Source organism: Streptomyces sp. NPDC041122 (assembly GCF_055592445.1).
In genome coordinates this window covers 450986-506683 of the sequence record NZ_JBVIYQ010000005.1, presented here as the reverse complement: position 1 = coordinate 506683, position 55698 = coordinate 450986, and the positions used below count along the sequence as shown (strand labels likewise).

The window sequence follows — 55698 nt, the reverse complement described above, 5'->3', positions numbered from 1 at the left end:
CTGGCTCAAGCGCTGGGACGAGTTCGGGCGGGTCGAGCGCACCCTGACCACGCACGTGCCGTGCGCCGACTTCTTCGAGATCCGCGACAAGGCGCTGATCGCGCACGCCACGCAGATCGACCCCGACGGCGGCTGGTTCCGCGTCCCGATGGAGATCCAGAAGGAGGTCTGGCCCACGGAGGAGTACGAGCTCGCGAAGTCGCTCGTCGATACGTCCCTCCCCGAGGACGACCTCTTTGCGGGCATCCGCGACAATGCCTAGCGTGAACGCACATCTGGCAATGACGCATCTCGTCCCTCTCGCCAAAGAGGTCGACGACGACAAGGTGACTCCCGGCGTCCTGGGCTTCATCGTCTTCGCGGTGATGGCCCTGGCCGTCTGGGGCCTGATGAAGTCGATGAACAAGCACATGCGGAAGGTCGACTTCAAGGAGCCGGAGACCCCGGAGACGGAGTCCGTCTCCCAGGGGAAGTCCGTCTCCCAGGAGAAGTAGCCGCCGCCTCTGCGCAGCGGCGGCAGCCGCCTCCCCCCCCCTCGCTTCTGCCACTCCCTCCCTGCGGCCCCCGGTCGCTCCCGCCGCCCCGCGGGCGCACGATGGAGGGAGCGGAGCCGGTGCCGGCACGGGCCGGTGGTTCCGGGCCTCCGGAACGAGGCGATCGGAAGGGGGTGCGACGCCATGTCCCGGTACATGGACGTCCACCACGGGATGGCGGGGATCACCGCCGAGCAGCTGAAGCAGGCCCATCAGGCGGACCTCGCCATCGAGAAGGAAGAGGGCGTGCACTTCGAGCAGGCCTGGGCGGACCCGGAGTCGGGCACGGTCTACTGCCTCTCCGAGGCCCCTTCGGCCGACGCGGTCCAGCGCATCCACGAACGCGCCGGGCACCGCGCCGACGAGGTCCACGAGGTGCCGCTGAGCGTGTGAACGGCGGCCTGGCGGGTGCGCCCAGGTGCGCGTGGGTGTACCCCGGGCGCGCCGCTCGGGTCAGCTCGGCTGCGGCACGTCGACGCCCATCACCTCCCGCGCGTGCCGGCCCGGGACCATGCCGAGGCGCCAGGCCTGCCAGCCCGTCTCCAGCTCGGCACCGCGCTCCAGGAGCAGGCCGTACGCCTGGACGTAGTCGGTGAGCTTGCCGTCGCGCGTCGGATGGTCGGCGCGGGCCAGCTGGCTCAGCTCCTCCTGGGCGACCGCCGTGCCGATCTCCCAGCCGCCCGGCGCGCCGTACGGCAGCAGGGTGCAGCGCAGAAAGCGCGCCCAGTCGCCGCCGCGCCGGTCCCCGTAGGAGTCGAAGAGCCCGACGGCCTCGTCGCACAGGGACAGCGCCTGCTGGGCCCGGGCGTTGCCCGCGTCCACGACCGCGAGCTCCAGGCACGTCCAGGCCTCGCCGTGCGCGACGCCGATGCGCTGGAAGTCGGCGCGGGCGTCCACCAGGAGCTGGCGGGCGAAGCCGGAGTTGCGCAGCGAGCCGGTCCGGGCCGCGCGCTGGTCCCGGGTGACGCGCGCCGAGTGGTGCCGGGCGCACGCCAGGCCGTACACGTCCCGCATCCGGGAGAACATCGTGCGGGCCCGCTCCAGGTCGCGCACCGCCTCGTCGAGGTCGCCGGTCTCCTCCAGGGCCTGACCGAGGTAGTACAGGGACCAGGCCTCGCCGCGCGCGTCGTCGTTGTCGCGGTGCCGGGACACCGCCTGGCGCAGGCCGTCCACGGCGGGGGACGGGTCGCCGTCCACGAGCCGGGCCCGCGCCAGCTGGGTGAGGGCCCACGCCTCGCCGCGCGCGTCGTGGGTGCGGCCGTACAGCTCCAGGGCGTCCCGCAGCTCCTGCTCCGCGCGCGGTACGTCGCCCATCCGCAGGCAGAGCTGGCCGAGCTGGAAGTGCGTCCAGGCCTCGCCGTGCACCGACCCGCTCCCGCGGTGCAGCGCGAGCGCGGTCCCCAGCATGTCCTGGGCGTGCGCCAGGTGGGCGCGGTCCCGCTCGACCGCGGCGAGCGCGTGCAGCGTCCACGCGCGGTCGCCCGCCAGCTCCTCGGCGGTCTGCAGCTCCAGCGCCTCGGTGAGCCGGGCCGCGGCCTCCGTCAGGTTGCCCTGGTGGTGCAGGGTGATGCCGAGGGAGCCGAGCGCGCGGGCGGCGGCCGCGTCCTGGTGGGCCTCGAAGTACAGGTCGACGACGGAGTTCAGCGTCGTACGGGACTGGTCGAGCTCGCCGAGCTGGCGGGCCGCGATGCCGGTGCGCCACTGCACGCTGCGGCCGAGCAGCCCCTGGTCGATGGCCTGGGTGAGTTCGTTGATCTCACCGAGGCGGTAGAGGTCGCCGCGCAGCAGGCAGTAGTCGCACAGGGCGCCCAGGAGGTTGAGCACCGCCCGCTGGTCGACGCCCTCCGCGTGCCGCAGCGCCGCCGTGATGAACGTCGACTCGTCGTCCAGCCAGCGCAGCGCCGCGTCGAGGGAGGTGAAGCCGTGCTGCCCGAACTGGTCGGCGCGCGTGGACGTCTTGCCGTCGACCAGCCGGATCACCGTGTCGGCGAGCTCGCCGTAGCTGGCGATGAGGCGCTCCTGCGCGGCCGTCCGCTCGGCGGGCTCCTCCTCGTCGAGGAGCCGGGCGCGGGCGAAGGACCGCACGAGATCGTGCAGGCGGTAGCGGCTGGCCGCGGGCGACGCGCCGTCCGTCTGCCCCCGGGGCCGCGGCCGGTCGACCAGGCCCGCGCGGGACAGCGCGGTCAGCTGCCGGGCCGCCTCCTGCTCGTCCGTGCCGAGCAGCGCCGCGGCGGCGGACGTGCCGAGCGAGGCGCGCCCGGCGAGCGCGAGCCGGCGCAGCAGCCGCCTGGCCGGCTCCGACTGGTCGCTGTAGCGCAGCCACAGGACCCGCTCGACGGGGCCGACCTTGTCGGCGGGGCCGTAGGCCGCGAGGTCGGCGGCGAGAGAGCGTGGTGTGCGCGGCCCGAGCGAGGAGCCGGCGGCGCGCAGCGCCAGCGGCAGCCCGCCGCACAACTCCCGTACCGCGTCTCCGGATTCGGCGTCGTAGGGCCCGGAGAGGTCCTCCGCGGCCTCCCGGAGCAGCTGCTCCGTGGCCGCCTCGTCCAGTGCCTCGACCGGCAGCCGGTGCACCCAGGCGGGCAGGTCGGCGGGGAGCTCCAGGGGCTCGCGGGCGGTGACCAGGACGAGGCTGTCGGAGCGCTCCGGGATCAGCGTGCGGATCTGCTCGACGTCACCGGCGTCGTCCAGCACGATCGTGACCGGCAGGCCGGTCAGATACTGGTGGTAGAGCTCGCTGAGCCGCTTGACCTGCTGCTCGGGCGAGGAACGCTCCCGGAACAGCAGTTGCTCGCGCGGGGCGCCCAGTCGGTTCAGCAGATGCAGCAGGGCGTCCCGGGTGGACAACGGGGTGTCCTGCGGGGCGGCGCCGCGCAGGTCCACCACGCACGCGCCGCGGAACTGGTCCCGCAGATCGTGCGCGGCCCGCACCGCCAGCGAGGTGCGGCCCGAGCCCGGCACGCCGTGCAGCACGACGACGGTGGGCCGGGTGTCGGTGCTGGCGCGCGCCGCGTGCACCCACTGCGCGATCCGGCCGAGCTCCGCCCTGCGCCCCACGAACGAGCCGGTGGTCTCCGGGAGTTGGGTGAAGGACTGCTGCAGTACGTTGCGCCGGCGCGCCGCCGCGCTCTTGTCCGTGCCGCGCAGCTGGGGCGCCGACTTGTTCGCCTTCCGCGTGCCGGTGGAGGCGGCGAGGACCCGCTGCTGGTCGAGAAAGGGCCGGATGCCGCGCACCTCCAGCGCCGTCAGCCACTGCAGCCGCAGCTGCTCGGCGCCGCCCGGCCGGCTCAGCTCGCCCGCGCGCCGGCTGGCCGCCGGGACGTGCGAGGCGGTCACCTTCAGGACGGCCGCCGCCGCGCCCGCCACCGCGACGACCACACCGGTGCCGAGTGCGGTGCCCGCGCTCGTGCCGAACGACAGGTCGCTCACCCCGGCGGCGATGGCGGCAACGACCGCCACCAGTAAGGGAGTTCCCGCGCCCTCGCGGGCGAAGCGCTGCCCGAAGGTGAGCTGCCCCGTCTGCGCCGCGTCCAGCGCCCCCGTGTACGTCTCGTACTCCTCGGCCGCCGTCTGCGCCATGACGTCCAGCGCGCCGCGCGCCCGCGAGAGCAGGACGCCCCCGTCGACGCGCCCGCCCGAACGCCGCACCTCCTCCTCGACGGCCCGTACCAACAGCCGCTCGGCCTCGGCCCGATGGCTGTCCCGCATATGGGTTCCCCCTCCGAGATCAACGGTTGTCTGCGGTGACAAGTGTCCTGCGTACGGGTCGCGGACGCGAGGGCGTCCGTGGATCGGGGGGTCGGGTGCGCGAGGATGGGGGCATGCCGAACCGACTGGCCCATGAGACGTCCCCCTACCTCCTGCAGCACGCCGACAACCCCGTCGACTGGTGGCCGTGGTCGGCCGAGGCCTTCGACGCGGCGCGCGAGCGCGGTGTGCCGGTGCTGCTCAGCGTCGGATACAGCAGCTGCCACTGGTGCCATGTCATGGCCCACGAGTCCTTCGAGGACGCCGCGACGGCCGCGCTCATGAACGAGAAGTTCGTCAACATCAAGGTCGACCGGGAGGAGCGGCCCGACGTCGACGCCGTCTACATGGAGGCCGTGCAGGCCGCGACGGGGCAGGGCGGGTGGCCCATGACCGTCTTCCTCACCGCCGACGCCGAGCCGTTCTACTTCGGTACGTACTTCCCGCCGGAGCCCCGGCACGGCATGCCCTCCTTCGCGCAGGTCCTCGACGGCGTGCACCGGGCGTGGACGGACCGGCGCGGTGAGGTCGCCGAGGTCGCGGGCAAGATCGTGCGCGACCTCGGGGAGCGGCAGCTCACGCACGAGGGCGACGGGCGGCCCGGCGAGGACGAGCTGGCGCAGGCGCTGCTCGGGCTGACCCGCGACTACGACGCGGCGCACGGCGGCTTCGGCGGCGCGCCCAAGTTCCCGCCGTCCATGGCGGTCGAGTTCCTGCTGCGGCACTACGCCCGCACCGGCGCCGAGGGCGCGCTGCAGATGGCCGCCGACACCTGCGAGCGGATGGCCCGCGGCGGCATCTACGACCAGCTCGGCGGCGGTTTCGCGCGCTACTCCGTGGACCGCGAGTGGACCGTGCCGCACTTCGAGAAGATGCTCTACGACAACGCGCTGCTGTGCCGCGCCTACGCCCACCTGTGGCGGGCCACCGGCTCCGACCTGGCCCGCCGGGTCGCGCTGGAGACCGCGGACTTCATGGTCCGTGAACTGCGCACGAACGAGGGCGGGTTCGCCTCCGCGCTCGACGCGGACAGCGAGGACCCGGTGACGGGCGAGCACGTCGAGGGCGCGTACTACGTGTGGACGCCGGCGCAGCTGCGGGAGGTCCTCGGCGAGGACGACGCGGAGCTCGCGATGACCTGCTTCGGCGTGACCGAGGAGGGCACCTTCGAGAAGGGCGCCTCCGTGCTGCGGCTGCCGCGGGAGCAGGGGCCCACGGCGGACGCCGCGCGGCTCTCGGCGATCCGCGAGCGGCTCCTCGCGGCGCGCGCCGGGCGGCCCGCGCCGGGGCGGGACGACAAGGTGGTCGCCGCGTGGAACGGCCTCGCGGTCGCCGCGCTCGCCGAGGTCGGCGCGTACTTCGACCGGCCGGACCTGATCGCGGCCGCCGTCGGCGCGGGCGACCTCCTCGTCCGGCTGCACATGGACGAGCGCGCGCGGCTCGCCCGCACCTCCAAGGACGGCCGGGCCGGCGCCAACGCGGGCGTCCTGGAGGACTACGCCGATGTCGCCGAGGGCTTCCTCGCGCTGGCCTCGGTGACCGGCGAGGGCGTGTGGCTGGAGTTCGCCGGCTTCCTCCTCGACCACGTCCTCGCGCAGTTCGTGGACGCGGAGAGCGGCGCGCTGTACGACACGGCGAGCGACGCGGAGCGGCTCATCCGCCGCCCGCAGGACCCCACGGACAACGCGGCGCCCTCCGGCTGGACGGCGGCCGCGGGAGCGCTCCTGTCGTACGCCGCCCAGACGGGCGCCGCCCCGCACCGGACCGCGGCGGAGCGGGCGCTCGGCATCGTCAAGGCGCTCGGTCCGCGTGTGCCGCGCTTCATCGGCCACGGCCTCGCCGTCGCGGAGGCCGCGCTCGACGGCCCCCGCGAGGTCGCGGTGGTCGGCGAGGTCCTGGGCGACCTGCACCGCACGGCGCTGCTGGGCACGGCGCCGGGCGCGGTGGTCGCGGCGGGTCCGGCGGGCGGCGACGAACTCCCGCTGCTCGCCGGCCGCCCGCTGGTGGACGGAGCCCCGGCGGCGTACGTCTGCCGCGACTTCACCTGTGACGCCCCGACCACGGACCCGGCGGTCCTGGCGGAGCTGCTCTCCTGAGCCACGTGGTGCGTCGGATGAGCCACGTGGTGCGTCGGAAGGGAGAGGCATGCGGTTGAAGGTGGAGATCGCCGTCCCGGAGAGTCATGTGGAGCGGGTCATCGACGCGCTCCATGCGGCCGGTGCGGGGCGGGTCGGGACGTATGCGCGGTGTGCCAGCTGGTGGCCCGTCAACGGGACCTGGCTGCCGTTGCCCGGATCGGATCCTTACGACGGGGAGGTCGGCGTCGTGCAGCGCGGCGCGGAGTGCCGGGTGGAGTCCGTCTGTGCGCAGGAGCAGGCCCGCGCCGTCCTGGAGGCGGTGCGGGCAGCGCATCCGTACGAGGAGCCGGTCGTCAACTTCCTGCCGTTGTACGAGCCGTGAGCCCGGCCCCGGTGCCGCCGAACTCCGCGAGCGCCCGCTCCACGATCCCTTCGAGACGGTCGTGGTGGGCGCCGCGCCAGAAGACCCGGTCGCACCCCGCGCACTGCGCGAAGACGTCGTAGGTGCCTTTCGTGCCGCCCTCCAGGCGGTCGGCCACCTCGTCCTTCGTGGCCGGGCGCAGCGTGCCGTTGCAGGCGCTGCAGCGGGTCCAGGGGCGCAGTTCGGGGGCGAACCGGCCGAGGACGTCGCGGAGTTGGTCGTCGGGGCGGTCGCTGTAGACGTATCCGCCCGCCCACAGCTCGCGGCGGCGCAGCAGGCCCCGGTCGCGGCTGAGCAGGACGCGCCGTTCGGCCGCCGAGCGGGCGGCGAGGGCCGGGTCGCCGATGTCGGTGCTCTCGTACGCCGTGTCGACGCCGAGGAGCCGCAGCCGGCGGGCGAGCGTGCCGAGGTGGACGTCGAGGAGGAAGCGGAGCGGGGCGCCCGGCACCCGCTGGGGGCGCGGGACCGCGCGGACGCTGACGCGCTCGCCCGCCGCGGGGACGTGGGCGGCGGGGACCTCGCCGCCGTCCACCACCAGCGCGCCGACCTCCGTCAGCGGGACGCCGAGCGACTCGACGACGTGCCCGAGCGTGGACGCGCCGTCCGTCACCGCCGTGGTGGGGCCGCCCCTGCGCTCGTGCGGGACGAAAATCCCCAGTTCGGGGGCGAATTCGACGAGGATCTCCGGACCGTTCATGCCGTCAGGATGGCATGGCGGGGCCGCTCCCACCGGGGATTTTCGTGCCCGTGAAGCCGCCCGCCAGCATGTCGAGCGTGCGGTCCACGAGGGTGGGCAGGTCGTCCCGGTGGTCGTGCTCCGCCCAGTACGCGGCGGTCTCGGTGAGCGCGCCGATCAGTGCCATGGAGAAGGCCCGCACCTCCAGGCCGTCGGGGTCGCGGCCGGTGCGCTCGGCGATGACGCGGCACACGATGCGGCCGGTGACCGACATGCTCTCCAGCATCCGCGCCCGCACGGCGGGCACCTCGGTCATCAGCTTCGTCCGCAGCCGAGAGACCTCCGGCTCCTCGGCGAAGCCGAGGCCCACGGCCCGCCGCAGCACGTGCCGCAACGACTCCACGATCGGCTCGTCGGCGGGGCGCGCCCGCAACTCGCTCTCCATGAGCGGGTCGTACTCGTCGGTGAGGACGATGTCCTCCTTGGTCGGGAAGTAGCGGAAGACCGTGGAGGGGGAGACCTCCGCGGCCTCCGCGATCTGCTCGACGGTCGTCCCCTCGTACCCCTGCTGCCGGATCAGCCGGTACGTGGCGTCCCGGATGGCGAGGCGGGTCTTGAGCTTCTTCCGCTCACGCAGTCCCAGGGGAGGCGTGGCGGTGGGAGCGGGGGTACGGGCGGCCGTCATGCGGCTCATTGTCGGCCATCGGCGCGGGCCTTGCCCAGGTCAGGCGGGTCCGCCGGTGCGCCGGCGCCGCGGCCGGAGGCCTCGATCTCGCGGATCGCGGGTCTCGGATCGCGGGTCGCGGATCGCGGGTCTCGGGGAGAGCAGGAAGCGGCAGGCGATCAGGCCGATCGCGGCCATCGGGACGTCGACCAGGAAGATGTCGTCGACGAGGGCCGGCGAGCGACCCCGCGAGGAAGATCCTGAGCCCCGTCATCAGCATCCCGCGGCGGCCGGACCGGTCGCCGAGCAGCCCGGCCGGGAGCATCAGCGCGGCGAAGACGACGACGTGGGCGCCCGCCATCCACTGCTGCTTGCCGGTGTCCGCGTCCAGCTGCCCGGCCATCGTCGCCGGCCCGAGGCCCGAGGCCCGCGCACACGGAAGTGGCCGCGGCTGGAGAGCCGCGGCCACTGGAGAAAGGGGGAGGGAGGAGGGGGAGGTCGGGTCAGCCGTGCTGGTAGGCGACCAGGGAGATGCCCACGTAGTGGACGACGAACGCCGCGAGGGTCAGCGAGTGGAAGACCTCGTGGAAGCCGAAGAAGCGGGGGGAGGGGTTGGGGCGCTTGATGCCGTAGATCACGCCGCCCACGCTGTAGAGCACGCCGCCGACGACGACCAGGACGAGCACCGCGATGCCGCCCGTGCGCATGAAGTCCGGCAGGAAGAAGACCGCGGCCCAGCCCATCGCGATGTAGCACGGGGTGTAGAGCCAGCGGGGGGCGCCGACCCAGAAGACGCGGAAGGCGATGCCCGCGAGGGCCGCGCCCCAGATGCCCCAGAGCAGCCACTGCCCCTTCGACTCCGGGAGCAGCAGCATCGTCAGCGGTGTGTAGGTGCCCGCGATGATCAGGAAGATGTTTGAGTGGTCCAGGCGGCGCAGCACGCGGTCCGCTCTGGGGCCCCAGTCGCCCCGGTGGTACAGCGCGCTCACGCCGAACAGCAGACAGGCGGTCAGGGCGAAGATGCCGCAGGCGAGCCGGCCGCGCGGCGAGTCCGCGAGCGCGGTGAGCACGAGCCCCGCGATCACCACCGCGGGGAACATGCCGGCGTGCAGCCAGCCGCGCATCTTCGGTTTGACGGGGAGTGGCATCTCGTCCGGGGACGGGACGAGCGAGGGGTTGTCCGCGGGCTCCGAGCTCGCTGCGGGGACAGGGACGGTCATGCCCGGCATCGTACCTACGGGGCCGTAAGTCGCACATCAGGCAGGTGGGTGCGGGTGCCGGGGCCGGGGCGGTGGACCAAGCGGACGGATCCGGGCCGTCGTACCCGTACCCGTACAAGTGGCGATGCTCACGCCGCTCAGGTGTGAAGCCCTCTGGACAGATGGGCAAACGCGTCGGATGATCAAATGAGTGCGGTCGGCACCGGATGAGCGCCAAAGTTCGTACACGTGAAGCGTCCGGGTCGCAGCCCCCACGGGGCATACATTCCAAAAACCCCTCGATTAGGAGCAATCGTGGCGCGCGACATCGCGGCTCCCCTGTCCCTGGGCACTGCCCCGACCAACCACCGGGAGCTCGCCTCCTGGGTCAACGAGATCGCCGAACTGACGCAGCCGGACCGGGTGGTCTGGTGCGACGGATCCGAGGCCGAGTACGAGCGCCTGTGCGAGGAGCTCGTCGCCAAGGGGACGTTCAGGAAGCTCGACCCGACCCTGCGTCCGAACTCGTACTACGCGGCCTCCGACCCCACCGACGTCGCGCGCGTCGAGGACCGCACCTTCATCTGCTCCGAGAAGGAGGAGGACGCGGGCCCGACCAACCACTGGAAGGCCCCCGCCGAGATGCGGGAGATCTTCCAGGGCGAGCAGGGCGTCTTCCGCGGCTCCATGCGCGGCCGCACCATGTACGTCGTGCCCTTCTGCATGGGCCCGCTCGGCTCCCCGCTCTCCGCGATCGGCGTCGAGATCACCGACTCCGCGTACGTCGCCGTCTCCATGCGCACCATGACCCGCATGGGGCAGGCCGTCCTGGACGAGCTCGGCGAGGACGGCTTCTTCGTCAAGGCCGTCCACACGCTCGGCGCCCCGCTGGCCGAGGGCGAGGCCGACGTCCCGTGGCCCTGCAACTCCACCAAGTACATCTCGCACTTCCCCGAGGACCGCGAGATCTGGTCCTACGGCTCGGGCTACGGCGGCAACGCCCTGCTCGGCAAGAAGTGCTACGCCCTGCGCATCGCCTCCGTCATGGCCCGCGACGAGGGCTGGCTCGCCGAGCACATGCTGATCCTGAAGCTGACGCCCCCGAAGGGCGAGAGCAAGTACGTCGCCGCCGCCTTCCCGAGCGCCTGCGGCAAGACCAACCTCGCGATGCTGGAGCCGACGGTCCGCGGCTGGACCGTGGAGACCATCGGCGACGACATCGCCTGGATGCGCTTCGGCGAGGACGGCCGGCTCTACGCGATCAACCCCGAGGCCGGCTTCTTCGGCGTCGCGCCCGGCACCGGCGAGCACACCAACGCCAACGCCATGAAGACCCTGTGGGGCAACTCGGTCTTCACCAACGTCGCGCTCACCGACGACAACGACGTCTGGTGGGAGGGCATGACGGAGGAGACCCCCAAGCACCTCACGGACTGGAAGGGCAACGACTGGACCCCGGACTCGGGCGTCCCCGCCGCGCACCCGAACGCCCGCTTCACCACGCCCGCCTCGCAGTGCCCGATCATCGCGCCCGAGTGGGAGGACCCCAAGGGCGTGCCGATCTCGGCGATCCTCTTCGGCGGCCGGCGCGCCAGCGCGGTGCCGCTGGTGACCGAGTCCTTCGACTGGCAGCACGGCGTCTTCCTCGGCGCGAACGTGGCGAGCGAGAAGACCGCGGCGGCCGAGGGCAAGGTCGGCGAGCTGCGCCGCGACCCGTTCGCCATGCTGCCGTTCTGCGGCTACAACATGGGCGACTACATGGCCCACTGGGTCAAGGTCGGCGCGGACAAGCCCGACCAGTCGAAACTCCCGAAGATCTACTACGTGAACTGGTTCCGGAAGAACGCCGACGGCAAGTTCGTGTGGCCCGGATTCGGGGAGAACTCCCGCGTCCTGAAGTGGATCGTGGACCGCCTCGACGGCAAGGCCGACGGCGTCGAGACGCCCATCGGCATCCTGCCGACGAAGGAGTCCCTGGACACCGAGGGTCTCGAACTGGCCGACGAGGACCTGGAGTTCCTGCTCACGGTCGACAAGGAGGTCTGGCGCGAGGAGGCCTCCCTGATCCCCGAGCACCTCAACACCTTCGGCGACCACGCGCCCAAGGAGCTGTGGGACGAGTACCGCGCGCTGGTGCGGCGCCTGGGCTGACCCCAGCCGTTCCGCTTGTGGCCGGGCCCCCGCACGACGCCGTGCGGGGGCCCGGCCGCGTGACACGCTCGCATCCCGAACACCTTGCCTTCACACTCTTCTCACATGTTTCAATGATCCCGCACGGGGGCCGCTGATCGTCAGAGGCCGTCAAATGAGCCTGTGGGGGGCACAGTTGAGGAAGACCCAGCGGTTAAGGCGGATGACGGGCGCCGCGCTGGCGGTGGCCCTGGGATCGGCCGGGCTGGCCGCCGTCACCGCACCCGCCGCGTACGCCGCCACTCCCTCCGACGAGGTGGCGAAGCTGCCGATCCACTCGTTCGGGGCGATGGTGGTCGACGACGCGCACGAGCGGGTCTACGTCACCGACGGCGACAAGGGCGGCAGCGGGGCGAGCGCCGTGCTCGTCTACGACTTCCAGGGGCAGCGCGTCGGTTCGCTCGCCACCGACCAGCCGGCCTCCGGCATGGCGCTCAGCGCGGACGGCGCGACCCTGCACGTCTCGCAGTCCAACCGCATCCTGACGTTCGACACCGGGACGCAGGCCAGGACCGGCGCGGCGACGACGCCCTACGACGTCACCTGCGGCCGTGAGGTGGCCGTGGCGGGCGGCAGGACGTGGTTCACGGAGACCCCGTACACCGGCAGCTCCTACTGCGACAGGCCCGACAACAGCGCTCTGCTGTACGGGGTCAGCGGCACCTCCTCGGTCAGCACCGGCTGGAACAGCACGGGGCGGCTGAGGCTGGAGTCCGGCCCCGGGGCGCCGGACCGGCTCGTGATGGGGCAGGCGGGCACGAACCACGCGGCCAACGCCTTCCTCACCACGTTCGACGCGAGCGGCGCCACCCTGGTGCGGGGCCCCCAGCGGCGGTTCGCCGACGCCGAGGGCAAGGGCGCGCTCGACCTGAAGGACATCGCCCAGAGCGCCGACGGCAAGCGGATCGCGGTCGCCGACGCGGCCTACGGCACCCGGCTGCTCGACGCCTCCGACCTGGCGGACGCACCGGCCGGCTACCAGCCGCTGCCGGCCGGCGCGAAGGCTTCGGCGGTCGCGTTCAGCGGCGACGGCAGATACGTGGCGCGCGGTGCGGACGCCTCCGGCAGCGTGTCCGACCTGCTCATCCAGCCCGCCGACCCGGCGGACGGCACCACACCGCTGGAGTTCGCCTTCCAGAGCGAGCTCGACGGGGCGCGGGTCGTGCCGCAGGGCCTCGGCTGGGCCAAGGACGGCTCGCGGCTCTTCGCGGTGACCACGGACGGCTACGGCCACTGGCTGCACGTCATCAAGCCGCCGGCCGCCCAGTACGACTCCCGCTTCACCGGCACGCTCACCACCACGCCCGGCAAGCCCGTCGTCGGTGAACCCCTCGGGATCCGCGGCCGGCTGGAGCTGGACGGTCCCGCCCCGGCGGAGCCCGTGAAGGTCGCCGCGGTCCGCGAGGACGCCGACGGCACCGAGGAGGTGGCGGACGCCAAGGTCGCGGCCGACGGCACCTTCACCGTGCTCGACGTGCCGGACCGGCTGGGCGAGGCGACGTACACGCTGCGCTTCCTCGGCGACGTGACGCACCGGCCCGCCGACGACGTCAGGGTCACGGTCGACGTGGCCAAGGCCCCGACGGCGATCGAGCTGACCGCGCCCGCCGAGGCGACCCGCGCGGGTGGCGTCGAGATCACCGGGAAGCTCACGGGCCAGGGGCGCGCGCTGCCGTCCGGGATCGAGCTGAAGGTGACGCGCACCGACAAGCTCGGCACCACGGGTGAGCTGACGGCGGCGCGGGTCGCGGCCGACGGCACGTTCCGCGTCAAGGATCTGCCCGGCAGGAAGGGCAGGACGGTGTACGCGGTCGGTTACGAGGGCGACGCCCTGCACGAGGGCGCGTCCGCCCGGGCCACCGTGAAGATCACCGCCTAGGCGGCAGGCACCCCCAGTGCCGGCGCCCTTGGTGGGTGGCACCCGGTCCGCGGCCTCCCCGGCCGCGGACCGGGGCCGATCAGGGGGCGGCGACCAGGCGCGCGGCGTCCGCGTGGGCGTCCATGCGCTCGGCGGCCAGGATCGCCGCGGCGGTGTCGGCGCGGGAGGCCGCCACGACCAGGGCGCGGCCCGCGAGGGCGTGGGCGCGCTGGTGCAGGGCGGCGGAGTGCGGTTCGTGGATGGCCGAGGCGACGGCCGAGCGCACCGGAGGTACGCCGCCGCGCAGCCGCGCGACCTGGAGCGCGAGCCGCTCGGCCGCGGCGTCGAGCTCGGCGGAGGGGGCGAGCGCGCGCAGTTCGTCGGTGACGGCGAGGAGCGCGGCGAGGTGCCCGGCGAGCTGGATGTCCAGCTCCTCCTCGCGGGAGCGGTGCGGGAAGCCCGCGTCGTCGGCCACCGTGTGGACCGACTTGGTGCGGATCGACTCGTACATGGGATGGCCTCCAGACGGTTGCTTGACTGCCATCCTAGCTTAGATTCTGTCTAAAGTTGATGCGAGGCCAACCTGTGGCCCGCGGTGCGCCGACGGGCGCGTCACGGCTGGCTGTAGCCGTCCAGGAAGGTGCCGATCCGGGTGACCGCCTCCGCCAGGTCCGTCGCGGTCGGCAGCGTCACGACCCGGAAGTGGTCCGGCTCCGGCCAGTTGAACCCCGTGCCGTGCACCACCATGATCTTCTCGGCGCGCAGCAGGTCGAGGACCATCTGCCGGTCGTCCTTGATCTTGAAGACCTTCGGGTCGAGCCGCGGGAAGAGGTACAGCGACCCCTTCGGCTTCACACAGCTCACCCCGGGGATCTGGGTCAGCAGGTCGTACGCGGTGTCGCGCTGCTCCAGGAGCCGGCCGCCCGGCAGGACGAGGTCGTTGATCGTCTGCCGTCCGCTCAGCGCGGCGACCACCCCGTGCTGGCCCGGCATGTTCGCGCACAGGCGCATGTTGGCGAGGATCGTCAGGCCCTCGATGTACGAGGAGGCGTGCGCCTTCGGGCCCGAGATCGCCATCCAGCCGACCCGGTAGCCCGCCACCCGGTACGCCTTCGACATGCCGTTGAAGGTGAGGGTCAGCAGGTCGGGGGCGATGGCGGCGGTCGGCGTGTGCGTCGCGCCGTCATAGAGGATCTTGTCGTAGATCTCGTCCGAACAGACCAGCAGGTTGTGGCGGCGCGCGATGTCCGTGAGCCCGCGGAGCATGTCGTCGCTGTAGACGGCGCCGGTCGGGTTGTTCGGGTTGATGATCACGAGCGCCTTGGTGCGGTCGGTGACCTTGCGCTCGATGTCGGCGAGGTCCGGCATCCAGTCGGCCTGCTCGTCGCAGCGGTAGTGCACGGCGGTGCCGCCGGACAGCGAGACGGCCGCGGTCCACAGCGGGTAGTCCGGCGCCGGTACGAGGACCTCGTCGCCGTCGTCGAGCAGGCCCTGCATGGCCATCACGATGAGCTCGGAGACACCGTTGCCGATGAAGACGTGCTCGACATCGGTCTCGATGCCGAGGGTCTGGTTGTGCATGACGACCGCGCGGCGGGCGGCCAGGAGGCCCTTCGCGTCGCCGTAGCCGTGGGCGTCGCCGACGTTGCGGAGGATGTCCTCCAGGATCTCGGGCGGGCACTCGAAGCCGAAGGCGGCGGGGTTGCCGGTGTTGAGCTTGAGGATGCGGTGTCCGGCCGCCTCCAGTCGCATCGCCTCCTCGAGTACCGGGCCCCGGATCTCGTAACAGACGTTGGAGAGCTTCGTCGACTGGATGACCTGCATGTCCGCGAGCTTACGGCCGGGTCGTGCGGGCCGCTCCGTGTTTTCGGACACAAGGGGGACGGTGGCCCGGGGCGGGGGAGTGTTCTGTGAGCGGTCGTTTGTGTCCGTTTACGGTCTTGTCCTGGCGCTCAGGGACCCCAACAATGCGCATGACAAGTCTGAACTCACCTCCGTCACCGTGTCATCAAGAGGGGACCCCCACATGAACAAGCCTCTCGTCGGTGCGTGCTTCGCCGCTCTGCTCCTGGGAGCGACCGCCGCGCCTGCGACAGCCGTCAGCAACGAAAGTCCCGCGGGGCCGAAGGCCCGGGCGGTCAACTTCGCGGGAACCGTCGCGCTCAGCAACTGCTCCGGATCCGTGGTCCGCGTGCCCGACTCCAAGCCCGGCGACCCGGCGCTCGTCCTGTCCAACGGGCACTGCCTGGAGAGCGGCTTTCCCGCGCCCGGGCAGGTCATCGTCAACAAGGCGTCGACCCGGAGCTTCACGCTGCTCAACGCTTCCGGAGGCAACGCGGGAACCGTGCGGGCCAGCAAGATCGCGTACGGCACGATGACCGACACCGACATCTCGCTCTACCAACTCACCAGCACCTACAGCGACATCGAGAGCCGCTACGGCATCAAGGCGCTGGAGCTGAACAGTGCGCGGCCCCAGCAGGGCCGGGCGATCACCGTCGCCTCCGGGTACTGGAAGAAGCTGTACAAGTGCAACGTCGACGGCTTCGCCTACCGCCTGAAGGAGGGGAACTGGACCTGGAAGGACTCGGTCCGCTACACCCCCGCCTGCCAGACGATCGGCGGCACCTCCGGCTCGCCGGTGATCGACGACGAGACCGGCAAGGTCGTCGCCGTCAACAACACCGGCAACGAGGACGGCGCCCGGTGCACGGACAACAACCCGTGCGAGGTCGACGAGAACGGCAAGGTCACGGTCCGCAAGGGCATCAACTACGCCCAGCAGACCTACTGGATCGTGCCGTGCGTCGGCGCCGGCAACAAGATCGACCTGAGCCGCCCGGGCTGCCAGCTGCCCAAGCCGTCCGGGATCAAGTAGCACGGCCGGCGGGGGCCGGATGGGCCCCCGCACGGCTCGGGCCGGGAGCGGCGCCCGTCGGCGCCGGTCCCGGCCCGTCCTGCGCGGCGGCCCCGCGCGGGGCCGGTGCGCGGCGCCGTGTCAGCCGCTGATCTGGCGCGGCCCGGTGTCGCCGCCGCTGATCCGGATCTTGCGCGGCTTGGCCTGCTCGGCGACCGGGATGCGCAGCGTCAGGACGCCGGCGTCGTACGACGCGTCGATCCGCTCGGTGTCGAGGGTGTCGCCGAGGAAGAGCTGGCGGGTGAAGGTGCCGACGGGGCGCTCGGCCACGACCATCTCGACGTTGTCGGGGGCGGGGGAGCGGCGCTCGGCCTTCACGCTCAGGATGTTCCGCTCGACGTCCAGGTCGATCGACTCGGGGTCGACGCCCGGCAGGTCGAAGTGGACCACGAAGTCGTCGCCGGCGCGGTACGCGTCCAGCTGCATCCCCGAAGGCCGTCCGGATCCGAGGACCTGCTGGGTGAGGCGGTCGAACTCGCGGAACGGGTCGGTACGCATGAGCATCACGGGGCTCCTCTCGTCAGGTGTTGGGTGCGATGCCCTACGGTTTATGTATATAGCTCGAAGACAGAAAATTGACAAGCCCCGACTCAAGGTGGCCCGGACGGGGCCGACTGGCCGGCGATACCTGTCACGGCCGAGGCAGACATGCGCGGACGCCGGTTGGTAGCGTTCCGCCGGTGACCTCCTCGCACAGCCCCGACCGGCTCGACGACGACGACTACCCCGCCTACACGATGGGCCGGGCCGCCGAGCTGATCGGTGCCACACCGGCCTTCCTCCGGGCGGTCGGCGAGGCCCGGCTCATCGCCCCGCTGCGGTCCGAGGGCGGCCACCGCCGCTACTCGCGCTATCAGCTGCGCATCGCGGCCCGCGCCCGCGAACTCGTCGACCAGGGCACACCCGTCGACGCGGCCTGCCGCATCGTCATCCTGGAGGACCAGCTCGAAGAGGCGCTCCGCCTCAACGAGGGGCTGCGCCGCGACGCGGACCCCGACGAGCCGTCGTCGTCCTGAGGGCGCCGCACGCGAAACGCTGCGCCCCGCGCCCCCGTATATCTGCGGCGGCAAATGCAGAATTTCGCGCGCAGAGCGGGGCCTGAATTCGCCCGCCGAAGACGCGCTTTGGAAAGTCGCGCGCCGGCGCCGATGCCGTGCTACTGTCGATTTCAGTTGCAGTTGTGGTTCCCAGAGACTTCAAGTGCTCCAGCCGGCGTTAGGTGCCGACGGGGGCACTTTGTATTGCCGGTCATTTCCGGACGGGGTAATCATCGCGGCGACGCGGAGTGCGCACAGTGCGGGCTCCCGGGCACTGCCCCGAAGGAGATATGACATGGCTACTGGCACCGTGAAGTGGTTCAACGCGGAAAAGGGCTTCGGCTTCATCGAGCAGGAGGGCGGCGGCGCCGACGTCTTCGCTCACTACTCGAACATCGCCACCCAGGGCTTCCGTGAGCTGCAGGAGGGCCAGAAGGTGACCTTCGACGTCACGCAGGGCCAGAAGGGCCCGCAGGCCGAGAACATCGTTCCCGCCTGACGCTGACGCTCACGCGTACTTCGTGGCTGGGGCCCGCACCTTGGGTGCGGGCCCCAGCCCGTTGTGTTTTCCGGGGGGACTTTTCAGGTTTCCCCGATTTTCACCGGCCCGCCGCGGAATGATTCCGCCGGGGCCGGGAATGTGATTCATTTTCCCCGGCCGTTCCTGCGATTCTCGGCACCGGTCGGTGCCGCCCGGAATTCCTCGATACGCGCCGCATCGAGGAAGGTTCTCCATGGACCGCTCTGCTCACCGTTCCCCTCGCACGAACAGCCGGCGCCCGGGGAGCACGGGCCGCCGTCCCGCGCCGCTCCAGGGAGAGTTCGCGCTGCCGGTCACCGTCACCCCGGCCCTCCCGCCCGTCGAGGACTTCGCCGCGCTCGGCCTGCCCGACGGGGTGCTCACCACCCTCACCGGCCTCGGCGTCACCGCCCCCTTCCCGATCCAGGCGGCCACGCTGCCCAACTCGCTCGCGGGCCGCGACGTCCTCGGCCGCGGCCGCACCGGCTCCGGCAAGACCCTCGCCTTCGGTCTGGCGGTGCTCGCCCGCACCGCGGGGCAGCGCGCCGAACCGCGCCGCCCGCTCGCCCTGATCCTCGTGCCCACCCGCGAGCTCGCCCAGCAGGTGACCGACGCGCTCATCCCGTACGCCAGGGCGCAGCGGCTGCGCATGGCCACCGTCGTCGGCGGCATGTCGATCGGACGGCAGGCCGGCGCCCTGCGCTCCGGAGCCGAGGTCGTCGTCGCGACACCGGGCCGGCTCAAGGACCTCATCGAGCGCCGCGACTGCCATCTGGACCGGGTCGCGATCACCGTGCTCGACGAGGCCGACCAGATGGCCGACATGGGCTTCCTTCCGCAGGTCACCGAGCTCCTCGACCAGGTGCGCCCCGACGGCCAGCGGATGCTGTTCTCGGCGACGCTCGACCGCAACGTCGACCTGCTGGTCCGCCGCTACCTCAGCGACCCCGTCGTCCACTCGGTCGACCCCTCGGCGGGCGCGGTCACCACGATGGAGCACCACGTGCTGCACATCCACGGCACCGACAAGTACGCGACCACCACCGAGATCGCCGCCCGCGACGGCCGCGTGATCCTCTTCCTCGACACCAAGCACGCGGTCGACCGGCTCACCGCGCACCTGCTGAACAGCGGGGTGCGCGCGGCGGCGCTGCACGGCGGCAAGTCCCAGCCCCAGCGCACCCGCACGCTCGCCCAGTTCAAGTCCGGACAGGTCACCGCGCTCGTCGCCACGAACGTCGCGGCGCGCGGCATCCACGTCGACGACCTCGACCTGGTCGTCAACGTCGACCCGCCCGCCGACCACAAGGACTACCTGCACCGCGGCGGCCGCACCGCCCGGGCGGGCGGCTCGGGCAGCGTCGTCACCCTCGTCACCTCGGCGCAGCGGCGCGACATGAACCGGCTGATGGCCGCCGCCGGTATCCGGCCGTACACCGCCCAAGTCCGCTCGGGCGAGGCGGAGTTGACGCGGATCACCGGCGCCAAGGCCCCCTCGGGCATCCCGGTGACCATCCCGGCGCCGCCGAAGGAGAACCCCCGCCGCAGCGCCTCGTCCGGTGGCCGCCGTCCCCGCGACGGCCGCGCGCGCCGTGCCTACGCCGCCCGCACCCGGACCGACGCCGCGGCCTGACCCCGGCGCCTCGACCTGACCCCGGCGCCTCGACCGGCGCCCACCCCTGTGCGGACCCGCGCCGAGGACGGTCCGCCCGTGCGATCATGCGGGCGGCTTCGAACGGTTGAGCGTGGCAGGGGAGTGCGACGTGGGTGGGAATGGGGGGCCGGACGGGTCGTCCGTGTCCGACGAGGAGTGGGAGCGGTTCCTCCGCGAGTCGGTGAACGGCGCGGCCGGGGCACCGGTCGAGCCGTCGGCGCGCGAACGTGCCGCGAAGCGGCCGGCGTCGAAGGGCTCCGGGCGATCACCGAAGGGCTCCGGGCGCTCCGAGCGTTCCGGGCAGCCGGTGGGGTGGCGTACGTACCCGCCGGCGCGGCCCCGGCGCAGGACGGGCCGGTACGTGGCCGGTCTCGTGGCCGCCGTCGCCCTGCTGGGGGTGGCGCTCTTCGGGCAGCGGATCCCCGACTGGTTCGGCGGCGCAGGGCAGGACGACACCCCGCCGGCCGCCGAGACCGCGCGGCCGGGCGGGGCGCCCGAGGACGGGCCGGCCCGGCGCCCGACCCGCGCCGAACCCTTCCGCGGCTCGCCCGCGGCCCGCTGGGCGGACGGGGCGGCGGGCATCACGGTGCCGCGGGCCGAGGCGACCGGCTGGATGGACGCGGACCAGGTCGAGCGGGCACTGCGGCGGAGCAAGGACTTCCTGGTGGCCGCGGGGCTCGACCCGGGCGTCCTGCGCGGCGAGCGCCCCACCCGAGCCATCGCGCTCCTGAATCCGCATCAGAAGGACGTCCAGGCCTATCTGCGCGGCGCCCTGTCGTCGGCGAAGCCCACCCCCGGCACCGACCCGCTGCTGCTGTTCAGCCGCTTCCGGCCGGAGCAGGCCCGGCTGGTCGGCGACGTGGTCAAGACGCGCGGCCGGCTCACGTATCGGGAGGGCGAGGACGGCGCGCTCCGGGTGACGGCGGACGTCACCTTCGTCTACCCGGTCGCCCCGGCGGCCGGCGGCGGGCGGAGCGACGAGGTCGTCCGGACGGTCGTGCGCCGCGAGGTGGTGATGAGCTGGGACGACCCGTCGAAGATCGCCACGGAGCCGGGCACCTTGTCCCTCCGCTCGTACACGCTGGAGATGACCAACGGCGGCTGCTCCGCCCCGACCGGCTACTTCGTGCCGCCCTTCGGCCGGGACCGCGACCGGCCCACCGACGCGGAGCACCGGCTCGACCCGTACGACCGCAGCAAGCCGGTCGACGCGGGGGACGGCGGGACGGGCGCGGGCGAGGACTGCGCGACGGCCACCCGCTCGTAGCACCCCTGGCCCGGGGCGAAAGGGCAAGAGCTCCGCCCCCTTGTCCGTCCGTGCGGCGTCCGCCAAGAATGCCCCTGACATCCGCACGACCGGCGTACGTCACAAGGGGGGCTCCACAGATGGGACAGATCAGCAGAGCGGTCGCGGGCGGTGCGCTCGCCCTCGCGCTGGCCGGGGCCGGGGCGGTGCCCGCGTTCGCGGGCTCCACCGACCGGACCGGACAGGACCGGCCGTCGCACGGCCGGGCCAAGGCGGTCGACTTCGCGGGGACGGTGGCGCTCAGCAACTGCTCCGGCTCGGTCGTCCGCACGCCGCGGTCCAAGCCGGGCGATCCGGCGCTCGTCCTCACCAACGGCCACTGCATAGAGTCCGGTTTCCCCGCGGCCGGCGAGGTCATCGTCGACCAGCCGTCCACCCGGACCTTCAAGCTGCTCGACGCGAAGGCGAACGAGGTCGCCACGCTCAAGGCGTCCAAGGTGTCGTACGCGACGATGACCGACACCGACATCACCATCTACCGACTGACCAGCAGCTACCGCGACATCACCGAGAAGTACAAGATCAAGCCGCTGGAGCTGGAGGACGACCACCCGGTGCGGGGGCGGGCGATCACCGTCGTCTCCGGCTACTGGAAGAAGACGTACAGCTGCGCCATCGACGGGTTCGTCCACCGCATCAAGGAGGGCGAGTGGACCTGGAAGGACTCGGTCCGCTACACCCCCGCGTGCCAGACGATCGGCGGCACCTCCGGGTCGCCGGTGATCGACCACAGGACCGGCAAGGTCACCGCGGTCAACAACACCGGCAACGAGGACGGCGAGCGCTGCACCCTCAACAACCCCTGTGAGATCGACCGGAAGGGCCGGGTGACGGTGCGCAAGGGCATCAACTACGCCCAGGAGACGTACGGGATCGTGCCGTGCGTCGGCAGGAAGAGCGCGATCGACCTGGACCGCAAGGGGTGCAGGCTGCCCCGGCCGGCCGCGGTGAGGTAGCCGGCCGGCGACCTCAGGGGGTACGGCGTACGGAGCGTCCCGCGAGGACGTCCGTGCGCCGGCCGTCCCGCATCACGAACCTGCCGTCGATCAGGACGTGCGGGATGCCGGTGGGCAGGGTGCGGGGCGCCTCGAACGTCGAGCCCGCGGCGACCGTCTCGGGGTCGAAGAGGACCAGGTCGGCGCGGTAGCCCTCGCGGACGAGGCCCCGGTCGGGCAGGCGCAGGCGGGCGGCCGGGCGCGAGGTGAGGTGCGCGACCGTCTCCTCCAGCGACAGGACGCCCAACTCCCGTGCGTAGCGCCCGAGATACTGCGGGAACGTGCCGTACGCGCGCGGGTGCGGCTTGAAGCCCTGGAGGATGCCGTCGCTGCCACCGGTGTGCACGCGGTGGCGCATGATCGCCCGGACGTTCTCCTCGTGCCCGACGTGCTGGAGGATCGTCGAGCCCAGCTTGTCGTCGATGAGCAGCCGGCGGGCGGTGACCCACGGCTCCTCGCCGCGCTGGGCGGCGGACCGCGCGATCGTCTTGCCGACGCAGGAGGCGAGCCCGGGGTCGCTCACGCCGGAGATCTCGATGGTGTCCCACTCGATGGGCACACCGTGACACCCGTCGGCGCCGATGACCTCCATGTGGTGCCGGATCTTCTCGGCGGTCGCGTCGTCCCGGAGCCGGGCGAGGATGGCGTCCGGGCCGCCCTCACTGGCCCAGCTCGGCAGCATCGCCACGAGCGTCGTGCAGCCGGGGGTGTACGGGTACGTGTCCAGGGTGATGTCGGCGCCGCGGGCCAGGGCGTCGTCGAGGAGGGCGAGCAGGTCCGGCGCCTTGCCCTTGTTCACGCCGAAGTTCATGGTGGCGTGCGCGAGGTGGAGGGGGCAGTTCGCGATCCGGGTGAGGTCCACCATCTCCTCGTACGCCCGGAGCGCGCCGGCGCCGTAACTGCGGTGGTGGGGGCAGTAGTAGCCGTTGAACCCGGCCACGACCTTGCAGAGCTCGGTGAGTTCGGAGTCGTCGGCGTACATGCCGGGCGTGTACGTGAGCCCCGACGACATGCCGACGGCGCCCTCCCGCATCCCCTCCGCGACGAGCTGCTTCATCCGGTCGGTCTCGGCGGGGCCGGCCGGCCGGTCGTCCCAGCCGAGCGCGTACATGCGGACGGTGCCCTGGGGGATGAGGTAGGCGGCGTTCACGGCGATGCCGCGGCCGCCGTGGGCGGTGTCCAGAGCGTCGAGGTAGCCGCCGACGGTGCGCCACGAGAAGTCGATGTCGCCGCCGTCGCCGTTCCATCCGGTGATGGCCCGGCGGACCTGGGCGAGCGTGCGGTCGTCCACGGGGGCGTAGCTGAGGCCGTCCTGGCCGATGACCTCCAGGGTGACGCCCTGCGCCGCCTTCGCGGTGTGCTCGGGGTCCCTGAGCAGGGCGAGGTCGCTGTGCGCGTGCATGTCGATGAAGCCGGGCGCCAGCGCCAGGCCCTGGGCGTCGAGGGTGGCCTGCGCGGTGGGGCGGGGCCGGGTGGACGCGCCCTCCCGGTGGATCTCGGTGATCCTGCCCTCGTGTACGGCGACGTCGGCGCGGTAGGAGGCACCTCCGGTGCCGTCTATGACGCGTGCGTCGCGGATCACCAGGTCCATGAGGTGCCTCGTCTCTTTTCTCTCACTGCGGGCCGTGTGTGGTGCACCCGGCCTCCGGCCGGGTCTGTGTTTCCCACCCGCACCACCCGCCGTCGGCGACGAACGGGTGCATGGATGGCTCCTACGCCCAGGCTGCGGCGCGGGGCAAACGGGTGGGTGGGTGGGAAAGGCTCCGCCGTGGAGCGGCGGGCCAGGGCTGCCCCCACGACGGACAGCCGCCCGGCGCCGCCAACCCCGCCGGAGGCAATCCGCCGCGCAGCGGCGGGACAGGGATCCGCCCAGGACCCAGGGGTCAGAAGAACGTTCGGATGTAGTCCACGACCGTCCCGTCCCCCTCCACCAGTGGAATCAGCTCCCACTTGTCGAAGGCCGTGCACGGGTGCGAGAGCCCCATCCCCAGCCAGTCGCCCACGGCCAGCTCCGCCTCCGGCGAGGTCGTGAGCCAGCCGTGCTGGTCGGAGAGGCCGGTGACCGTGACCCCGGCCGCGAGCCACTCCGCCCCGTCCCGGCGGACGACCTGCGCCTCGGGCAGGTCCAGGTCGTACGCCGCGTCCCGCTTGCCCGCGTTGGTGAACGCCTGCTCGGCGGAGGGCCGCGACACCACCTGGGCCCACAGCCGGAACGCGGGCTCCAGCGCGCCCTCCTGCGGCACCCGGTTGAACGGCGTCAGATGCTTGTAGTGGCCGTCGTCGTGCGACACGTACGCACCGGAGCGCAGCAACTTCAGTACCGGGCGCGAGAGTTCACCGATCTCCGCGAAGACCGACGCCACCGCGTCGAACCACGCGCTGCCGCCCGCGCTGACCACGATCTCCGGCAGGTCCGCGAACAGCCCCGCCTCGTCGAAGCCGCCGAGCAGCGTGAGCAGCCGGCGCAGCCACGCCGTCACCGTCTCCGTCGACGCCTGCGGCACCTCGCCCTCGTACCCGGCGACGCCCACCAGCCGGAGCGTGTCCGCGGCCGCGACGGCGTGGGCGATCTCGAAGCACTCCGCCTCGGTCCGTACGCCGGTGCGCGCACCGTCGCCCGCGGCCAGCTCCACGACCACGTCCACGGGGCGGCTCGCGCCCGCCGCGCTCAGGGCGGCGTGCATCAGCTCGACGCCGCGTACGGAGTCCACGTAACAGATGAAGCGGAAGGCGGGGTCGGCGCCCAGTTCGGCGGCGAGCCAGCGCAGCGCCGCCGCGTCGACCAGTTCGTTGGCGAGGAAGATCCGCTGCACGCCGAACCGCCGCGCCACGCGCACCTGGTGGGGGACGGCGAGGGTGATGCCCCAGGCGCCGCGCTCCAGCTGGCGGGCGAAGAGCCGCGGGGCCATGGACGTCTTGCCGTGCGGCGCGAAGGCCAGGCCGTGCCGCTTCGAGTACGTCTCCATGAGGGCGAGGTTGTGCTCCAGGCGCTCGGCGGAGAGCGCGAGGACGGGGGTGGTGAAGCCGCCGGTGAAGAGGTTCCTGCGCTGGGCCGCGAGCTCGCCGACGGTGAGGCCCTCCGCGTCCGGCGGCAACCCCTTGAAGCGGTGGTCGACCCGCTCCTGAGCGAGCCCGGCCAGCCGTTCGGCGGCTGTGTCGGCGGGACGTTCGACGGCGTTGTCGGCGGCCATGGGCGCCTCCTCCAGGAGTGCGTTGCATCATGTGCAACAGTCATTGCGTATGTCGCTTACTGCTGTCTAACATCCGAGCCAACGCCGGGTCAACGGATCCGGAGAGTCGGTTGAGGGGCTGGAAGATCGTGACCGCACAGGCAGCCGCAGGCGTCGTCGCAGGGACGGCCGCACAAGCGGCGGTGGACGTCGTGGCACTCGGCGAGTCCATGGTCACCTTCCTGCCCGCGCGGCCCGGCCGCCTCGCCGACGTGCCCTCGTTCGACCGCGGGATCGGCGGCGCGGAGTCCAACGTCGCCTGCGCGCTGGCCGCCGCCGGGCACACCGCCCGCTGGGTCAGCCGCGTCGGCGCCGACGGCTTCGGCGACCACCTGATCGAGACGATCGGCGGCTACGGGGTGGACACCTCCGCCGTCGGCCGCGACCCGCACCGCCCCACCGGCATCTACTTCCGCACCGCCGACGACCGCGACACCGACACCCACGAGGTCGTCTACTACCGCGCCGGCTCCGCCGCCTCCGCCATGTCACCGTCCTCGGTGGACGAGGACGCCCTCGCCGCAGGACGCATCCTGCACCTGTCCGGCATCACCCCCGCCCTCTCCGCCGACTGCCTCGCCCTCGTACGCCACCTCTGCACCCGGCGTCCGGACCGCGCCCAACTCGTCTCCTTCGACGTCAACCACCGACCCGGACTGTGGAAGGACGCGGCCGAAGGACCCGGCGTCCTGCTCGACCTCGCCCGCGGCGCCGACCTCGTCTTCGTCGGCGAGGACGAGGCCGCGGCGGCCTGGGGCGTCACCGGCGGGCCCGACGCGATCCGCGCCGCCCTGCCCGAGCCCGCCACCCTCGTGGTGAAGCAGGGCAGCCGCGGCGCCACCGTCCACCGGCGCGGCGAGGCCCCCGTCTTCCGGGCCGCCCTGCACGTCGACGTCGTCGCGCCCGTCGGCGCCGGCGACGCCTTCGCCGCCGGTTTCCTCTCCGCCACCCTGCGCGGCCTGCCCGCCGACCGGTGCCTGCGCCACGGCCACCTCATGGCCGCCGCCGCGCTCACCGTCCCCGGCGACCTCGCCGCGCCACCCGCCCGCACGCACGCCGACCGCCTCGCCGCCCTGGACGACGCCGCCTGGGAGACACTTCGTCTCGGCCCCGGCTGGACGGACCACGTCCCGGAGGACACCGAGGCCGAGGAGGAGGTACGTACCCCATGAGCCAGACCGTCGACCGCGCGCTCTCGATCCTGCCGCTGCTCGCCGAGGGCCCCGCCGACCTGGGCCAGGTCGCCGAACGCCTCGACGTCCACAAGTCCACGGCCCTGCGGCTCCTGCGCACCCTCCACGAACACGGCCTGGTCTTCCGCCAGTCCGACCAGCGCTACCGGCTCGGCGCCCGCCTCTTCGCCCTCGCCCAGCAGGCCGTCGAGAGCCTCGACGTCCGCGAGATCGCCCACCCCCACCTCCTCGCCCTCAACGAGAAGTGCGGCCACACGGTCCACCTCGCCGTCTACGAGGAGCAGGAGGTCCTCTACATCGACAAGGTCGAGAGCCGCTACCCGGTGCGGATGTACTCCCGTATCGGAAAGCCGGTGGCGATCACCGTCGCCGCCGTCGCCAAGCTGCTGCTCTCCGACTTCCCGGAGGCCGAGCGCCGCGCCATCGCGGAGAAGCTCGACTACCCCACCTACACGTCCCGTTCGACGCCCAACGCCGCCGCGTTCCTCAAGGAGCTGGCGGCCGTGCGCGAACAGGGCTGGGCCACCGACCTCGGTGGCCACGAGGAGTCCATCAACTGCATCGGGGCCCCCATCCGCGGTGCGGACGGGCGCGTCGTCGCCGCCATGTCGGTGTCCGCACCGAACGTCGTCGTCACCGCCGAGGAACTCCTCACCCTGCTCCCGCTGGTCCGCCGTACCGCGGACGCCATCAGCCGGGAGTACTCCGGAGCTGCTCCGGAGGCGAAAACCGCCCCTCTGAAGGAAGCCTGAACAGCATGACCGAGAAGATCGCACTCACCCCGGCCACCCACACCACCCCGCCCGCGAAGTTCTCCCACGGCGTGAAGAAGGGCAACATCCTTCAGGTCGCCGGCCAGGTCGGCTTCCTCCCCGCCGAGGAGGGCAAGGCCCCCACCCCCGCGGGCCCGACCCTGCGCGAGCAGACGCTGCAGACCTTCGCCAACGTCCAGGCGATCCTCGAAGAGGGCGGCGCGACCTGGGACGACGTGATGATGATGCGCGTCTACCTCACGGACGTGGACCACTTCGCGGAGATGAACGAGATCTACAACGCGTACTTCGAGGAGCAGGGCCTCAAGGCCCCCGCCTCCGCCCGCACCACCGTCTACGTGGGCCTGCCCAAGGGTCTGCTCATCGAGATCGACGCGCTCGCCGTCCTGAGCTGACGCCGCCCGCCCCCTGATCGCACCCCCGCAAGCCGTTCGTCGTCACGGCGCGGCGCCCTCCCCGCAGGAGGCGCCGTGCCGCGATCCCCCCTGCCCCGAAAGCCCCATGCACTTACGAGGTCAACGATGTCCCCGTTCCACACCGCCGTGCTCGCGGCCGCCCCCGCCGCGGAGACCCCACCGCACACCGGCGGCCTGCTCGCCCTGATCGACGGCACACCCGGTCTGCTCACCGTCGCCGCGCTCGGCATCCTGCTGCTGCTCTTCCTGATCATCAAGGTCAGGCTGCAGCCCTTCGTGGCGCTGCTCGCGGTCTCCATAGCCGTCGGCCTCGCGGCCGGCCTCTCCGTCACCGAACTCTTCGGCACCGTCCAGAAGTCCGACGCCGTCTCGGTCATCGAGACCGGCATGGGCGGCATCCTCGGCCATGTGGCGATCATCATCGGCCTCGGCACGATGCTCGGCGCGATCCTGGAGGTCTCCGGCGGCGCCGAGGTCCTCGCCTCCCGCCTCCTCGGCCTCTTCGGCGAGAAGCGCGCGCCCCTCGCGATGGGCCTGACGGGTCTGATCTTCGGCATCCCCGTCTTCTTCGACGTCGGCATCTTCGTCCTCGCGCCGATCGTGTACGCCGCCGCCAGGCGCAGCGGCAAGTCGATCCTGCTCTACTGCCTCCCGCTGCTCGCGGGTCTCTCCATGACCCACGCGTTCCTGCCCCCGCACCCCGGCCCGGTGGCCGCCGCGGGTCTGCTGAAGGTGGACCTCGGCTGGGTCATCCTGATGGGCATCCTCTGCGGCATCCCCGCAGTGCTCGCCGCCTGGGCGTACGCGGCGTGGATCGGCAAGCGCATCTTCGTGGCCGTGCCGCAGGACATGGTCGAGGCAGCCGAGGAGGCGCGGGCCGCGGTCCTCGCCGAGCAGAGCGCGGCCGGTGTCGCCCCGCGGGAGAAGCCGGTGTCGCTGGGCACGGTCTTCACCATCATCGGTACGCCGCTGGTGCTCATCCTGCTCGCGACCTTCTCGTCGATCGCCTTCGACCCCTCGACGCCGCGCAGCGTCATCGAGTTCTTCGGCAGCCCCTTCGTCGCCCTGACGATCGCGCTGCTCATGGCGTACTACCTGCTGGGCATTCGGCGCGGCTGGTCCCGCAAGTCCCTGGAGACCGTCTCGACCGCCTCCCTCAAGCCGGTCGGCAACATCCTCCTGGTGGTCGGCGCGGGCGGCATCTTCGGCGCGGTCCTCAAGGGGAGCGGCGTCGCCGGCGCCATCTCCGACACCTTCCAGGACGTGGGCCTGCCCATCATCGTCCTCGCCTACCTGCTCTCGCTGATCCTGCGCGTCGCCCAGGGCTCGGCGACGGTCGCGATCGTCACCACGGCGGGCATCGTCGCCCCGCTGCTCTCCGAGGGCGACTACTCGCAGGCCTTCACCGCGCTGGTCATCATGGCCATCTCGGCGGGCTCCATCTTCGCCTCGCACGTCAACGACGGCGGCTTCTGGATGGTGGCCAAGTACTTCGGCATCAGCGAGCGGGACACGCTCAAGACGTGGACGGTGCTGGAGTCGGTCCTCTCGGTGGCCGGGTTCGCCGTCGCGGGCGTGGTCAGCCTCTTCGTGTAGCGACCCGTAACTGCCCTGCGGGCGACCGGAGTTCGACCGGCCCGTGGTGTGCAATGGAGGGTGCGGGCAGGCCCGAACGGGCTTGTGGTGCTGCGGGCCCGGTGCGATCCTTTCCGCCATGTCAGCAGCTCCGCGCCCGCCCGACCACGGGACAGTACTCGCGGAGGTGAGGAAGGTGCGGCGAGCCGGCGTCGTCAGGCTGCGGGAGATCGACACGCCCGAGCTGAGCCGCATCGCCGCGGAACTGTCCGGCGCCGAGGGCGAGTCACCCGGCACGTCCGTCGAACGGCTGCTGCGGACCGCCGTCTTCGGGATCGGCGGCGGCAGCCTGCAGACCGCCGCCGAGTACACCCTCGGGCTGGCCCAGGGCACCCGCGACTGGCCGCCCGCCGACCGCCGCCGGCGCGCCGCCCAGGTGTACGGGGTCAGCGTCGAACGCTTCCGCAAGCACCACGAGCTGATGGTGCTCGGACAGATCGCCGAGCAGGTGGTCGGCATCGCCGTCCGGCCGCCCGGGGCCGCGGGGGAGCCCGGCCCCGGAGCGGCCGGACTTCCCGCCGCCCACCGCGGGCTCCGCCTCGCCCTGCACGGCCGCACCGTCCCCGTCACCGTGCACGTCCACTCGGTGGACCTGCTCCGCGACATCGACGTCGTCGTCTCACCGACCAACACGTACTTCGCGCTGCCCGCCCCCTACAAGTCGTCGGTGTCGGCGACACTGCGCCGGGCGGGCGCCCACAAGGACCCCACGGGGGGAGTCGTCGAGGACCAAGTCCACGACGAGCTACGGGGATGGGTCGCCCGGCACGGGACACCGGGCCGGGCGGCCCTTCCGGGCACGGTCGTCGCCACCTCGGCCGGCGCCCTCGCCGGACAGGGGCTGCGGCGGATCTACCACGTCGCCGTCGCCGTGCCCCGGCCCGAGACCAACGACTACGACGTGCAGGCCGCCGACGTCACCCGCGGCGTGGCCCGCGTCTTCGCGCTGCTCGCCGAGGAGTCCCGGCGAAGCGATCCGCCGCTCACCTCGGTCTGTCTGCCGCTGCTCGGCGCCGGCCGCGGCGGCCTCCCGCCGCTGGAGAGCTTCGGCGCGCTGTGGGCGGCGGTGGAGGCGGAGCTCGCCCGCGGTGCCGACTGGGACATCCACTTCGTCGTACGCCGCCACGCGCGGGCCGACCTCGTCGAGAGGCTGCTCGCCGGGGTCGCCGACCGGGGGACGCCATGAACCCGTACGCCGTGCTCGCGGCCGCCGCCGCGTTCTGGGACCGCATCGCCGACCGGCTCGACCAGCCGCTGCGCGACCGGCTCGCCGCGCTCCTCGGGGTCGTGCGCGGCCGGGGCGAGGACGAGTCCGTGCGCCGGGACGCCGCCGACCGGGCGGCCTGGCTGCTGCGGGAGCAGCTGCCCGAGGAGTTCGGCGCGGCGGGGGAGGCGCGGCTCGCCGCCGACGCCGGGCCGGACGCGGCCACCGGCGACGGCGTCGGCTACCGGGGCTTCCGCGTCGAGGACCTCGCCGTGCTGCTCATCGACGGACACCGCATGGTCGGCCCGGTCCTCGGGCCGGTCCGTGAACGGCTGCTCGCCGCACCGGCGTTGGACGCCGACGCGGTGCTGCGGCACGGCGGCAACCCGTTCGCGCCCGAGCTGATCAGGCTGCCCGGCGCGGGCGGCCTGCCGCGGCTGCCGCGCTTCCAGTTCTCCGAGGACGCGATGCCCTGGCTGATCGTCCTGGAGGTCAACACCCTGCTGGAGGCCGACCGCGACCCGTGGGGCGCCGCCGACTGGTGGCTGTCCGACAACGCCTGGCTCGGCACCCGCCCCGCCCGGCTCCTCGGTACTGGACGCGACCGCCAACTCGCCGACACCGCACGGTTCCTGATGGAAGGTGAGTAGCGGTGCCGAACTACCGGCCGCCCGACCGGCTGAGCGCCACCCCCGCCAAGACCACCCTGGCCCGGGGCACCGTCCTGTACCGCGTGCACTCCGCGCGCCGGGACGCCACCGCGTTCAACCCCAACCCCGCCCACTGCCTGTACGGCGGCGGGCGCTTCGACGGCACGGGCTGCGACCCGTACGGCTATCTCTACGCGGGGCTCACCCCGGTGGCCGCGGTCTGCGAGACGCTGCTGCGGTCGCTGCCGTTCGACCCGGCGGGCGGGCCGCGCCTGGTGCCGCGGGTCAGCGTGCGCGGGCGGCGGCTGACCACGCTCCGGCTCACCGCGGACGTCACCGTCGTGTCGCTGATGACCGCGCAGGACCTGGCCGGCGTCCACCAGGACACCTGGCTGGTGCAGGCCGAGGCGATCGACTACGCGTACACCCGCGACTGGGCGCACTGGATCCGCGACCACACCGACCCGTGGGCACAGGGCTTCGTGTGGCGCTCCAAGCGCGAGCCGGAGGACCGTACGGTGCTGCTCTTCGGCGACCGGTGTCCGCGGGGCGCGGTCGAGACGGTGGACGACGTGCCGGTCGACTTCGGCACCGAGGACGGCGACCGGTGGCTCAGTTCGGTCCTCGAGCCGTACTACGCGCGGCTCGCCCCCTGATCCCGCTCACCGCCCGGGACCACGGTCCGTACCGCGATGGTGCGCGCCGTCCACCGCCCCGGTGACCCCGCGTCCGTCCGGCCGAAGTCCCGTGTCGTGTGCGGCCGGATCCGCAGCACCCCGTCGTCGCCGTCCGGCGGGCCGAAGCGGGACGCGGTGGAGCGCGCGCCCCAAGCGGGCAGCTGGAACGGCAGCGTGTTGAGCTCCGACTCGGCCACCACGAGCTTGAGCCAGTCCCGCACCTCGGCCCCCGGCACGGCCGGGCGGCCCGGCGGCAGCGACAGCCGCACCGGCTCGCCGTCCAGGGCGTGGCCGGTGCCGCCGGGCGCGATGAAGTGGCCCGGATACAGCGCCGGGTCGGCGGCGTAGCTGTCGGTCAGGTCCAGCAGGAGGCACCACAGCGGTCGGCTGGGGGAGCGGTTGTGCAGCCGGACGGAGACCCAGGGCGGGCGCGGTCCTTCGGGGCCCGGCGTGTAGGGGCAGGTGATCTCGCCGCTGCCGTCGGGCAGGAGCGGCCCGTCGTCCGGCGCGTCCCAGGGTGTGATCTCCACGCGGACCAGGCCGTCCAGCGGTGAGGGGCGCGCGGTGAGGTCGCGCAGCTGGTGCCAGCGTGCCAGATGGGCCAGGCAGTCGGCGACGCGGCGGGCGTCGCCGGGCCCGGCCAGCGGCAGCGGCTCGACGAACGGGCTGCCGTCCCGCCGCAGCACCTGCGCCGACGTCCCGCGCACCACGACCCGGAAGTGCAGGTCCGCCGCCTCCCGCGAGGTGGCCACCAGGCGGACCAGCGGGGAGGCGGCGGCCAGGATGTCACCCAACTCCCTCGCTGCGGCGTGCTGTTCGTCCACCGCGAGCGTGACCGTCGCCGGGGCGGCGGCGAGCGCGGAGAGTGTCACGGGGTAGGCCCGGCCGGTCGACGGCGTGCCGTCGGGGAGGTCGACGAGCGTGCGGTGGCCGTGCACGGCGCGGGCGCGGACGACGGTGCCCTCGGGCAGGGTGTCCGTGCCGGGCGCGAGCACCGTGAACTCCGTGCCGGAGGCCCCCGCGCCGTCCCGCAGCCCGTGCCCGCTGCCGCAGTCCACCTCCCAGCCGTCCAGGCCGTACCGCAGCAGATACGGGGCGGGCGCCCGCGAGACGGCGCCGCCGAGGAACGGCAGGTCGGCCACGCCTGCGGTCTCCGCCGGATACAGCACCGGCTGCTGACCGCCCCCGTTGCGCTGCAGCCGGGCGTCGGCCGCGGCGAGCAGCTCCCGGTAGCTGGCGTCGGGCCCCGCCTCCCGTACGACACCGAGCAGCGCGTGCGTGAACGCGCCGTGTCTGCGGCCCCCGAACTCCCCTTCGTAGGAGAGCTGGTTGAGCCGGCTGGCGGCGAGGAGGACATGGCGCGGGGAGCCGTCGGGGACGGGCAGGTCCCGCGCGCCCGTGAGGGAGGATCGCGGCCACTCGGCGGCCGGCGGCGTCCAGCGGGCGGTCAGCTCCGCGTCGCGGGTCGCGCCCCCGGAGTAGCAGCAGTCCAGGACGGCGGCGGTGTGCGGGCCGCGGGCGGCGACCGCGGCGAGCAGGGCGCCGAGCCGCTTGTCGGGCAGCGGGCCGTCCGCGCAGACCAGGGCCTGGTTGCGGCCGGTGGCCTCGATCAGCAGGTCCGCGCCCGTCGCCCGCCACTCGGTGCCGTGGCCGGAGAACCAGAGCAGCGCCGTGTCGCCGGGGCCCGCCGCCCCCAGGTGCCGCTCGACGGCGTCGACGACGGCGGCCACCGTCGCCTCGGCGTCGAGCAGCACGTGGACCCGCGCCGCGCCGCCGGTGCGGTCCGCGAGCAGCCGCCGGGCCGCGGTGATGTCGTTGACGCAGCCGGTGAGCGGCGTCGCCGTCCGGCGCGGGTAGTCGTTGATGCCGACCATGAGCGCATAGATCGTCCCCATGCCGATGAGTCTGACAGCGCCGCCGGGCGCCCGGTCGCGATCTTCCGGTCGTCAACTGGGCGTGTTCCGGCGGCGTTCGGGGACGAGGGGGGGTGTTGGACGTCAGCTCGTGCAGTACTGCTGTTCCTTGCCGATCGAGCGGTACATGCAGTCCGCGTTCTCCAGGAGCTGCAGGACCGCGTCGCGGTTGCGGGCGGTCTCCCGCTCGATGACCTCGTCGGGCGGGTAGAAGCCGCCGCCGCCACCGGAGGACGACGGGTACATCTCGAAGGTGTAGCTGAAGATCTTCTGGTCGCCCCACAGCCAGTCGTCGATCGACCCGTCGGTGATGTAGAGGTCGCTGGACTGCTCGGGCGTGTAGCCGTTGCTGGCGGCCATCTTGCGGCCGACGGCGGCGTGCGCGTCGCGGTCGTCCTGGGTGAGGCCGGGCGCGGTGTCGTTGTACGTGTAGCCGTACGGCCAGAGCACGAGCTCGCTGTACGTGTGGAAGTCGATGCCCGCCCTGATCTGCTGCTTGCCGCCGACCACCCGGCTGCGGACGAAGTCCGCGACGACCTTGACCTCGGGCGCCGACTCGCCGCGCGCGCCGCGGTAGGTCTCCGAGCCGGTGGAGCCCGAAGAGCCGCCGCAGCAGCCCCACTTGAAGGCCCAGTTGCGGTTCAGGTCGGTGCCGACGTTGGACGAACCGCTGTTGGGCTGGCGGTTCTTGCGCCAGCTGCGGTAGCGGCCGGTGGCGATGTCGTACTCGCCGCCGTCCGGGTTGAGGTCGGGCACGATCCAGATCTCGCGCCCGTCGACCATCTTCTTGATCCGGGCGTCCGTGGCGTAGTCGTCGCCGAGTTCGCGCAGCAGATAGAGGGCCATCTCCACGGTCAGGTGCTCGCGCGCGTGCTGGTGGTGGGTGAAGAGGACCTCGGGCTCGGCCTCGTCGGTGGCGACGTTGTCGCTGACCTTGACGGCGACGATGTCCCGGCCGGAGTAGGTCTTGCCGATGACGCGTTTGCTCATCAGGTCCGGGTGGGCGGCGACGCGCTGGTCGATCTCCGCGTTCATCTCCGCGTAGTTGTGGTACTTCGCGTCGGCGGACGGGAAGTCCTTGGGTTCCACGGCCTGTCCGCCCGTACGCGCCGGGGGACCGGCGAGGGCCTTGAGCCGGTACCCCGCCGCCCGCAGCCGCGCCGCTTCCCGGGCGTCCGCCGAGACGACCACCGTGCGGCCGTCGACCGCGTCGACGGCGACCCCGGTGCGGGCGAGTGCGGTGCGGGCGGCGCGGTCGTCGGGCAGCGGGATCTCGTACTGGCGGGTCTCCTCGTCGGCCGCGGTCGCCGCGTCCCGGGCGGCCGGGGTGTCCGGCGGCGCGGACGAGGCGTTGGCGGTCAGAGGGGCCGCCAGGGCGAGGGCGAGCAGGGTGGCGAGGGCGGCGGACCGTCTGCCGCGTATCCGGAGTCGCATGAAGTCTCCTCGGGGGGTGGGGGGGTGTTCAGTGCGACACGTGCGGTGGGCGCGCTGTGTGCGCGGGGTTGCGGGTGGCGCGGGTGGTACCCGTGGTGCGGGCCGCGGACGTGCACGGCGCGGGCCCATCGTCGAGCGCTGGCATGCCCGCGTCAACGCTCTCTTCGGCCAACCCCCTCGCCCGACCCTCTTGTGCCGAGCGCGGTGATGCGCTTTCTTGATCGGCATGGCTGAAACGACAGGCAGTGGCACCGCCGCCGAGGCAGCGGGTCCCCCGCTGCGCAAGGCGAGTTGGAAGTACGTCGGCCCCGGCATCGTCGTCGCGGCCACCGGCGTCGGCGCGGGCGACTTGGTGGCGACGCTCATCGCGGGCAGCAAGTTCGGCTACACCCTGCTGTGGGCCGCGATCATCGGCTGCCTGGTGAAGATCTCGCTCGCCGAGGCGACCGGCCGCTGGCATCTGGCCACCGGGCGCACCCTCTTCGAGGGGTGGCGCAGCCTCGGCCGGTGGACCACCTACTACTTCGCGGTCTACGTGGTCATCTGGGGCTTCGTGTACGGCGCCACGGCCATGTCGTCCAGCGCCCTGCCGCTGGTCGCGCTCTTCCCGGACGGTCCCGGCCTGAAGACGTGGGCGGTCATCTGCGGACTGCTGGGGCTCGCCTTCGTCTGGTTCAACCGGTACGCCGTGTTCGAGAAGGCCATGACGATCGTCATCGGCATGAAGTTCCTGATCGTCGTGTACGTCGCCATCCGCGTCGCCCCCGACCTCGGCGACGCCCTCGCCGGCCTCGCCCCCGTCCTGCCGGACGGCTCCCTGCTCTACACCCTCGGTCTGATCGGCGGCGTCGGCGGCACCATCACCATGGCCGCGTACGGGTACTGGGTGAACTCCAAGGGCTGGACCGACATCACCTGGCTCAAGGTGATGCGCCTGGACAACCGGGTCGCCTACATCACGACCGGCGTCTTCGTCGTCGCCATGATGATCATCGGCGCCGAGCTCCTGCACTCCACGAACATCGCCCTCACCTCCGGCGACCGGGGCCTCGTCGACCTCGGCGACGTCCTGGAGGACAAGTTCGGCGCGGTCACCGCGAAGCTCTTCCTGTTCGGCTTCTTCGCCACGTCCTTCGGCGCCCTGATGGGTGTCTGGCACGGCGTGAGCCTGATGTTCGCCGACTTCGTGGAGCGGCTGCGGCGCGAGCGCGACGCGGCGGGCGGCGACGAGGCCGGGGCCGGTGCGGCGGCCGGGGGCAACATGGTCGAGGAGGTCGCGGCCGGAAAACGCGAGAAGTCGCTGCCGTTCCGGGCGTACCTGCTCTGGCTGACCTTCCCGCCGATGGGCCTGCTCTTCCTGGACGAGCCGTTCGGCCTCGTCATCGCGTACGGCGTGCTCGGCGCCTTCTTCATGCCGTTCCTCGCCCTCACGCTCCTCTGGCTGCTCAACTCCGCGCGTACGCCCGCGCAGTGGCGCAACGGCATCGTCAGCAACGTCATGCTCGCGGGGGCGGGGCTGCTCTTCCTCGTCCTCTGCGTCCAGCAGGTGCGCGACCTGCCCTGGTGAGACACGGCAGCGCCGCCGGGGGAGCGGCGGCGCTGCGGTCTCTTCCGGTGACGTAAGGGTGGGGTCCTACAGGCCGTGGACGTGCGCGCCCACCGAGGAGGACCACGCGTCGCCCGCCGTCGCGTCCCAGTTGGTCGACCAGGCCATCGCGCCCCGTACGCCCGGGTACGTCTTGGACGGCTTGAAGGAGCCGCAGCCCGTGCCCTCGGCCAGACAGTCCAGGGCGCTGTTGACGACCTCCGGTGCGACGTAGCCGCCGCCCGCCGCCCGCGGGGAGGCCGGGACGCCGATGCCGACCTGTGAGGGCGCGAGCCCGTTCTCCAGCTGGATGCAGGCGAGCCCGGTGAGGAAGTCGACGGTGCCCTGGCTGTAGACCTTGCCGTCGCAGCCGAGCATCGAACCGCTGTTGTAGTACTGCATGTTGACCACCGTGAGGATGTCCTTCACGGCGAGCGCGGTCTTGAAGTACTCGTTCGACGGTGACTGCATGTCGATGGTCTGCGGCGCCATGGTCAGCACGAAGCCCGAACCCGCCTTGGCCGCAAGGGACTTCAGGGCCTGCGACATGTACGTGGAGTCGAGGCCGTTCTCCAGGTCGATGTCGACGCCGTCGAAGCCGTACTCCCGCATCAGGCCGTACACGGAGTCGGCGAAGGCCGTGGCGGACGCCGCGGAGTCGACCGACACCGCGCCCTTCTCGCCGCCGACCGAGATGATCACCGACTTGCCGGCCGCCTGCTTGGCCTTGATGTCGGCCTTGAACTGGTCGACCGGGTAGCCGCCGAGACCGGCCGAGTCGAGGTTGAAGGTCACCTGCCCGGGCGTGCCGGTGGCGTCGGCGAAGGCCACGGCGATGATGTCGTACGCGTCCTGCACCTCGCCCAGCTTCTGCACCTGGGCGCCGTTGTCGAAGTTCTGCCAGTAACCGGTCACCGCGTGCGCGGGCACGGCGCGGGGCGCGGCGTCCGCCGGGCCGGCGCCGCCGGTGAACAGGCCGGTGAGGGCGAGGGCCAGGGCGGTGAGGGCGCCGACGGCGGCTCCCGTCCTGCTGCGGGTACGGACCACTGCTGCCTCCGTGGGGGGAGTGAGGTGGGGGGATGGGGGTCCAGCTGGAGGTCAAAGCTGGTCCAGACCAATGAGGTTGTCAAGGGATCAAACATCACTTGGTGCACAGCGGAATCCCCCACCTCCACATGAACAGTGGGAAGTTGGGTGTCGAGTCGACCATGACGTGGATATGGTGCTGAGGCAGGAGTGCACGAGGACCGGGGGTGTACGCGTTGCCGACCGCCATAGCCGTCACCGGACCCGATCTCGTGCTGCCGTCGCCCGACCGGCACACCCCCTCGGCCACCGTGCTCCGCTCGGCGCTGGAGCCGGCGCGGACATACTCCTTCGACCGGGCGCTCACCGAGATGCACACCCTCATCGAGCACCACGGCTACGTCATCGCCCTGTGCCCCGCCTCCGCGCCCGCGACCACCGCCCAGCGGCTGCACGCGGTGCGTTCCGTCCTGGAGAGCGACCGCATCGCCGTCGTCCGCTCCGAACTGCCGCCGCTCGGCCTCGCCGTACTCGCGCTGCAACTGCGGCAGTTGTCGGTCTGCGACTTCAGCCCCGGCGTGCTCGCCTCCGCCGCGCGGCTGCTCTCCCACTACATCTACGCGGGCGCCCTGCTCGGCTCCGTCGCCAGACTCGACCGGGTGCCCGTCACCCTCCAGTCGCACGCCAAGTCCTGGCTGCCCGGCAGCCAGTTCGCGGTCCTCGCCACGCCCCGCCCCGAGCTGGTCAAGGTGTCCGGCGACGAGGCGCGGCTGCCGGGCCCCGGGTTCGCGACGCGGATGCTGTACGCGCAGGCCAAGCTCGCGCCCGACTGGGTGACCGGCGCCCTCGCCCCGGCCTGGCACTGCCAGGAGGCCACCGAGGCGCGGCTGCCCGCCGAGTCCGCGCGCTGGTGGGCCACCGGCAGGCTCGTCGAGTTCGCCGCGGCCATCCCGGACATCTCCGTCCTCTACCAACTGGTGTCGTCCGTCCGCCGCGACGACTGCCACTGGTGCGGCCTCGAACTCATCGGGGACCGCTGCGCGTTCTGCGCCGCGCCCCTGCCGCCGCCCTCCGACCGCCCCGCGCCGCCGGTCCGCGCCCTGATCCCGCCCGGCTCCCGGGGCCGCCCGGCCCAAACGCACTCCGCCCGCCCCGCGACCGCCCTGCCCCGCGGCGCCACCTAGGACAGGACCGCCCCGCCCGCACCTCGTACGCGACCGACGACCGCACGCGCGCCACCCCGCTCACCGTCCGTAGCCACCCGCATTCGATCGAGGTAGTCCGGCCCATGAACTCACGCCAGCGCCGCGGCATCATCCTGCTGGTCCTGTCGGTCCTGTGCGCGATCGGCGCGTTCGCCGGCGTCCTCTCGGTGATCCGCGACGTGAACTCGAAGGTGGGCCCGGAAGTCCCCGCGTACAAGCTCAAGAGCGACATCGCGCCCTACAAGGAGCTGACCGCCGACCAGTTCGAGAAGGTCGAGATGCCCGAGCGGTGGCTGTCCGACAACGCCGTCACCGACCTCGGCGAGATCCGCGGCAAGATCGCCGTCACCCAGCTGCGCAAGGGCTCGCTGCTCCAGTCCGACATGATCGTGCGGCGCCCCGAACTCGGCCCGGGGCAACAGGAGATCGCCATCATGATCGACGCGGCGACCGGTGTCGCGGGCAAGATCACACCCGGCTCGAAGGTCAACATCTACGCCACCTTCAAGGGTGCGACCGACAAGGCGAAGGACCAGTCCAAAGTCATCGTGGAGGGCGCCAAGGTGCTCGACGTCGGCAAGCTGACCCCGCTCGAACCGAACCAGGACGACCGCACCCGCCGCAAGGCCACCGAGGCGGTGCCCATCACGTTCGCCCTCGGCACCGCCGACGCCCAACGCGTCGCCTACGCGGAGTCGTTCGCCACGCACGTCCGGCTCGCCCTGGTCGGCGCCGGCGGCGAGGCGACCGTACCGCCGCGCGACCGCACGTACACCCTCGACGAGGACAAGTAGGAGGTCGGGCATGACCACTCGGATCCTCCCCGCCGTCGGCGACACCGACGCGGCCCGCGCGCTGTCCACGCTCACCGGCCAGCTGCCCGACACCGAACCCGCGCTCCCCGTGGCCGACTCCACGGCGCTCCTCGACACCCTCGCGCACCTCGCCGCCGAATCCGTCGACGAACTGCCCGAGGTCGTCCTCGTCCACGAGCGGATCGGCCCCGTCCCGGCCCTCGACCTCATCCGCGACCTCGTGCTGCGCTTCCCCGCGGTCGGCGTCGTCCTCATCACCGCCGACACCAGCCCCGGCCTGCTGACCGCCGCCATGGACTCCGGGGCACGCGGCATCGTCGGCCTCCCGCTCGCCTACGACGCCCTCGCCGAACGCGTCCAGGCCGCCGCCGCCTGGTCCACCGGGATGCGGCGCCACCTCGGCAGCGGCAGCGGCCTGGAGCTGTACGCGGGCGGGGGCGGCGGACCCGGCGGCGCGGGCACCGTCGTCACGGTCAGCGGCGCCAAGGGCGGCGTCGGCACGACCGTCACCGCCGTCCAGCTCGCCCTCGCCGCCGGCGCGTCGGGCCGCACCGTCGCCCTCCTCGACCTCGACCTCCAGTCCGGGGACGTCGCCTCCTACCTCGACGTGCAGTTCCGCCGCTCCGTCGCCGACCTCGCCGCGATCAACGACATCACCCCGCGCGTCCTCCAGGACGCCGTCTACACCCATGAGAGCGGCCTCGGCCTGCTCCTCGCCCCCGCCGAGGGCGAACGCGGCGAAGAAGTCACCGACCGCGTCGCCCGCCAGACCATCGGCGCCCTGCGCGCCCGCTACGACGTGGTGGTCGTCGACTGCGGCGCCTACGTGACCGCGGCGAGCGCCACCGCGATCGAACTCGCCGACCGGGCGCTGCTGCTCGTCACCCCCGACGTGGTGGCCGTCCGCGCCGCCAAACGCGTGGTGCGGCTCTGGGACCGGCTCCAGATCCGCAAGGCCGAGGAGACCGTCACCGTCGTCAACCGGCACGGCAGGACCGCGGAGATCCAGCCCTCCCTGGTGGAGCGCGTCACCGGCACGCGGACGGCCCGCACCACGGTGCCCGCCTGCTTCAAGGAGCTGCAGGCCGCGGTCGACGCGGGCCGCATGCAGGACCTCGACAGCCGCTCCACGGTGAAACAGGCGCTGTGGGCCCTGGCCGGCGAGCTCGGCCTGGTCGACCCGGAAGCCGCGGGCCCCGGCGGCAGGCGGGGCGCGCTGGCCCTGCGCAGGAAGGCGGCGGGCGGCGACCGGGGCGCGGTCACGCTCGAATTCGCCGGGATGTTCCCGCTGCTGCTCGTGGTCATGACGATCCTCTGGCAGTGCGCGCTGTACGGGTACTCGTACTCCCTCGCGGGGAACGCCGCGGACGAGGCGGCGCGGGCGTACACGGCGGCGCGGGCGGTGGGGCAGGGCGCGGACGGCGCCTGCACCACCGCGGGGAAGGAACACCTGCCCGACGCCTGGCAGGGCGCCGACATCACGTGCGGGGAGGAGGGCGGGGTGTACAAGGCCCACGTGCGGGTCGACGTGCCCGTGTTCTTCCCCGGCTTCGATGCCGGGTGGAAGGTCCACGGCGAGGCGGGCGCGGCGAAGGAGGGGGAGGACGGGTGAGGCGGGCCGGGTTGCTGACGGGACCGTGGCGCGGTCGCGGTCGCGGTCGTGGTCGTGCGTCGTCCGCCGGACGCCGGCGCCGCTGGGGCGACCGCGGCGTGTCCATGCTGGAGTTCGCCGGCTTCCTGCCGGTCCTGCTGCTCGTCGGCCTCGCCGCGATCCAGCTCGGCCTGGTCGGGTACGCCGCCAACCAGGCGGGCTCCGGCGCCCGCGCGGCCGCCCGCGCCGCCTCGCAGGGCGACTCCGGGGAGGCGGCGGGGGCCGCGGCGATGGATGCGGACCTGAGCTCCTCCATCGATGTCGGGGACGGCGGCGACACCACGACCGCCACCGTCGAGGTGCAGGTCCCGACCCTGCTCCCGTTCATCGGCTCGGACTGGAGCGTCACCAGGCACGCCACCATGCCCGACGACGACGCCGGGGACGACTGAGCCGTGCCGAATCCCCGTACCCGGCGGAACCCCCGTACCCGGCCGAACCCCCGTACCCACGAGAGAGGTGGGAGGTCGACATGAGCCTGCGCGACCGCGTGGCCCCGACCCGCCAGACCGAGCCGAGCCGCGACGACGGTCTCGTCGCCGTCTACCGCGCCAAGCTCCTGGAGGAGATCGACCTCGCCGAGATGTCCTCCCTCGCGGCGGCCGACCGCCGGGTCCGCCTGGAGCGCGTGCTCGGCCACATCATCAGCCGCGAGGGGCCCGTCCTCTCCACCTCCGAGCGCGCCCAGCTGATCCGCCGCGTCGTCGACGAGGCCCTCGGCCTCGGCGTACTGGAACCGCTCCTCGCCGACGCCTCCATCACGGAGATCATGGTGAACGGCCCCGACTCGATCTTCGTCGAGCGGGCCGGCCGGGTGGAGCAGCTCCCCTTGCGCTTCGCCTCCAACGACCAGCTGATGCAGACGATCGAACGCATCGTCTCGACGGTCAACCGCCGCGTGGACGAGTCCAACCCCATGGTCGACGCCCGCCTGCCCACCGGCGAGCGCGTCAACGTGATCATCCCGCCGCTCGCCCTCACCGGCGCCACCCTCACCATCCGCCGCTTCCCGCGCGCCTACACGCTCCCCGAACTCATCGCCCTCGGCTCCCTCGACGAGCACATGCTGATGCTGCTCGCCGCGTTCGTGCGCGCCCGCTTCAACCTCATCGTCAGCGGCGGCACGGGCACCGGAAAGACGACGCTGCTCAACGCCCTCTCCGGCCTGATCCCCGCCCACGAACGCATCATCACCATCGAGGACTCGGCCGAACTCCAGCTCCAGCAGGACCACGTGATCCGCCTGGAGTCCCGGCCCCCGAACGTCGAGGGCAAGGGCCAGATCACCATCCGCGACCTGGTCCGCAACTCACTGCGCATGCGCCCCGACCGCATCATCGTCGGCGAGGTCCGCGGCGGCGAGACCCTCGACATGCTCCAGGCGATGTCCACCGGCCACGACGGCTCGCTCGCCACCGTCCACGCCAACTCCGCCGAGGACGCCTTGATGCGCCTGCAGACCCTCGGCTCGATGTCTGAGGTGCAGATCCCCTTCGAGGCGCTGAAGGACCAGATCAACTCGGCCGTCGACGTGGTCGTCCAGCTGGCCCGGCACGGCGACGGCTCCCGCAAGGTCGCCGAGATCGTGCTGCTCGTCAGCCACGGCCGCCAGGACTTCCGCATCGTGCCGGTCACCCGCTTCGTGCCGCGTCCGCTCGGCGGCGACCGCGTCGTGCACGGCCACTACGAGCATCTGCCGCTGCCGCGCGAGATCGCCGACAAGCTGTACGTCGCCGACGAACCGGTGCCGCCCGCCTTCGGGGTGGCGGAGGCCGTCGACGTACTGGACACGAGGGAAGCGATCGGATGAACGACCCCGCCGTCCTCGCGCTGGGCGCCACGATCCTCACCGGCACGCTCGCCGTCGCCGGTGTCCACACGTACGCGTCGGGGCGGGCCCAACGCCAGGCGCTGGTCGACCGGCTGGCGCTCGGACCCGGCTCGGGGGACGGTCCGGCCGGCCGCGCACGCCGGTTCGCCACCGTCGACCGCCGGCTGCGCCGCACCCGCCTCGGCCGCTCCCTGCACCTGCGCCTCTCGGCGACGGGCCTCGACCTCACCCCCGGCGAGTTCTTCACCTACGTCGTCGCGGTGGTGGCCGCCCTCTGGCTGATCGCGGCGGCGACCCTGGCCCCCTTCTTCGGCCCGATCGCGGGCGTGGTGGCGATATGGAGCGCGCTGGCCTTCCTCAACTGGCAGCGGCAGAAACGCATCGAGGCGTTCATCAACCAACTCCCCGACGTGGCGCGCATCCTGGCCAACGCGACGGCGGCGGGCCTGGCGCTGCGCACCTCGCTGGCGATGGCCGCGGAGGAGCTGGAGGCCCCGGCGGGCGAGGAACTGTCGCATGTGGCGGACCAGTTGACGCTCGGCCGCTCGATCGACGACACCCTGGGAGAGCTGGCGGAACGCCTCCCCTCCCGTGAGCTGATCGTCCTGGTCACCACCCTGGTCCTCTCCAACAAGGCGGGCGGCACGGTGGTCAACAGCCTGCGCAATCTGACGCAGACCCTGGAGGACAGGAAGGAGACCCGGCGCGAGGTCCGCACGATGCTGTCGGAGGTCCACGCGACGGCGTTCACGGTCCCGCTGCTCGGCCTCGGCTCCCTGCTGCTCATCAACTCCTCGAACGAGGGCGCGCTGGAGCGGGTGACCGGCTCCCCGCTGGGCCAGACGCTGATCCTCGTCTCGCTGGGCCTGTACGGGATCGGCTTCTTCGTCATCAGACGCCTGGGCAAGATCGAGGTGTAGTCCAAGTACCGCGCTCCAAGTACCGCGCACGGAAGGAGAATTGTCGTGCTGGCTCTGCTGCTGGCGCTCGCGATGGGCCTCGCCGTGGCCGGTGCCTGTCTGGGCATCCGCATGTACCGGGCGGACGCGAAGCTGCCGTCCGACCTGGCCGTCGCCCTGGAGGTCGGCGCGACCCGCGTCTCGGTCGCGGGCTCCGCGGTGGACCGCCTGGGCATGCGGTTCGCCCCCTTCGTGCTGCGCGTCATGGGCCCGAAACGGGTCGACGCCAAGCGCCGCAGGATAGACATGGCGGGCAACCCCGGCGGCCTGACCATCGACCGGTACGCGGCCCGGCGCGCGGTCTACGGCGTCTTCGGCGTCGTCCTCGGCCTGGTCTTCCTGACCAACGGCTCCCCGCTCTTCGGCCTGCTCACGCTGGCCTTCGGCGCGGTGGCCGCTGACGCGCTGATCTGGCAGGCGATCCGCGAGCGCCGCGAGGTCATCGACCGTACGCTCCCCGACTTCCTGGACGTCCTCGCCGTGGTGGTCTCGGCGGGCCTCGGCTTCCGCCAGGCCCTCGACCGGGTGGCGGAACGGTACGAGGGGCCGTGGGCGGACGAACTCCGCATCACCCTGCGCCAGATGGACATGGGCGTCAGCCGCCGCCAGGCCTTCGACGAACTCCGCCGCCGCAACGCGTCCGAGCAGGTGGCCCAGTTCGTCTCGGCCCTCCAGCAGGGCGAGGAGCTGGGCTCGCCGATCGCCGACACGCTGATCCAGCTGGCCACGGACATGCGGCGCACGGACGCGCAGAACTCCCGCCGCAGGGCGGCCAAGACGATCCCCAAGGCGACGATGGTGACGCTGGTCTTCATGCTCCCGGCCACGATGATCCTGATCGCGGCGGGGATGTTCCTGGGCTCGGGTTCGGACTTCGGCTCGATCCTGGGCCGATAGGGCGGGTCGTGGACACCAGGTTCGCGAAAGCCCTTCGCGGATGCAACTCGATGTGGGACAGTCGGAATTGAGCTCGTGGTTCGCGGGAGGGGACTTCGTGCATGGTGATCTCACCGAGGGGGAAGAGAACCCGCCAACTTGCGGGCCCGGCACCCGGGTTGCCGCATCCGTTGCGCAGAGTTGCTGCCGATGCACGCGTGGTGGCGTACGTTGCCTCTGACCGCAACGGGCTCGGTATCGGGTGGGAGAGAAGGAGCCGTCGTGCTGAAGGAACGCGTGCTCAGAGTCTGGGTGGACTGGACGGTTTCCGTGGCGTCCCGGGTACGGGGGCGGGAGCGGGATGCGGGGGCGGGGTTTGTGGAGTATGCGGGGCTGATGATTCTTATTGCGGGGATCTTCGTTCTCATCGACGGCCTCGGGCTCGACGGTCAGATCTCCGGTGCGATCCAGGACGCCGTATCCGACGTGATCGGCGGTTGAGACGACGCCTCATCGGCGATGACAGAGGGCAGACGCTCCCCATCTACATCTGGCTGACGGGGATTCTGCTCTTCGTCGCCTTTGCGTTCTTCGCCTTCGCGCAAGGCGCCTCAGCGCGCAATGGTGCTCAGACCGCCGCGGATGCCGCGGCCCTGGCCGCCGCGCAGGATGCCAGGGAGGAACTCGTCGACGGCTTGGAGCTGGCCATCGGCGCAGGCGACGACTGGCTCGACTGGCTTGTCGGAGACAAGATCGAGGGCTTCGGAGCCCAGGCCGCGGCTGACACGCTCGCCGCCGAGAACGACTCGACCGTCGTCGTCACGCAGGCAGAAGTGAACGGTTATCCGGGCTTCCGTGCGGACGTCAAGACCAACTACACCGTGGGTGATTCGATCATTCCGGGTACGGAGTCGATGCACGCCAAGGCGGACGCCGTCGCCGTCATCAAACCGCGCTGCGACGTCGATTCCTCGGCTGATCCGGAGAAGGCCGTGGAACTGACGTGTGACGGCGAGGATCCCATCGAGATCGATCCGGACGACTTCGAACCGGGCGACCTCCCGGACGCGTCCGTACTCTTCTCTGTCCTCTTGGCCGACTGACACGCGATCGACGAGAGAAGGAAGCCGTGGCGATGAGTATTCGGCGTACCGCGACGACCCGCAGGGCAATGACCGCTGTGGCGATCACCACCGGGCTTGTCCTTGCGGTGGCCGGCTGCGGCGGTGGAGACGATGGGGGCGACAAGAGCGAGAAGGACTCGTCGCCGTCGACGGCACCGCCCAGGCAGGGCGGAGACGACGAGAAGGACGAGGGCAGTGAGGACTCCTCGTCGGACAAGGTGCTGGCCGAGGTCAAGGGTGAGGAGAGCATCACGCTGACGGTCACCTCCGCTGTCCGCGACAGCGGCGGTTTCGTGACGGTCGCGGGCAAGGTGACGAACAATGGGGGCAAGTTCTGGGCGGCCGCCAACTGGCGTGGTGAGGAGCGGGAGCTGAACAAGAACGGCTCCTCCGTGGCGGGCGCCAACCTGATCGACAACTCCGGGAAGAAGAAGTACCTCGTGCTCCGGGACACCGAGGGCCGGTGTTTGTGCACCAAGTTCACCGGAGGAGTGAAGCCGAGCCAGACGGCTGACTGGTACGCGCAGTTCCCCGCGCCGCCCGAGGGCGCCACCAAGGTCGACTTCCAAGTCGGCGCCATGCCACCCGCCCCCATCGAGATCTCCGAGGGCGAGTGACCATGACCTCCGCCCCCCTCACCCGCTCCCGAACAACCCTGACGACGGCCACCCTCACCCTCACGCTCACCACCATGGTGTTCCTCGCGCCGCAGGCCTTCGCCGACGACGACCCCACCGCACCCCCCGGCACCTCCACCACCTCTCCGCCCCCCGAAGTCGACTCCAACAGCCCGGGGCTGAAGCTCGCCGACGGGGCCACGCTCGCGCCCGCCAAGGTGCTGGACATCAAGTCCGTCGTCGAGGACCTCGGCGGCGAGGAGCGGCGCGAGGACACCAACACGGACGTGAAGTTCGCGTTGCAGGCGGAGGTCCTGTTCCCCAAGGACAGCTCCAAGCTGAACCCCGAGGCGAACGCCCGGATCAAGGCGATCGCCGAAGAGGCCAAGAACCAGAAGGCCACGGACGTACGGGTCTTCGGCTTCACGGACAACCTCGGCTCCTACGGCCACGGCAAGAAGCTCTCCCGCCAACGCGCCGAGGCCGTGCACGACACCCTCGCGGGCTACCTCGGCCCCGAAGTCACGTACTCCGTACGCGGCTACAGCGAGGACTACCCCATCGCCGACAACGGCTCCGAGGAGGGCCGCCGCAAGAACCGCCGCGTGGAGGTCTCCTTCCCGCGAGGCGACTCCGGCGCCGGGACGACCGGCGGCAGCGCGCCCGGCGGCAGCGCGGCCGGGACTACGGACTGAGCCACGGGTACCGCCCCCCACTGCCCCCGTCACCACCCCGTCACCGTCACCACCCCGTCACCGTCACCACCCAGCCCCGCCCCGGCCGCCGGCGAAACCGGAGTGCCCCACGCGCGTCCCCGATGCCAGGATTGCCCCATGAACAGCAGGGACACCACGAACGACCCGGCCCCGGACGGCGAGAGGGACCTCGACCCCGGCCCATCCACCGACGCCCGGCCCTCCCCTCGCCCCTTCGACGACCTCGTCGCCGAGGCCGAGGCCGCGCCCACCGAAGGGTGGGACTTCTCCTGGTTCGAGGGACGGGCCACCGAGGAGCGCCCCTCCTGGCGGTACGCCGAGTCCATGGCGCGGCGCCTCGCCCAGGCGTCCGCGAGCCTCGACATCCAGACCGGCGGCGGCGAGGTGCTCGCCTCCGCCGCCACGCTGCCGCCGCTCGCCGTCGCCACGGAAGGCTGGCCCGCGAACGTCGCCAAGGCCACCGCCCTGCTCCACCCCCGCGGCGTGGCCGTCGTCGCCGCGCCCGAGGACGCCCCGCTGCCGTTCGCCGACGGCGCCTTCGACCTCGTCACCAGCCGGCACCCGGTGAAGGCCGACTTCGCCGAGATCGCACGCGTCCTCGGCCCCGGCGGCACGTACTTCGCGCAGCACGTCGGGCCCGCCAGCGTCTTCGAGCTCGTCGAGTACTTCCTCGGGCCGCAGCCCGCGGAGGTCAGGAACGGCCGCCACCCGGACCTGGAGCGGGCCGAGGCGGAGGCGGCGGGCCTCGAGGTCGTCGACCTGCGGGCCGAACGGCTGCGGATCGAGTTCCTCGACATCGGCGCCGTCGTCCACTTCCTGCGCAAGGTGGTGTGGATGGTCCCCGGCTTCGACGTGGCGGCGTACCGGCCGCGCCTGCGCGAGCTGCACGACCGGATCCAGGCCGAGGGGCCGTTCCTCGCCCACAGCACACGGCACCTCTTCGAGTTGCGCAAACCGGTCATGCGGGGCGGTAAGTGACGTACGGGAGGGCCTGATTCCGCATCGTTATCAAGACTGGCTCGATCCGCCCCTGAACCTCACGTAAGTTCAGACCAAGGCTAATTCGCGTGAGCAAACCAGCGCGGCGGTGCCGTGCGGCGGAGGGGGTCGCGCGGCGCCGCGAGCCGTCACCCGCCCCCGGGATCCGCGCCCCGCCCCGCTCCGTGCACGGCGACGCGCGCGCCCCGGCACACGCCCCACCCGGCCATCGCCCCGGCCTCCGCCTCGATCACATGCCGGGCCCGCGGCCGCGGCAGCCCGATCCGCCCCGGCCGCATCGTCCGGACGGCCAGCACGCGGAACCCCCGGTCAAGGTAGGCCACATCAACGGCAAACTCCATCCCCACCGTGTGCACACTGCTCGCCGGCGACAGCAGGAGCGCCCCCGTGATCCCCGTCCGGCCGAGCAGTCCCCGCCGCCGGGCCCGCCCCGAGTCCGCGATCTCCAGGGGGATGGGGGGACCGGGAGCGCGAGGGGGCGCACCGTCCCGCTGCCGGTCGTCCGGCGGGGGAGCGGAGACCGTCATCGTCGCCATGCCGTGAACGTAGCCGTACGGCGGCCCGGAACGTCAAGCGCGCGAACCTCCTGAGGGTCCCCCGTGGGGGGTACCGGCGCGCCCGGCCGAAAACCGCCTTCAAACCCGTGATTCCGCCGGTAGAACGGGACCGCGCAGTCGTCGGGCGGTCTCGGAGAGTAGTTGTGGCACGCCGATGCACCCATCAGCACTTACGAAGGGTTATGGTGGAAACCCCCCCTCGGGCCGGTCCATCTCCCCCCCATGGACCGGCCCGATTTTTTTGTGCCACGGCACGGGCGGCCGACGGGCCCGGCGGGCAGCCGCCGGAAGATCGGCATCCGGATATCGTCAGGGACATGTCGAACCCCTACCCCCCGCCGCCCCCGCCCCAGCCCGGCCCCCAGCCGGACCCGCCGCAGCACCCCCAGGCCGCCCCGCAGGCCAACCAGCAGGTCAACCCGCAGGCCGGGCTCCCCACGTACAACGGACCCGCCCAGGACCCCGGCTACGCTCAGGGCCAGCCGTACGGCCAGGCTCCCGGATACGGCCAGGCTCCCGGATACGGTCCGGGCTACGGCTACGGCTACGGCTACGCGCCCGGGCCGATGGCCCCGACGCAGATGCCCGGCGCCGTCCGGGCCGCGCAGATCGTCCTCTGGGTCCTCGCCGGACTCACCGTCGTCGGCAGCGTCGTCCTGATCGGCGCGGTGAACCCGGAGACGGGCGGCGCGGCCCTCGGCGTGAACCTCTGTCTCCTGGTCGCCGCCGGCATGGCCTTCCGCTTCGGCAGCGCGGGCAACGGCATCCGCGTCACCTGCATCGTCCTGACGAGCGTGCAGATCCTCTTCGGGCTCGGCGGCACGGCCGCGGGCAACCCGGGCGGCCTGCTGCCGCTGCTCGGCTCCATAGCCGTGGTCGTGCTGCTCTCGCAGGGCGCGGCCGGCGCGTGGTTCAAGCGGCCCCGCGTCTGACGCACGCCGTCCCGCCGCGGACGACCGCGCGGCGGGACGGGTGTGACGGGCCGACGGGTGTCACGGGCCGACGAGTGTCGAGGTGGTGACGGGCCCTGCTGCGGCCGCCGCGCGGATCAGCCCCGTCCGGCCCAGATGTTGGTGCCCGGCGTCGACACCGCGAACGTGTCGATCGCCTTGAGCTCCTCGTCGGTGAGCTGCGGACCCGAGAGCGCCGCCACGTTCTCCTCCAACTGCTTCACGCTGGACGCGCCGATCAGCGCGGAGGTCATCCGCTCGTCGCGCAGCACCCAGTTCAGGGCGAGCTGGGCGAGGGACTGGCCGCGGGCCGCCGCGATGTCGTTCAGGCCGTTCAGGCGGCGTACCACCTCGTCGCTCAGCAGCTCCGGGTCCAGCGACTTGCCCTGTGTCGCGCGCGACCCCTCCGGGATGCCCTTCAGATACTTGTTCGTCAGCAGCCCCTGGGCGAGCGGCACGAAGGAGATGCAGCCCATGCCGGCCTGCTCCAGCGTGTCGAGCAGCCCGTCCTCCTCCGTCCAGCGGTTGATCATCGAGTAGGACGGCTGGTGGATGAGGGCCGGGACCCCCATCTCCCGCAACAGGCGCGCCGCCTGCGCGGTCTGCTCGCTGTTGTACGAGGAGACGCCCACGTACAGCGCCTTGCCCTGCTGGACGGCCGAGGCGAGGGCGCCCATCGTCTCCTCGAGCGGCGTGTCCGGGTCGAAGCGGTGGGAGTAGAAGATGTCGACGTAGTCGACACCCATCCGCCGCAGCGACGCGTCCAACGACGAGAGCAGATATTTGCGGCTGCCCCACTCGCCGTACGGGCCGGGGTGCATGAGGTAGCCGGCCTTGGTCGACAGGACCAGCTCGTCGCGGTACGCGGCGAAGTCCTGCGCGAAGATCTTGCCGAAGTTGAGCTCCGCGGAGCCGGCCGGCGGACCGTAGTTGTTGGCCAGGTCGAAGTGGGTGACGCCCAGGTCGAAGGCGCGGCGCAGGATGGCGCGCTGCGATGCGAGGGCCTTGTCGTCACCGAAGTTGTGCCACAGACCGAGGGAGACCGCGGGTAGTTTCAGGCCGCTGCGGCCCGTCCGCCGGTACTCCATCGAGTCGTACCGATCCGATGCCGCGCGATACAGAGACGTGTCGTTCATGAGGACGAAGCTACTTGAGCGCCATGCGCCCCGACTGTGGAGGGACGCTCGAGCGGCGGTAGGGTGTCGCCCTCGGGGTTGCTCTGGGCGCGCCCCTTGAGGACCGCCATCTGCTGGAGGCTGACACACGTGAACCTGCGCGACCTGGTGTACGGACTTTACGCACGCCGGGTGGAAGGCCGCCTCGACCACGACCAGGTGCCCAAGCACATCGGGGTCATCCTCGACGGCAACCGCCGCTGGGCGAAGGCCGCGGGCGGGACCACCGCGGAGGGCCACCAGGCGGGCGCACACAAGATCGAGGAGTTCCTCGGCTGGTGCGCGGAGACGGACGTCGAGGTCGTCACCCTGTGGATGCTCTCCACCGACAACTTCGACCGGCCCGAGGACGAGCTGACCCCGCTCCTCGGCATCATCGAGGCCACCGTCCGCTCGCTCGTCGCCGACGGCCGCTGGCGCGTGCACCACGTCGGCGCGCTCGACCTGCTGCCGGGCCACACCCAGCGGGTGATGAAGGAAGCCGAAGAGGCGACCCGCCACAACACCGGGATACTGGTCAACGTCGCCGTCGGCTACGGCGGCCGCCAGGAGATCGCCGACGCGGTCCGCTCGCTGCTCCTCGACCACGCGGACAAGGGCACCAGCCTGGAGGACATCGCCGAGAGCGTCGACGTCGACCTCATCTCCAAGCACCTCTACACCAGCGGCCAGCCGGACCCCGACCTGGTGATCCGAACGAGTGGTGAGCAGCGTCTGTCCGGGTTCATGCTCTGGCAGTCGGCCCACTCCGAGTACTACTTCTGCGAAGTCTTCTGGCCGGCCTTCCGCAAGGTCGACTTCCTGCGTGCGCTGCGCGATTACGCGGCCCGCCACCGGCGCTACGGCGGCTGACCCGCACCGCCCCTGAGGTCGGGGTCACCCGGAGTTAACCAACGCGTCGTCATATGCCCTGGCATGGCCGCGCTTGTTCGAGGGAATAAGCCTTCCAGGTCGACGTCTCAGCAGTATCCGACAGGGACGTCGTATCTCAGCGGACGGCATGGGCCGTCCGCCCGGGAGGCCCTTTGCACCAGGACGACCGTGTGAGCAGCACGGGCGACGTGGAGGGCCGGCGCTCGGCCCGCGCATCGCGGCCCGTGACCGGTCCGGCTCACACCCGCCGGATCGCACCCGGCAACCCTCCCGTCGCTCCCCGACCTCATCCGAGGGGGTACGTCCTTCCGTGGTGACCAGCACAAAGCGCCGCATGCCCGACAGGCGCACCTACGTTCTCGACACCAGCGTCCTGCTGGCCGACCCGAACGCCCTGACCCGCTTCGACGAGCACGAAGTCGTGCTGCCCGTCGTCGTGGTGACGGAGCTGGAGGCCAAGCGGCACCATCCGGAGCTCGGCTACTTCGCCCGGCAGGCGCTGCGCCTGCTGGACGACTTCCGCATCCGGCACGGACGCCTCGACGCCCCGATTCCGATCGGGGACCTGGGCGGTTCGCTGCGTGTCGAGCTCAACCACTCCGATCCCGGCGTGCTCCCGGCCGGCTACCGGTTGGGGGACAACGACTCGCGGATTCTCGCCGTAGCGCGCAACCTGCAGGCGGAGGGGTACGACGTCACCGTCGTCTCCAAGGACCTGCCGCTCAGGATCAAGGCCTCGTCGGTGGGGCTCCTCGCCGAGGAGTACCGCGCCGAACTCGCCATCACGGACTCCGGCTGGACCGGGATGTCCGAACTGACCCTCTCGGGTGAACAGGTGGACCTCCTCTTCGAGGAGGAGACCCTGTACGTCCCCGAGGCGGCCGGCCTGCCCGTGCACACCGGCCTCACCATCCAGTCGGAGCGCGGCAAGGCCCTCGGCCGGGTGACGGCCGAGGGCAACGTCCGGCTGGTGCGCGGGGACCGCGAGGCCTTCGGCATCAAGGGCCGCAGCGCCGAACAGCGGATCGCGCTCGACCTGCTGCTCGACCCGGACGTCGGCATCGTCTCGATGGGCGGCCGGGCCGGCACCGGCAAGTCGGCGCTCGCGCTCTGCGCGGGCCTGGAGGCGGTCCTGGAGCGCCGCCAGCACCAGAAGGTGATGGTCTTCCGGCCGCTGTACGCGGTGGGCGGGCAGGAGCTCGGCTATCTGCCCGGCACCGAGGCCGAGAAGATGGGTCCTTGGGCCCAGGCGGTCTTCGACACGCTCGGCTCGGTGGCCGGAAAAGAGGTCATCGAGGAGATCACGGCGCGCGGGATGCTCGAGGTGCTCCCGCTCACCCACATCCGCGGACGCTCGCTGCACGACGCGTTCGTGATTGTGGACGAGGCGCAATCGCTGGAGCGGAACGTCCTGTTGACCGTGTTGTCCCGGATCGGGGCGAACTCCCGTGTCGTCCTGACCCATGACGTGGCCCAGCGCGACAACCTCCGCGTGGGGCGGTACGACGGCGTGGTCGCCGTCGTCGAGAAGCTGAAGGGCCATCCGCTCTTCGCGCACGTCACGCTCACGCGGTCGGAGCGTTCGCAGATCGCGGCCCTGGTGACCGAAATGCTGGAGGACGGCCACCTCTGAGTCAGATCACGGCAAATGCACCGCAGTTGGCGCCGCCCGGCAAAGCGAAGGAGCCTAGCCGGGCGGCGTCGCGATGTGCGCCTCTTTCCGAAAAACTCCTGGGGCAAACGGGGTGTGAGCTTTCCCACGCAACGGAGAATTGCCTTGCGGTGTCCGGCTGGGGCAGAGTCTGGGTCCTGTCAGGCCCCGCATGCGACACACGTGTACCCCCAGCGGTACGAAACCTCAGAACTTCATAGTGGCCGTCGCATGCCGCCCGAAGCACCACGCGGCGCTCCCCGCACGGGAGTTGTCCACCGGGTCCGTGCCTCCCGTGACCGATCGCAAGCGGAGGCCAGTGCCAGGGGCACGATTGCGTCCGCGAGGTCACCTATGCGGGCGATGCTGGAAGGAAAACCGTGTGAGCCGGATTTCGGTCCGGGGATTCGCCGTGGCGTCTGCCACCGCGGTCACCACCGTCGGCGCTGTCGTGGGTGTTGCCTCGGGCAACACCCAGCCCTCGAACTCGAACGACCTCGAGGCAGCGGCAAGCGACGCGACGCTTCTCGCAGACATCCCCGCGGGTCAGCAGGCCCAGGTCCAGACCGCGTCGCTGACACAGCAGGCCGACGCGCAGGCCATGGCCGCCGACAGTGCCGCGAAGAAGACCGCCGCGGAGGAGGCCCGTAAGCAGGCCGCCGCCTCGGCGATCGAGAAGCAGAAGGCCGCGGAGAAGGAAGAGGCGGCCAAGAAGGCCGCGCTCAAGAAGGAGCGTGAGGAGAAGGCCGAGACCAAGGCCAGCCGCTCCTCCGCCCGCGACGCCTCCAGCTTCTCTCCCCAGAGCTCTTACACGGTCGCTCAGGTCCAGGCGATGGCACGGCAGATGGTCCCCGGCGACCAGTTCCAGTGCTTCAGCAACATCGTCAACCACGAGTCCACGTGGAACTACAAGGCGACCAACGCCGGTTCGGGCGCCTACGGCCTCGTCCAGGCGCTGCCCGGTTCCAAGATGGCCTCGGCGGGCGCCGACTGGCAGACCAACCCGGCCACGCAGATCAAGTGGGGCCTCGGGTACATGAACGACCGCTACGGCAGCCCGTGCGGAGCCTGGAACTTCTGGCAGGCGAACAGCTGGTACTAGGCCGCGTCAGGCCGTACCCGCACGCGACCTCCACCGGCCCCTCACCGTCCTTCGGTGGGGGGCTTCGCCGTGTACGGTCGGTCCGGACGGCTCCCGGGGGGAGTGCTGGGTGAAGACGGGGGTAGAGGACGGATCATGTCGCGAGTGCCAGGGTGGCTCGGCCGGCTGGGCGCCGGGCTGAGCAGTATGGGTGAGCGGTTGGACGAGAAGCGCCGCGACCAGGACGCCGACTCGGACACCGACGAGTCGAACGATCCTTCCCACAGAGACCACGGGGACGGGGAGCACGGTGACCACGAGCACGTGCCGGCACCGCCCGCGTACGCGCCGGCCATAGCGGCCCGCCCCGACCCCGTCGCCTCCATCCCGTGGGGCATGCGGGTCGCCGCCGAGGCGGGCTGGCGCCTCCTCGTCCTCGCGGGCACCCTCTGGGTCCTGATGAAGGTCATCAGCGCCGTGCAGCTGGTCGTGCTGGCCTTCGTGGCCGCGCTCCTGATCACCGCCCTGCTGCAGCCCACCGTGGCCCGGCTGCGACGGCTCGGCCTGCCGCGCGGCCTCGCGACGGCGGTCACCGCGATCCTCGGCTTCGTCATCATGGGCCTGGTCGGCTGGTTCGTGGTCTGGCAGGTCATGGAGAACGCCGACGAACTGTCCCGGCAGGTCCAGGACGGCATCGAGGATCTGCGCAAGTGGCTCCTCAACAGCCCGTTCCACGTGACCGAGGACCAGATCAACGAGATCGCCAAGAGCCTGCGCGACGCGGTCGGCTCCAACACCGAGGAGCTCACCTCCGCGGGCCTGGAAGGCGTCACGGTCATCGTCGAGATGCTGACCGGCATCCTGCTCGCGATGTTCTCGACGCTCTTCCTGCTGTACGACGGCAAGCGCATCTGGCAGTGGGTCCTGAAGCTGATGCCCGCCCAGGCGCGGCCCGGCATCGCGGGCGCCGGACCACGGGCCTGGCGCACGCTCACCGCCTATGTGCGCGGCACGGTGATAGTGGCCCTGATCGACGCCATCTTCATCGGTCTCGGCATCTACTTCCTCGGCGTGCCGATGGCGGTGCCGC

Annotated in this window: 52 protein-coding genes and 1 pseudogene (2 of these 53 only partly in view); 38 read left to right on the top strand and 15 right to left on the bottom strand. The window is 72.1% G+C overall.

All coding sequences use genetic code 11. The features are described from left to right. The 3 genes from mca to ACZ6B8_RS21100 form a co-directional block, all read left to right on the top strand. Positions 1–262 carry the 3' portion of a mycothiol conjugate amidase Mca gene (gene mca / locus ACZ6B8_RS21110; RefSeq protein WP_355804189.1) on the top strand. 599 nt of this gene lie to the left of the window's left edge, so the window shows 262 of its 861 coding nt (coding positions 600–861); its start codon lies off the left edge, out of view; the stop codon is at positions 260–262. A gap of 19 nt (positions 263–281) precedes the next feature. Beyond that, positions 282–494, top strand: coding sequence for a hypothetical protein (locus ACZ6B8_RS21105; protein WP_471079884.1), 213 nt, complete (start codon positions 282–284; stop codon positions 492–494). 183 nt (positions 495–677) lie between these two features. Further along, the gene (locus ACZ6B8_RS21100) at positions 678–926 is read left to right on the top strand and encodes an SCO4226 family nickel-binding protein (RefSeq protein WP_471078706.1); all 249 of its coding nucleotides are present in this window, start codon (positions 678–680) and stop codon (positions 924–926) included. A 60-nt stretch (positions 927–986) separates the two neighbouring features. Here ACZ6B8_RS21100 and ACZ6B8_RS21095 read toward each other — a convergent pair whose 3' ends face one another. Then, a complete protein-coding gene (locus ACZ6B8_RS21095; RefSeq protein ID WP_471608151.1) occupies positions 987–4238 on the bottom strand; it encodes a tetratricopeptide repeat protein in 3252 nt (1083 codons plus the stop codon). A gap of 113 nt (positions 4239–4351) precedes the next feature. Here ACZ6B8_RS21095 and ACZ6B8_RS21090 point away from each other — a divergent pair, with 113 nt between their 5' ends. Both ACZ6B8_RS21090 and ACZ6B8_RS21085 read left to right on the top strand, forming a co-directional pair. Next, positions 4352–6373, top strand: a complete 2022-nt coding sequence (locus tag ACZ6B8_RS21090; RefSeq protein WP_471078712.1) for a thioredoxin domain-containing protein — start codon at positions 4352–4354, stop codon at positions 6371–6373. Between the two features lie 49 nt (positions 6374–6422). Then, positions 6423–6737: a hypothetical protein gene (locus tag ACZ6B8_RS21085; RefSeq protein WP_471078715.1), complete on the top strand. Its 315-nt coding sequence runs from the start codon at positions 6423–6425 to the stop codon at positions 6735–6737. On the opposite strand, the gene ACZ6B8_RS21080 is transcribed toward ACZ6B8_RS21085, so the two are convergent. The 4 genes and pseudogenes from ACZ6B8_RS21080 to trhA all read right to left on the bottom strand — a co-directional run bounded on the left by ACZ6B8_RS21080 (position 6709) and on the right by trhA (position 9336). Beyond that, complete coding sequence (locus ACZ6B8_RS21080) at positions 6709–7473, bottom strand: Mut7-C RNAse domain-containing protein (RefSeq protein WP_471078718.1); 765 nt, start codon at positions 7471–7473, stop codon at positions 6709–6711. The two genes, ACZ6B8_RS21085 and ACZ6B8_RS21080, sit on opposite strands and share 29 nt — an antisense overlap. Positions 7474–7477: 4 nt before the next feature. Further along, positions 7478–8137, bottom strand: coding sequence for a TetR/AcrR family transcriptional regulator (locus tag ACZ6B8_RS21075; RefSeq protein ID WP_471078721.1), 660 nt, complete (start codon positions 8135–8137; stop codon positions 7478–7480). A 211-nt stretch (positions 8138–8348) separates the two neighbouring features. After that, a pseudogene (locus tag ACZ6B8_RS21070) lies at positions 8349–8519 on the bottom strand (MFS transporter); the annotation flags it as partial. Positions 8520–8619: 100 nt separating this feature from the next. Continuing rightward, positions 8620–9336 carry a PAQR family membrane homeostasis protein TrhA gene (trhA, locus tag ACZ6B8_RS21065; RefSeq protein ID WP_471608150.1) on the bottom strand — a complete coding sequence of 239 codons (717 nt, stop codon included), beginning with the start codon at positions 9334–9336 and terminating at the stop codon, positions 8620–8622. Positions 9337–9630: 294 nt separating this feature from the next. On the opposite strand from trhA, the gene ACZ6B8_RS21060 reads away from it, so the two are divergent. After that, the gene (locus tag ACZ6B8_RS21060; RefSeq protein WP_471078726.1) at positions 9631–11466 is read left to right on the top strand and encodes a phosphoenolpyruvate carboxykinase (GTP); all 1836 of its coding nucleotides are present in this window, start codon (positions 9631–9633) and stop codon (positions 11464–11466) included. 202 nt (positions 11467–11668) lie between these two features. Next, positions 11669–13384, top strand: coding sequence for an Ig-like domain repeat protein (locus ACZ6B8_RS21055; RefSeq protein WP_471608149.1), 1716 nt, complete (start codon positions 11669–11671; stop codon positions 13382–13384). 79 nt (positions 13385–13463) lie between these two features. Here ACZ6B8_RS21055 and ACZ6B8_RS21050 read toward each other — a convergent pair whose 3' ends face one another. Both ACZ6B8_RS21050 and ACZ6B8_RS21045 read right to left on the bottom strand, forming a co-directional pair. Continuing rightward, positions 13464–13874 carry an SCO4983 family protein gene (locus tag ACZ6B8_RS21050; protein WP_471608148.1) on the bottom strand — a complete coding sequence of 137 codons (411 nt, stop codon included), beginning with the start codon at positions 13872–13874 and terminating at the stop codon, positions 13464–13466. Positions 13875–13975: 101 nt separating this feature from the next. Next, positions 13976–15187 carry a pyridoxal phosphate-dependent aminotransferase gene (locus ACZ6B8_RS21045; protein ID WP_471078735.1) on the bottom strand — a complete coding sequence of 404 codons (1212 nt, stop codon included), beginning with the start codon at positions 15185–15187 and terminating at the stop codon, positions 13976–13978. A gap of 202 nt (positions 15188–15389) precedes the next feature. Here ACZ6B8_RS21045 and ACZ6B8_RS21040 point away from each other — a divergent pair, with 202 nt between their 5' ends. Beyond that, positions 15390–16241, top strand: coding sequence for a S1 family peptidase (locus ACZ6B8_RS21040; RefSeq protein WP_471078738.1), 852 nt, complete (start codon positions 15390–15392; stop codon positions 16239–16241). 120 nt (positions 16242–16361) lie between these two features. On the opposite strand, the gene ACZ6B8_RS21035 is transcribed toward ACZ6B8_RS21040, so the two are convergent. Further along, a complete protein-coding gene (locus tag ACZ6B8_RS21035) occupies positions 16362–16784 on the bottom strand; it encodes an Hsp20/alpha crystallin family protein (RefSeq protein ID WP_471608147.1) in 423 nt (140 codons plus the stop codon). 176 nt (positions 16785–16960) lie between these two features. Here ACZ6B8_RS21035 and ACZ6B8_RS21030 point away from each other — a divergent pair, with 176 nt between their 5' ends. The 5 genes from ACZ6B8_RS21030 (at position 16961) to ACZ6B8_RS21010 (ending at position 21753) form a co-directional block, all read left to right on the top strand. Continuing rightward, entirely contained in the window at positions 16961–17296 is a 336-nt protein-coding gene (locus tag ACZ6B8_RS21030) for a MerR family transcriptional regulator (RefSeq protein ID WP_471078744.1), read from the top strand. Between the two features lie 316 nt (positions 17297–17612). After that, positions 17613–17816, top strand: coding sequence for a cold-shock protein (locus ACZ6B8_RS21025; protein WP_030788646.1), 204 nt, complete (start codon positions 17613–17615; stop codon positions 17814–17816). Between the two features lie 235 nt (positions 17817–18051). Next, positions 18052–19470: a DEAD/DEAH box helicase gene (locus ACZ6B8_RS21020; RefSeq protein ID WP_471608146.1), complete on the top strand. Its 1419-nt coding sequence runs from the start codon at positions 18052–18054 to the stop codon at positions 19468–19470. A gap of 163 nt (positions 19471–19633) precedes the next feature. After that, complete coding sequence (locus ACZ6B8_RS21015) at positions 19634–20758, top strand: hypothetical protein (RefSeq protein ID WP_471608145.1); 1125 nt, start codon at positions 19634–19636, stop codon at positions 20756–20758. A 128-nt stretch (positions 20759–20886) separates the two neighbouring features. Next, entirely contained in the window at positions 20887–21753 is an 867-nt protein-coding gene (locus tag ACZ6B8_RS21010) for a S1 family peptidase (RefSeq protein ID WP_471079887.1), read from the top strand. Between the two features lie 13 nt (positions 21754–21766). On the opposite strand, the gene ACZ6B8_RS21005 is transcribed toward ACZ6B8_RS21010, so the two are convergent. Beyond that, positions 21767–23383 carry an N-acyl-D-amino-acid deacylase family protein gene (locus ACZ6B8_RS21005; RefSeq protein WP_471078754.1) on the bottom strand — a complete coding sequence of 539 codons (1617 nt, stop codon included), beginning with the start codon at positions 23381–23383 and terminating at the stop codon, positions 21767–21769. Positions 23384–23675: 292 nt separating this feature from the next. Then, positions 23676–24983, bottom strand: a complete 1308-nt coding sequence (locus ACZ6B8_RS21000; RefSeq protein ID WP_471608144.1) for an alanine racemase — start codon at positions 24981–24983, stop codon at positions 23676–23678. A gap of 209 nt (positions 24984–25192) precedes the next feature. Between ACZ6B8_RS21000 and ACZ6B8_RS20995 the strand changes: the two genes are divergently transcribed. The 7 genes from ACZ6B8_RS20995 (at position 25193) to ACZ6B8_RS20965 (ending at position 31549) form a co-directional block, all read left to right on the top strand. Next, positions 25193–26194 (top strand): sugar kinase, encoded by a 1002-nt coding sequence (locus tag ACZ6B8_RS20995; protein ID WP_471079890.1) that lies wholly within the window; start codon positions 25193–25195, stop codon positions 26192–26194. Then, positions 26191–26967, top strand: coding sequence for an IclR family transcriptional regulator (locus ACZ6B8_RS20990; protein WP_471608143.1), 777 nt, complete (start codon positions 26191–26193; stop codon positions 26965–26967). Before ACZ6B8_RS20995 ends, ACZ6B8_RS20990 begins: the two co-directional genes overlap by 4 nt. Before the next feature lie 5 nt (positions 26968–26972). Continuing rightward, positions 26973–27383 (top strand): RidA family protein, encoded by a 411-nt coding sequence (locus ACZ6B8_RS20985; protein WP_471078763.1) that lies wholly within the window; start codon positions 26973–26975, stop codon positions 27381–27383. Positions 27384–27509: 126 nt separating this feature from the next. Then, positions 27510–29000: a GntP family permease gene (locus tag ACZ6B8_RS20980; protein ID WP_471608142.1), complete on the top strand. Its 1491-nt coding sequence runs from the start codon at positions 27510–27512 to the stop codon at positions 28998–29000. 118 nt (positions 29001–29118) lie between these two features. Next, positions 29119–30225, top strand: a complete 1107-nt coding sequence (locus tag ACZ6B8_RS20975; RefSeq protein ID WP_471078769.1) for a macro domain-containing protein — start codon at positions 29119–29121, stop codon at positions 30223–30225. Continuing rightward, positions 30222–30893 carry a hypothetical protein gene (locus ACZ6B8_RS20970; RefSeq protein ID WP_471078772.1) on the top strand — a complete coding sequence of 224 codons (672 nt, stop codon included), beginning with the start codon at positions 30222–30224 and terminating at the stop codon, positions 30891–30893. The genes ACZ6B8_RS20975 and ACZ6B8_RS20970 overlap by 4 nt, the downstream gene beginning before the upstream one ends. A 2-nt stretch (positions 30894–30895) precedes the next feature. After that, the gene (locus ACZ6B8_RS20965) at positions 30896–31549 is read left to right on the top strand and encodes an RES family NAD+ phosphorylase (protein ID WP_471078775.1); all 654 of its coding nucleotides are present in this window, start codon (positions 30896–30898) and stop codon (positions 31547–31549) included. Here ACZ6B8_RS20965 and ACZ6B8_RS20960 read toward each other — a convergent pair. Together ACZ6B8_RS20960 and ACZ6B8_RS20955 are read right to left on the bottom strand one after the other, a co-directional pair. After that, positions 31528–33465 (bottom strand): caspase family protein, encoded by a 1938-nt coding sequence (locus ACZ6B8_RS20960; RefSeq protein ID WP_471608141.1) that lies wholly within the window; start codon positions 33463–33465, stop codon positions 31528–31530. The genes ACZ6B8_RS20965 and ACZ6B8_RS20960 overlap by 22 nt on opposite strands. A 102-nt stretch (positions 33466–33567) precedes the next feature. Further along, positions 33568–34917, bottom strand: coding sequence for a M14 family metallopeptidase (locus tag ACZ6B8_RS20955; RefSeq protein ID WP_471608140.1), 1350 nt, complete (start codon positions 34915–34917; stop codon positions 33568–33570). Positions 34918–35143: 226 nt separating this feature from the next. Between ACZ6B8_RS20955 and ACZ6B8_RS20950 the strand changes: the two genes are divergently transcribed. Beyond that, positions 35144–36484 (top strand): Nramp family divalent metal transporter, encoded by a 1341-nt coding sequence (locus ACZ6B8_RS20950; RefSeq protein ID WP_471608139.1) that lies wholly within the window; start codon positions 35144–35146, stop codon positions 36482–36484. Between the two features lie 66 nt (positions 36485–36550). Here ACZ6B8_RS20950 and ACZ6B8_RS20945 read toward each other — a convergent pair whose 3' ends face one another. Then, entirely contained in the window at positions 36551–37549 is a 999-nt protein-coding gene (locus ACZ6B8_RS20945) for a chitinase (protein ID WP_471608138.1), read from the bottom strand. A gap of 206 nt (positions 37550–37755) precedes the next feature. Between ACZ6B8_RS20945 and ACZ6B8_RS20940 the strand changes: the two genes are divergently transcribed. From ACZ6B8_RS20940 to ACZ6B8_RS20885, 12 genes are all read left to right on the top strand, one after another. Continuing rightward, positions 37756–38712, top strand: coding sequence for a hypothetical protein (locus ACZ6B8_RS20940; RefSeq protein ID WP_471608137.1), 957 nt, complete (start codon positions 37756–37758; stop codon positions 38710–38712). 104 nt (positions 38713–38816) lie between these two features. Next, positions 38817–39527, top strand: a complete 711-nt coding sequence (gene cpaB / locus ACZ6B8_RS20935) for a Flp pilus assembly protein CpaB (RefSeq protein ID WP_471608136.1) — start codon at positions 38817–38819, stop codon at positions 39525–39527. Between the two features lie 10 nt (positions 39528–39537). Next, positions 39538–41160, top strand: coding sequence for an AAA family ATPase (locus tag ACZ6B8_RS20930; RefSeq protein ID WP_471608135.1), 1623 nt, complete (start codon positions 39538–39540; stop codon positions 41158–41160). Positions 41161–41264: 104 nt separating this feature from the next. Then, positions 41265–41591, top strand: a complete 327-nt coding sequence (locus tag ACZ6B8_RS20925; RefSeq protein ID WP_471079893.1) for a TadE/TadG family type IV pilus assembly protein — start codon at positions 41265–41267, stop codon at positions 41589–41591. Positions 41592–41671: 80 nt separating this feature from the next. Beyond that, entirely contained in the window at positions 41672–43009 is a 1338-nt protein-coding gene (locus tag ACZ6B8_RS20920) for a CpaF family protein (protein ID WP_471078800.1), read from the top strand. Beyond that, complete coding sequence (locus ACZ6B8_RS20915; RefSeq protein WP_471608134.1) at positions 43006–43950, top strand: type II secretion system F family protein; 945 nt, start codon at positions 43006–43008, stop codon at positions 43948–43950. The genes ACZ6B8_RS20920 and ACZ6B8_RS20915 overlap by 4 nt, the downstream gene beginning before the upstream one ends. A 45-nt stretch (positions 43951–43995) precedes the next feature. Continuing rightward, positions 43996–44886, top strand: a complete 891-nt coding sequence (locus ACZ6B8_RS20910; RefSeq protein WP_471608133.1) for a DUF5936 domain-containing protein — start codon at positions 43996–43998, stop codon at positions 44884–44886. Positions 44887–45177: 291 nt separating this feature from the next. After that, positions 45178–45366, top strand: coding sequence for a hypothetical protein (locus tag ACZ6B8_RS20905; RefSeq protein ID WP_471608188.1), 189 nt, complete (start codon positions 45178–45180; stop codon positions 45364–45366). Next, complete coding sequence (locus ACZ6B8_RS20900; RefSeq protein WP_471608132.1) at positions 45363–45968, top strand: pilus assembly protein TadG-related protein; 606 nt, start codon at positions 45363–45365, stop codon at positions 45966–45968. Before ACZ6B8_RS20905 ends, ACZ6B8_RS20900 begins: the two co-directional genes overlap by 4 nt. A gap of 32 nt (positions 45969–46000) precedes the next feature. Continuing rightward, positions 46001–46606, top strand: a complete 606-nt coding sequence (locus tag ACZ6B8_RS20895; RefSeq protein WP_471608131.1) for a hypothetical protein — start codon at positions 46001–46003, stop codon at positions 46604–46606. A 2-nt stretch (positions 46607–46608) separates the two neighbouring features. Next, positions 46609–47301: an OmpA family protein gene (locus ACZ6B8_RS20890; RefSeq protein WP_471608130.1), complete on the top strand. Its 693-nt coding sequence runs from the start codon at positions 46609–46611 to the stop codon at positions 47299–47301. A 138-nt stretch (positions 47302–47439) separates the two neighbouring features. After that, the gene (locus ACZ6B8_RS20885) at positions 47440–48300 is read left to right on the top strand and encodes a class I SAM-dependent methyltransferase (RefSeq protein WP_471608129.1); all 861 of its coding nucleotides are present in this window, start codon (positions 47440–47442) and stop codon (positions 48298–48300) included. 149 nt (positions 48301–48449) lie between these two features. Here the strand turns inward: ACZ6B8_RS20885 and ACZ6B8_RS20880 are convergent, their stop codons facing one another. Then, positions 48450–48857: a DUF192 domain-containing protein gene (locus tag ACZ6B8_RS20880; protein ID WP_471608128.1), complete on the bottom strand. Its 408-nt coding sequence runs from the start codon at positions 48855–48857 to the stop codon at positions 48450–48452. Between the two features lie 338 nt (positions 48858–49195). Between ACZ6B8_RS20880 and ACZ6B8_RS20875 the strand changes: the two genes are divergently transcribed. Next, positions 49196–49810, top strand: a complete 615-nt coding sequence (locus ACZ6B8_RS20875) for a hypothetical protein (protein ID WP_471608127.1) — start codon at positions 49196–49198, stop codon at positions 49808–49810. A 116-nt stretch (positions 49811–49926) separates the two neighbouring features. On the opposite strand, the gene mgrA is transcribed toward ACZ6B8_RS20875, so the two are convergent. Further along, positions 49927–50964 carry an L-glyceraldehyde 3-phosphate reductase gene (gene mgrA / locus ACZ6B8_RS20870; RefSeq protein WP_471608126.1) on the bottom strand — a complete coding sequence of 346 codons (1038 nt, stop codon included), beginning with the start codon at positions 50962–50964 and terminating at the stop codon, positions 49927–49929. Positions 50965–51093: 129 nt separating this feature from the next. Here mgrA and ACZ6B8_RS20865 point away from each other — a divergent pair, with 129 nt between their 5' ends. The 4 genes from ACZ6B8_RS20865 to ACZ6B8_RS20850 all read left to right on the top strand — a co-directional run. Next, positions 51094–51855, top strand: coding sequence for an isoprenyl transferase (locus ACZ6B8_RS20865; protein WP_355803326.1), 762 nt, complete (start codon positions 51094–51096; stop codon positions 51853–51855). A gap of 331 nt (positions 51856–52186) precedes the next feature. Then, a complete protein-coding gene (locus ACZ6B8_RS20860; RefSeq protein WP_471608125.1) occupies positions 52187–53509 on the top strand; it encodes a PhoH family protein in 1323 nt (440 codons plus the stop codon). A gap of 400 nt (positions 53510–53909) precedes the next feature. Further along, positions 53910–54629, top strand: a complete 720-nt coding sequence (locus ACZ6B8_RS20855; RefSeq protein WP_471078835.1) for an aggregation-promoting factor C-terminal-like domain-containing protein — start codon at positions 53910–53912, stop codon at positions 54627–54629. Positions 54630–54764: 135 nt separating this feature from the next. Beyond that, positions 54765–55698: the 5' portion of an AI-2E family transporter gene (locus ACZ6B8_RS20850; RefSeq protein ID WP_471608124.1), read on the top strand. It continues 497 nt past the right edge of the window; 934 of the gene's 1431 nt are visible here — the first part of the coding sequence; its start codon is at positions 54765–54767; the stop codon falls past the right edge of the window.

Excerpts from the sequence above, each read along its gene's own strand:
- ACZ6B8_RS21105 (WP_471079884.1), top strand. The coding sequence starts at position 282 with ATGACGCATCTCGTCCCTCTCGCCAAAGAGGTCGACGACGACAAGGTG.
- ACZ6B8_RS21100 (WP_471078706.1), top strand. The coding sequence starts at position 678 with ATGTCCCGGTACATGGACGTCCACCACGGGATGGCGGGGATCACCGCC.
- ACZ6B8_RS21095 (WP_471608151.1), bottom strand. The coding sequence starts at position 4,238 with ATGCGGGACAGCCATCGGGCCGAGGCCGAGCGGCTGTTGGTACGGGCC.
- ACZ6B8_RS21090 (WP_471078712.1), top strand. The coding sequence starts at position 4,352 with ATGCCGAACCGACTGGCCCATGAGACGTCCCCCTACCTCCTGCAGCAC.
- ACZ6B8_RS21085 (WP_471078715.1), top strand. The coding sequence starts at position 6,423 with ATGCGGTTGAAGGTGGAGATCGCCGTCCCGGAGAGTCATGTGGAGCGG.
- ACZ6B8_RS21080 (WP_471078718.1), bottom strand. The coding sequence starts at position 7,473 with ATGAACGGTCCGGAGATCCTCGTCGAATTCGCCCCCGAACTGGGGATT.
- ACZ6B8_RS21075 (WP_471078721.1), bottom strand. The coding sequence starts at position 8,137 with ATGACGGCCGCCCGTACCCCCGCTCCCACCGCCACGCCTCCCCTGGGA.
- trhA (WP_471608150.1), bottom strand. The coding sequence starts at position 9,336 with ATGACCGTCCCTGTCCCCGCAGCGAGCTCGGAGCCCGCGGACAACCCC.
- ACZ6B8_RS21055 (WP_471608149.1), top strand. The coding sequence starts at position 11,669 with ATGACGGGCGCCGCGCTGGCGGTGGCCCTGGGATCGGCCGGGCTGGCC.
- ACZ6B8_RS21050 (WP_471608148.1), bottom strand. The coding sequence starts at position 13,874 with ATGTACGAGTCGATCCGCACCAAGTCGGTCCACACGGTGGCCGACGAC.
- ACZ6B8_RS21045 (WP_471078735.1), bottom strand. The coding sequence starts at position 15,187 with ATGCAGGTCATCCAGTCGACGAAGCTCTCCAACGTCTGTTACGAGATC.
- ACZ6B8_RS21040 (WP_471078738.1), top strand. The coding sequence starts at position 15,390 with ATGAACAAGCCTCTCGTCGGTGCGTGCTTCGCCGCTCTGCTCCTGGGA.
- ACZ6B8_RS21035 (WP_471608147.1), bottom strand. The coding sequence starts at position 16,784 with ATGCTCATGCGTACCGACCCGTTCCGCGAGTTCGACCGCCTCACCCAG.
- ACZ6B8_RS21025 (WP_030788646.1), top strand. The coding sequence starts at position 17,613 with ATGGCTACTGGCACCGTGAAGTGGTTCAACGCGGAAAAGGGCTTCGGC.
- ACZ6B8_RS21020 (WP_471608146.1), top strand. The coding sequence starts at position 18,052 with ATGGACCGCTCTGCTCACCGTTCCCCTCGCACGAACAGCCGGCGCCCG.
- ACZ6B8_RS21005 (WP_471078754.1), bottom strand. The coding sequence starts at position 23,383 with ATGGACCTGGTGATCCGCGACGCACGCGTCATAGACGGCACCGGAGGT.
- ACZ6B8_RS21000 (WP_471608144.1), bottom strand. The coding sequence starts at position 24,983 with ATGGCCGCCGACAACGCCGTCGAACGTCCCGCCGACACAGCCGCCGAA.
- ACZ6B8_RS20995 (WP_471079890.1), top strand. The coding sequence starts at position 25,193 with ATGGTCACCTTCCTGCCCGCGCGGCCCGGCCGCCTCGCCGACGTGCCC.
- ACZ6B8_RS20990 (WP_471608143.1), top strand. The coding sequence starts at position 26,191 with ATGAGCCAGACCGTCGACCGCGCGCTCTCGATCCTGCCGCTGCTCGCC.
- ACZ6B8_RS20985 (WP_471078763.1), top strand. The coding sequence starts at position 26,973 with ATGACCGAGAAGATCGCACTCACCCCGGCCACCCACACCACCCCGCCC.
- ACZ6B8_RS20980 (WP_471608142.1), top strand. The coding sequence starts at position 27,510 with ATGTCCCCGTTCCACACCGCCGTGCTCGCGGCCGCCCCCGCCGCGGAG.
- ACZ6B8_RS20975 (WP_471078769.1), top strand. The coding sequence starts at position 29,119 with ATGTCAGCAGCTCCGCGCCCGCCCGACCACGGGACAGTACTCGCGGAG.
- ACZ6B8_RS20970 (WP_471078772.1), top strand. The coding sequence starts at position 30,222 with ATGAACCCGTACGCCGTGCTCGCGGCCGCCGCCGCGTTCTGGGACCGC.
- ACZ6B8_RS20960 (WP_471608141.1), bottom strand. The coding sequence starts at position 33,465 with ATGGGGACGATCTATGCGCTCATGGTCGGCATCAACGACTACCCGCGC.
- ACZ6B8_RS20955 (WP_471608140.1), bottom strand. The coding sequence starts at position 34,917 with ATGCGACTCCGGATACGCGGCAGACGGTCCGCCGCCCTCGCCACCCTG.
- ACZ6B8_RS20950 (WP_471608139.1), top strand. The coding sequence starts at position 35,144 with ATGGCTGAAACGACAGGCAGTGGCACCGCCGCCGAGGCAGCGGGTCCC.
- cpaB (WP_471608136.1), top strand. The coding sequence starts at position 38,817 with ATGAACTCACGCCAGCGCCGCGGCATCATCCTGCTGGTCCTGTCGGTC.
- ACZ6B8_RS20930 (WP_471608135.1), top strand. The coding sequence starts at position 39,538 with ATGACCACTCGGATCCTCCCCGCCGTCGGCGACACCGACGCGGCCCGC.
- ACZ6B8_RS20925 (WP_471079893.1), top strand. The coding sequence starts at position 41,265 with ATGCTGGAGTTCGCCGGCTTCCTGCCGGTCCTGCTGCTCGTCGGCCTC.
- ACZ6B8_RS20920 (WP_471078800.1), top strand. The coding sequence starts at position 41,672 with ATGAGCCTGCGCGACCGCGTGGCCCCGACCCGCCAGACCGAGCCGAGC.
- ACZ6B8_RS20915 (WP_471608134.1), top strand. The coding sequence starts at position 43,006 with ATGAACGACCCCGCCGTCCTCGCGCTGGGCGCCACGATCCTCACCGGC.
- ACZ6B8_RS20895 (WP_471608131.1), top strand. The coding sequence starts at position 46,001 with ATGAGTATTCGGCGTACCGCGACGACCCGCAGGGCAATGACCGCTGTG.
- ACZ6B8_RS20890 (WP_471608130.1), top strand. The coding sequence starts at position 46,609 with ATGACCTCCGCCCCCCTCACCCGCTCCCGAACAACCCTGACGACGGCC.
- ACZ6B8_RS20885 (WP_471608129.1), top strand. The coding sequence starts at position 47,440 with ATGAACAGCAGGGACACCACGAACGACCCGGCCCCGGACGGCGAGAGG.
- ACZ6B8_RS20880 (WP_471608128.1), bottom strand. The coding sequence starts at position 48,857 with ATGGCGACGATGACGGTCTCCGCTCCCCCGCCGGACGACCGGCAGCGG.
- ACZ6B8_RS20875 (WP_471608127.1), top strand. The coding sequence starts at position 49,196 with ATGTCGAACCCCTACCCCCCGCCGCCCCCGCCCCAGCCCGGCCCCCAG.
- mgrA (WP_471608126.1), bottom strand. The coding sequence starts at position 50,964 with ATGAACGACACGTCTCTGTATCGCGCGGCATCGGATCGGTACGACTCG.